The sequence below is a fragment of the Cohnella candidum genome, from assembly GCF_003713065.1.
Taxonomy (GTDB): domain Bacteria; phylum Bacillota; class Bacilli; order Paenibacillales; family Paenibacillaceae; genus Cohnella; species Cohnella candidum.
The window spans coordinates 3,640,500-3,698,170 of sequence record NZ_CP033433.1 but is presented as its reverse complement, the minus strand read 5'-3'; the positions used below and the strand labels follow the sequence as shown (position 1 = coordinate 3,698,170).

Here is a 57,671-nt window from a genome sequence, read left to right as displayed (position 1 = left end):
TCCGTTTTTTATTTCGATCCCGATTGGCGAGGGTGGTACCGGGACACCCCGAGCGCCGTGTTGTCCCAAAGCAGGGCTTCGACCGTCTCCCATTTGCCTTCGTCGCACGCGATGATGAGTACCGCTTCCGAGGTGATTTTTTTCGGATCGCCGCCGAACTTGCCCATCTTTTTTCTCACGACGGCGTACTTGATCAAGAAACCGAGGATCAACCCGAAGCAAGCTCCGATGATGCCCCACAGGATGGGCCCCCAGGCCAGCACGAACCCGTAGATGGCGCCGAGCAGCATGAACACCGTGCCGAGCACCGCGGCCAAATCCAGCATCGAATGGCCGTCGGCCCGGTGAATCGTATCCATGATCATACGCGGTTCCTTCCGCTTGTCGAGAGGTACCGCCAGAATGTGCTGTTTCGGAATCCCTTTTTGCTCCAAAGCCGTAATGGCCAGCTCCAGGAAAATCGATTGCTCGAATGTGGCGATTACGTACATGGCGATTCACCGTCCGGCAGAGGCATGGGAAAAGCGGGGTCCTGGTAACGCTGCCTCAAGTATTTGGATTGCTCTTTTTCGAACAGCTTGTTCAGCTCTACCGCCGAGATGTAAGCGTCGTAATAGATGAAGGCGAACATCGAGGGCAAATATAAGGTCCATTGCATGTTCAACACCTTTTTGGCAAGCTCGAAATGTCCTGTGGCGGTATATTGGATGGCCAGCGGGATGTTCGACATCACGATGAGGGAGATGGTGGCCCCGAAAATGAAAAAACCGGTAATCACCTTGTGCACGTACAAGTGGCCGACCCCAGGCGCCAGCACGGACCAAACCAAAGCCAACACGGGGTTCTTCTTGTCCAGGAAATTGATGTCGGTTGAGGCGAATTTAAAGGCTCTCAGGGGAGTGTCTTCCCTGTCGGCGAGCAGGTACTGCTTGTTGAGGTCCACGGTCAACCGGTAGCTGTCCCAAATATTATATAAATATATGCTTACATATAAAATTAACCACCTTTCGTCGAGGAGTTGTTTTGCCCGCTCGAAATCACCCAGTAAGGTGTACAGAATCCCTGCATTGATATTGGATTTCGTATTGATGAACACTTCCCAGCCGATGAAGATGAACGCAACAAGGTACCTTTCAAGCATGAGGTAGCCGAAACCGGGAAAAGAAAACGAGAAAAATGCGATGATCCAAGGGTTCCGTAAATGGAGTTGAGTCGTTCCCAAAGCGGACAAGTAAGCCCGGGAGCGCCGTTCGGATGGCTGCCCGTTCACACGTTTTCCCTCCTCGGCAATCCTTGGATGGCATACAGGAGCATCGTGTAAAAGCTGTTCATAATCAAGTAGATGGGGAAGGAAAAGAAAATCCCGTATCCGTTTTTGTAATGAAAAACGCCGGCCAGGACAGCCAATCCCTCCAGACCCGTCGAGATCAGCCCCCAAGCAATGATATACAGGGGCACGTGGGCGGGTCTGATCTTCCATTTATCCAGACAGTAAGCGTACAAATAGGAGAATGGGCTGTACATCAGATACGTGAGAAAGTCCATCCATTCGTAACGGGAAGCGTCGTTGACGTCGTAAAAGTCGATGGGGTAAACCGAGATCGTATGATCCAGGAATAAGCCGCCGAACAGCCCGAAAATGAAAAAAACGGCCGACTGCTTCATGGGGAACCGGCGCGGCAGCGAGAAAGTTACGGCTAGTCCGGCAATCAAGAGCAATATGACGAACCATTCGTTGGCGTTAAACCGATGGTCGTATACCAAGTTCCGCATGGCAAACTCCTATTGGGTGATGAGTTGGTACCCGCGCTTCAAGGCCAAGGAGACCAGCATGAGCAGCAGAAAAAGCAAGAACGTATCGAGAGAGGTCCAGTTTGCGTATTTGGCGATTCCCCAATTGTGACCCAGCCAGAGAACGACATTTAACGCCGCCAGGACGGACAGCGAGCCTAACCAGCGGGTCAACGCGGTCCGGCCCTCGTGGAAGAGGTTCACGAATAGCAGGAGCAAGATGGGAAAGGTGATCGCCCGGCCGACCAATCCGCAAATATAGAGATCCAAGCGGTCGTTGAGCACGAGGCGTTGGAGGTCGAGGCTTAAAATGGTGAAAAGGCTTCGTTCCACGATAAATATGGCGAAGTAAAGAAACAGGTTATCCATGGTCGGGAGCTTGTTCGGAAGAGCCGCGAAAGCCGCAATGGAGAGGGCAGCCAGCAGGCAGAAAAGAAAAACGGCCAAAGCGTTCACCAACCCAAGCAAGGTGGACGTGCTCTCCTCAGTATCTGCCGGAAACGGAATTTTACACCTTAAGGCAGTTCGTCCTATAATAAGGGGATGAAGAGGGGGACGAACGTCCATGAAGATTCGCAAGGCCATCATTCCCGCGGCGGGGCTCGGCACGCGCTTTCTGCCGGCGACCAAAGCCATGCCGAAGGAAATGCTGCCGATCATCGATAAACCCGCCATCCAATATATCGTGGAAGAAGCGGTGGCATCCGGCATCGAAGATATCCTGATCGTGACGGGGAAGGGCAAACGCGCGATCGAGGATCATTTCGACAGCTATTACGAACTGGAGCAGATTTTGGGACGGCAGGGGAAGCTGGAACTGTTGTCGGAAGTCCGCAAGGCGACCGAGTTGACGGACATACACTATATCCGTCAAAAGGAACCCAAAGGGCTCGGCCATGCGATCTGGTGCGCCCGCAAATTCATCGGCAGCGAGCCGTTCGCCGTCCTGCTCGGGGACGACATCGTGCAGTCGGACGTTCCGTGCCTGAAGCAGATGATGGACGTGTACGACCGGGTGCAGGGGTCGATTCTGGCGGTTCAGAACGTTTCGGATCGCGAAGTATCGCGCTACGGGATCGTGGATCCGGCCCCGGGTGTCGTGGAAGAGGGCGTGCTTCGGGTGCAGGGCGTCGTGGAGAAACCGGCGAAGGAACAGGCGCCGTCGAACGTCGCGGTCATGGGCCGATATATTTTGACGCCGGCGATTTTCGATCTGCTGGAAACGCAAAACACCGGAGCGGGCGGCGAAATCCAGCTGACCGACGCGATCTCGCGCTTGCTGCAGGACGAGCCGGTCTTTGCCTACCACTTCGAGGGTACCCGGTACGACACGGGCGAGAAGCTCGGCTACTTGAAGACGATCATCGACTTCGCGCTCGAGCGCCAGGATTTGAAGGACGCGGTGCGGAGCTACCTGACGGCCAAGCTGAACGAAGCTGAATAGCTTGTTGCGATTGCACGCGCGCGTAAAGCATACGCCGCTTGTCTCCTTTCGGGGACGGGCGGCGTTTTTATTTTGGCGGAGAGGGGTTAAGGGGCATGCGGGGATTCGAGAGTGAGTTCGAGGCGTTTTTGTTGCAGCAGCAGCGCGGGGCGAAGGGCCAGCGATTGGAAATGTTGAAGAAGGACATGACGGGAACGAAAAAACTGCTGGAGGTTGCGGTTTGGCCGGTTCTGAAGTCGTTCGAGGGACTGGTGTTGGAGCATGAGATGGTGAGCCAGACTGGGGTTCGGATTTACGGCGACGTGTTTATCTCTCAGGCCAATTGTATTTCGGAGACCGAGGGTTTTGCGGTTCATGCCGAGATGATCACCCGGGACCGGTTTTCTTTTGAGAAGATGCGGATTCGAACGATTGCATTGCTCGGATATGGCTTCCTCCCGTTCAGTTGGGATGAACTGGACAAGCGGGGCGATCTATGCAGACGTGCGATTTACGAATTGTTTGGGAGAACTGTGGCGCCGATGGTCGGGATGAACCGGGAGATCACCGTATATGAAAGGGAAGTCTTAAGATACGTTTCACGCTTGAACCGGCCTTTTCGCCTGGAGGATGTATGCAGATGTCTGGGAATGACGGAGAAACCATGCCGTACCATCATTCGGAAGCTGGTGGACATGAAGTTGGTCAAGCCGATCGGACAGGGAAGCAGAAGAATTCATTATTATGTGTTGGAGGAGGGGGCCTTCCGTCACTTTTAAGAGGATCTGACTGATGTTCAATTAGCAGAGGGAGAAACTCCCGTTGGAGCGCGGCTTTCGCGGTTTTGAGGTGCTGCAGAGGGAGAAACTCCCGTTGGAGCGCGGCTTTCGCGGTTCTGAGTTGCTGCAAAGGGAGAAACTCCCGTTGGAGTGCGGCTTTCGCGTTTTTGAGTTGCTGTAGAGGGAGAAACTCCCGTTGGAGTGCGCCGCTACGGGTTTTGGGTTCTGCAAAGCGAGAAACTCTCACTGTAAATAGTATGCAGGTTTAGGTTCTTGGAAGTATGGTTGAATTCCTGTAGACTAGGGGTAAACGTCAGGCGGAGGCTTCATGGTTCCCTCTTTTTACAGCGGTTGGAGACATGTGTTCAAGCTCGATCCGGACCGGGACATCGGCGACGAGGCGCTCGAGGCGATTTGCCTGTCGGGCACGGACGCCATCCTGGTCGGCGGGTCGAGCGGCGTTACTTTCGATAATACGGTGGAACTGCTTTCGCGTGTTCGCCGATACGAGCTGCCGTGCGCGCTTGAATTGTCGGACGCGTCCGTCGGCGTTCCCGGCTTCGACGGCTATTTCGTTCCGATGGTGCTGAACGCGGCCAACCCGGAGTGGATCATCGGGCATCATGCCGAAGCATTGAAAACCTTTGGGCACCTAATACCGTGGGAATCCGTGGTCGGGGAAGCGTATTTGGTGCTCAACCCAGACTCCACCGTCGCCCGCGTCACGGAAGCGACCACCTCACTCAACGAGGACCAAGCTGTCGCCTACAGCCAAGTGGCCGACCGGCTGTGGAACGTCCCGGTTCTGTACGTGGAGTACAGCGGTACCTTCGGCGATATGGCGTTGCTTCAGCGGATCTCCTCAAGTTTGCGTCAGGCTCATCTGTTTTACGGCGGCGGCATCGACGGCCCGGACAAAGCGCGTCAAGCGGCGGAAGCGGCCCGGACGGTCGTGGTCGGCAACGTCGTCTACTCCGATCTGGCCGCAGCGCTCGAGACGGTTCATGCCGTTAAAGGTTCATCCTGATAAAAGGAGTTTTTAACTATGTTTTTTGAACAAGTTCCCCAGCAAGACGGAATCGACATAGATGCAGCGGTTAACAAACTGAATCCGAGGCAGAGGGAAGCCGCGGTCGCGACCGAAGGCCCCCTGCTCATCATGGCGGGAGCGGGAAGCGGCAAAACCCGCGTACTGACCCATCGGATCGGTTACCTCATCGGCAAACGCATCGCGGCGCCGTGGAGCATTTTGGCGATCACCTTCACCAACAAAGCCGCACGTGAGATGCAGGAGCGCGTCTCCAAGCTCGTCGGGCCTTCCGGCCGCGACATTTGGGTAAGCACGTTCCATTCCATGTGTGTCCGGATACTCCGCAAGGACATCGAACGGATCGGCTTCACGTCCAATTTCAGCATTTTGGATTCGACCGACCAGCTTTCCGTCATCCGCAACGTGATGAAAGACCAGAACATCGACACGAAGAAATTCGAGCCGAAAGCCGTGCAGGCGGCGATCAGCGGCGCGAAGAACGAGCTGCTGACGCCGGAGAAGTTCGAGCAGCGGCAAGGGGATTATTTTCAGACGATCGTCGCGAAGGTGTACAAGCAGTACCAGAGGAGACTCAAAAGCAACAACTCGCTCGACTTCGACGACCTGATCATGTCGACGATCCAGCTGTTTCAGGACGTTCCGGACGTGCTGGCTTTCTATCAAAACAAATTCCGCTATATTCACGTAGACGAATACCAGGATACGAACCGCGCGCAGTACATGCTTTGCAAATTGCTCGCCGATAAGCACCATAACATTTGCGTCGTCGGCGACAGCGACCAGTCGATCTACCGCTGGCGCGGCGCCGACATCACGAACATTCTCAACTTCGAGTCGGACTATCCCGAAGCCAAGACGATCCTGCTCGAACAGAACTACCGGTCGACCTCCACGATTCTCGACGCCGCCAACTCGGTCATCAAGAACAACCTGGGCCGCAAAGCCAAGAACCTGTGGACGGACAAGGACGGCGGGGACAAAATCATCGTCTACCAAGGCGATTCGGAGCACGAGGAAGGCTACTTCGTAGCCGGAGAGATTCGCAAAAACCGCCAGAACCACCGCCGTTACGGCGACCACGCGATTTTGTACCGGACGAACGCCCAGTCCCGCGTGATCGAGGAAATTTTGATCAAGTCGGAAATTCCGTACCAGATCGTCGGCGGCATCAAGTTCTATGACCGCAAAGAGATCAAGGACATTCTCGGTTACTTGCGGCTCATCTCCAACCCGGACGACGACATCAGCCTGCTGCGGATCGTCAATGTTCCCAAGCGCGGCATCGGCGACACGACGATGGATAAAATCCAGGAAGAGGCGCAGCGCTACGGCATCTCGTCTTATCGGCTGCTGAGCGAAAGTTTGCACGAGCTGGACATCACGTCCCGCGCAAGGGCGGCTTTGTACGAATTCAAGGATCTGATCGCGAATCTGACCCAGATGGTCGAGTACCTGTCCGTGACCGAATTGACCGAAAAAATGCTGGAGATGACCGGGTACCGGTTGGAGCTTCAACGCGAGAATACGCTGGAATCCAAATCCCGGTTGGAGAACATCGACGAATTCCTGTCCGTTACGCAGGAATTCGAGAAGCGCAGCGACGACAAATCGCTTGTCGCTTTCCTGACCGATTTGGCGCTGATCGCCGATATCGACTCGATGAACAATCAAGAGGACGAGGATGCGACCGACGCGGTCGTCCTCATGACGATGCACAGCGCCAAAGGGCTGGAGTTCCCCGTGGTGTTCATCGTGGGCATGGAGGAAGGAGTATTCCCGGGCAGCCGGGCGTTCCTCGACAACGACGAGATGGAGGAAGAGCGGCGTCTCGCGTACGTAGGCATCACCCGGGCGGAGCAGAAGCTTTATTTGACCTGCGCCCGAATGCGGCTGCTGTATGGCCGGACGAACAGCAATGCTCCTTCGCGGTTTTTGGAGGAGATTCCGGAGAAGTTGAAGGAATCCGTCTCTCCGGGCGGCCGTCTCGGGTCCTACGGCGGCTATGCGAATCGGCTGGGCGGCAGCTCGGGCGGCAACGGATTTGGCTCACGCGGAGGCGGATTTTCCGGAGGCGGCTTCGGCGCGCGACCGGCCGCGGGAACGGGATTCGGATCGGCGGCCTCTGCGGCCGCAGCAGGATCCTCGCCGGCGGCGCGTCCCGCACCGGCGATGCCGAAACCGGCCGGAAGCGGCGACGGGCTCAGCGTTGCGGCCGGCGATAAGGTGCAGCACGCCAAATGGGGCGTCGGCACCGTCGTCGCCGTCAAAGGAACGGGCAACGAAATGGAGCTGCAGATCGCGTTCCCCGCGCCGGTCGGCGTCAAACGCCTGCTTGCTGCGTTTGCTCCCGTTACGAAGATATAAAACGACGAAACCTCCGTTTTCTCTGACAGGCAGAGAGAACAGAGGTTTTTTTCGCCGCGGACCGCTTTAGTGAATGTAGCCGGGGTGCGAGTAGTCGCTGTTTTTCAAGTCACGGATGATGTCCATGTACTCGATGTGCTTTTTCGTCTCCTCGGTCCCGATTTTGTAGATATAGCGGTAAATGTCGATCAGATCGGCATTATATCGTTTGGTCGCAGGATCGTGATCCGCGGACTTGAACGGAATGACCGCACGCAAATGGGTCACGTCGTCGGCATGGCCTTCTTTTTGAAACAGAGTCTCCAAATGGTCGCGTTCCTGATCCGTCGCCAAAACCGTGAGTTGGTCGTTGACCGAGGGCTCTTTCGTAATCGTATGGGCGGAGACGGAAACGTAATAGCGTTCTTTTTCCATGCGGCTCACCTCCTTGTGTCGAATTTGTGACCGCTTAACAAAATTTACACGGATTCCAGAGGCGTGAATCACGGATTTGACAGCTGGAATAGGCTGGCATAGACTAGGGTTACATGGGCCGAAAATGGCGCAACGACGGGGTTTCCCGCACTATATTTGAATAAAGAGAGGCCGGAAATTCCATGACGGAACCGATGGATCGGATGCGCGAATTGGTGGCGGAATTGAACGTGTACGCCCGCCAGTATTACACCGAAGACAACCCCACGATCAGCGATAAAGAATATGACGTCTTGTACGACGAACTTTCCCGCTTGGAGCGGGAGACGGGCACCATAATGCCGGATTCCCCGACTCACCGGGTTGGCGGCGAGATTCTCAAAGGATTCCAGCCTCACCGGCATCTGTCCCGGTTGTGGAGCCTCGACAAAGCGCAAAATATGGACGATCTGACGGCTTGGGCAGCAAGGGCAGGCCGCCTGATCGCCGATTATAACGCGCGTAATCCGCAAAATCCTTTGCCGGATCCGGAATTTACGCTCGAGATGAAGTTCGACGGGTTGACGTTGAACCTGACGTACGAGAACGGCCGATTGATACAAGCCGCCACGAGGGGCAACGGGGAAGTGGGCGAAGGCATCCTGCCGCAGCTCCGCACGATCCGCACGGTTCCGCTCACGATCGATTTCCATGATGGGACGATCGAAGTGCAAGGGGAAGGCATCATGCGGCTTTCCGTTCTTCACGCGTACAACGAGACGGCAGTCGAGCCGCTCAAAAACGCCCGGAACGCCGCGGCGGGAGCGTTGCGCAACCTGGATCCGCGGATTACCGCTTCGCGGAAGCTGGACGCCTTCTTCTATAACGTCGGCTATGCGGACGGGATTTCGTTCACCGATCATCGCGAAATGCTCGATTTCCTGCGCCGCAACGGCTTCCCGGTCAATCCCTACGTGAAGTCGTTCACCTCGATCCAAGCGCTGGAGACGGAGCTCGAACGCATCGCTTCGGAACGCGCGAGCCTTGACTACCTGATCGACGGCGCGGTCGTGAAAATCGCCGACATGCGCACCCGCGAAGCGCTCGGGTATACCGACAAATTCCCGCGGTGGGCCGTCGCCTACAAGTTCGAAGCGGAAGAAACGACGACGGTGCTGCAGTCGGTCTCCTGGGAAGTCGGCCGTACGGGTAAAATCACGCCGCTTGCACGGGTGGAACCCGTCGAGCTTGCCGGAGTCACCGTTCAGAACTGCACGCTGAACAACATCGGCGACATCGAACGCAAAAACCTGAAGCACGCGCTCGGCACCCGCGTCTTCATCCGCCGCTCGAATGACGTCATTCCGGAGATTCTCGGCAAAGCGGATGAGGAGGAAGGCGGCACGATCGAGGCGCCGGACCACTGTCCGGGATGCGGCGCGCCGCTTGAGATGAGGGGCGCGCACCTGTTCTGCAACAACAAATTGGGCTGCAAGCCGCAAACCGTAGGGCGCATCACGCATTTCGCTTCGCGTGACTGCATGGATATTGAGACGTTCAGCGGGAAGACCGCGGAACAGCTGTACGAGGAGCTCGGCGTTCGGGATCCGGCGGACCTGTATGAGCTGACGCTGGACCAGCTTCGCGGCTTGACCCGGTTCGGGGAAAAGAAAGCGGCGAACCTGCTGGACTCCATCGAGAAGTCCAAAACGCGCGAGCTCGCGGCGTTCCTGAACGCGCTCGGCATTCCCAATACGGGCAAGGCTACGGCCAAAACGTTGGCGGAGCATTACGGAGACCTGGATAAGCTGATGGCTGCCGAAGCGGACGAACTGATCGGTTTACCGGACGTCGGCGGCATCGTCGCCGAAAGCATCGCCGGATTCTTCCGCGATCCGCTCATGCGGGAAAGCATTGCCCGGATGCGCGCCGCCGGCGTCAAAGCCGAAGCCGCGCGTCCTGCTGCAACCTCGGCCGATGCGAGCCATCCGCTGTTCGGCAAAACGGTCGTGCTGACCGGGACCTTATCCCGGATGGGACGCGACGAGGCGAGCAAACGCCTGGAAGCGCTCGGAGCCAAGGTGTCCGGCAGCGTATCGAAGAAGACGGATTACGTCTTCGCCGGCGAAAGCGCGGGAAGCAAGCTCACCAAAGCCCGGGAACTCGGGATCGCCGTCATCGAGGACGAAGACGAGATGGCGAAGCTGCTCGGGTTGGAATAACGGAATAAGAAAAAACGCCCGCCGGAATGAAGGTTCCGCGGGCGTTTATTCATGGATGGGTTCGGTTTAGTGGGCTCGGCGAGCTCGGAATTGCTTGTATTGGAAGTAAACCGTGCAGCCGATGCAATAACCGAGCAGGGCTGCAGTGGCCGCTGCCAGAAGCATCGCGGAGAACACGTAACCTCCGACCGTCCAGCCTAAAGCGACGGAAAGCACGGCCAAGGTGAGAAAGATGACTGCCAGGGAGTTGTTGAAACGGGTCAGCTCGGCCGCTTGCGTTTCTTTGCCGGCCGTGCGCAAGAACGGCTTAGCGATACGGACGAACAGATTATAGCGGCCTCCGGTTAAGAGACCGACGATTTGAATCAACCACAAGGCGGCCAAGATCCAAGGCGAAATCAGGTAGGAAGCGATGACGAACAGAACGATGCCGGTTTGATTGGCTTTCACGTAAGGCATGGGAATTTCCAAGGCAACACACCTCCGTTGTCGAAATGAATGACGCTATAATTCCAAGTTAACCGATAGATATTACAATTGCAAGATGGAGAGTGCCGCATTTATTCCAGTTTTTGAGTATTGAAGCAAGCTGCCCGGCCATGGTACATTATTGTTCCGCCCGAGAGGGACGGCGGCCGGCAAGGCCGATCGGCGAGCGACGAAATAGATTGCCTGAAAATGGCGGTTGACTTCGAAGGCAGAAGCTGATAAAGTTAGTTGCTGTCGGCGCTGCCGGCAAGCAAGCAAACGAAGCAAGGCACGGGTAACGCCGGATGCCGAGCTGAATTGCTCCTTGAAAACTGAACATCGAGCGTAATACGGTTGAGCTTCGGCTCAACAAACCAGCTTTAACTTTTGAGCCTTCAAGGTTCTTCAATAAGGTTTCACCTTTATGGAGAGTTTGATCCTGGCTCAGGACGAACGCTGGCGGCGTGCCTAATACATGCAAGTCGAGCGGATCTCTGAGGGAGCTTGCTCCCGATGAGGTTAGCGGCGGACGGGTGAGTAACACGTAGGCAACCTGCCCATAAGACCGGGATAACATTCGGAAACGAATGCTAAGACCGGATACGCAGCGAGGTCGCATGACCTTGCTGGGAAACACGGCGCAAGCTGTGGCTTATGGATGGGCCTGCGGCGCATTAGCTAGTTGGTGAGGTAACGGCCCACCAAGGCGACGATGCGTAGCCGACCTGAGAGGGTGAACGGCCACACTGGGACTGAGACACGGCCCAGACTCCTACGGGAGGCAGCAGTAGGGAATCTTCCACAATGGACGCAAGTCTGATGGAGCAACGCCGCGTGAGTGAGGAAGGCCTTCGGGTCGTAAAGCTCTGTTGCCAGGGAAGAACGCCAGGGAGAGTAACTGCTCCCTGGGTGACGGTACCTGAGAAGAAAGCCCCGGCTAACTACGTGCCAGCAGCCGCGGTAATACGTAGGGGGCAAGCGTTGTCCGGAATTATTGGGCGTAAAGCGCGCGCAGGCGGTTTCTTAAGTCTGGTGTCTAAGTGCGGGGCTCAACCCCGTGATGCACTGGAAACTGGGAGACTTGAGTGCAGAAGAGGAGAGCGGAATTCCACGTGTAGCGGTGAAATGCGTAGAGATGTGGAGGAACACCAGTGGCGAAGGCGGCTCTCTGGACTGTAACTGACGCTGAGGCGCGAAAGCGTGGGGAGCAAACAGGATTAGATACCCTGGTAGTCCACGCCGTAAACGATGAGTGCTAGGTGTCGGGGGGGTCCACCCCTCGGTGCCGAAGTTAACACATTAAGCACTCCGCCTGGGGAGTACGGTCGCAAGACTGAAACTCAAAGGAATTGACGGGGACCCGCACAAGCAGTGGAGTATGTGGTTTAATTCGAAGCAACGCGAAGAACCTTACCAGGTCTTGACATCCCCCTGAATCCTCCAGAGATGGAGGCGGCCTTCGGGACAGGGGAGACAGGTGGTGCATGGTTGTCGTCAGCTCGTGTCGTGAGATGTTGGGTTAAGTCCCGCAACGAGCGCAACCCTTGAGCTTAGTTGCCAGCACGTAAAGGTGGGCACTCTAGGCTGACTGCCGGTGACAAACCGGAGGAAGGCGGGGATGACGTCAAATCATCATGCCCCTTATGACCTGGGCTACACACGTACTACAATGGCCGGTACAACGGGTCGCGAAGCCGCGAGGCGGAGCCAATCCCAGCAAAGCCGGTCTCAGTTCGGATTGCAGGCTGCAACTCGCCTGCATGAAGTCGGAATTGCTAGTAATCGCGGATCAGCATGCCGCGGTGAATACGTTCCCGGGTCTTGTACACACCGCCCGTCACACCACGAGAGTTTACAACACCCGAAGCCGGTGGGGTAACCGCAAGGAGCCAGCCGTCGAAGGTGGGGTAGATGATTGGGGTGAAGTCGTAACAAGGTAGCCGTATCGGAAGGTGCGGCTGGATCACCTCCTTTCTAAGGAGCCCTTCGGGGCATTAAAGTCCACAGCTGCTTCGGCAGAGTGGCACGTATTACGCTCGAGTTCAGTTTTGAGAGAGCAATGCGCAAGCATCACTCATCTCAACTTGCACCTTGAAAACTGGATAGCGAAACGAAAGCAATGCGCTGAAGAAAACATCAAGCACCTTGTGTCTTGACTGCAACTGCGGATCTCAGGATCCACAGCAAGGTTAAGCTAATAAGGGCGCACGGTGGATGCCTAGGCGCCAGGAGCCGATGAAGGACGCGACGAACAGCGATATGCCTCGGGGAGCCGTAAGTGGGCGTTGATCCGGGGATCTCCGAATGGGGAAACCCAGCTGCGGTAATGCGCAGTTACTCATGAGTGAATCCATAGCTCATGAAGAGGCACACCCAGGGAACTGAAACATCTAAGTACCTGGAGGAGAAGAAAACAAGAGTGATTCCGTCAGTAGCGGCGAGCGAAAGCGGATTAGCCCAAACCAGGGAGCTTGCTCCCTGGGGTTGTGGGACGTCTCACATGGAGTGATAAAAGAGCAGGTTAGGCGAAGAGGACTGGAAAGTCCCGCTATAGAAGGTAAGAGCCCTGTAGCCAAAAGCCTGTTCTCTCCGAGACGGATCCCGAGTACCGCGGGACACGTGAAACCCCGTGGGAATCCGGCAGGACCATCTGCCAAGGCTAAATACTCCCTGGCGACCGATAGTGAAGCAGTACCGTGAGGGAAAGGTGAAAAGCACCGCGGGAGCGGAGTGAAAAAGAACCTGAAACCGTGCGCTTACAAGAAGTCAGAGCCCGATTAATGGGTGATGGCGTGCCTTTTGTAGAATGAACCGGCGAGTTACGTTCACGTGCAAGGTTAAGCTGTAGAGGCGGAGCCGAAGGGAAACCGAGTCTGAATAGGGCGCTTAAGTACGTGGTCGTAGACCCGAAACCGTGTGATCTACCCCTGTGCAGGGTGAAGGTGCGGTAATACGCACTGGAGGCCCGAACTCGTGAGCGTTGAAAAGCTCTGGGATGACGTGGGGGTAGGGGAGAAATTCCAATCGAACTCGGAGATAGCTGGTTCTCCCCGAAATAGCTTTAGGGCTAGCCTCGAGGTTTAGCATCATGGAGGTAGAGCACTGATTGGGTGCGGGGCCCGCCAAGGGTTACCAAGTCCAGTCAAACTCCGAATGCCATGGATGTATACTCGGGAGTCAGACGGCGAGTGCTAAGATCCGTCGTCAAGAGGGAAAGAGCCCAGATCATCAGCTAAGGTCCCCAAGTGTGTGTTAAGTGGGAAAGGATGTGGAGTTGCGAAGACAACCAGGATGTTGGCTTAGAAGCAGCCACCATTTAAAGAGTGCGTAATAGCTCACTGGTCGAGTGACTCTGCGCCGAAAATGTAACGGGGCTAAACACACCACCGAAGCTATGGCATGACACTTAGGTGTCTTGGGTAGGGGAGCGTTGTATGCGGGTTGAAGTCAGACCGGAAGGACTGGTGGACTGCATACAAGTGAGAATGCCGGTATGAGTAACGAAAAGACAAGTGAGAATCTTGTCCGCCGAAAGCCTAAGGGTTCCTGGGGAAGGTTCGTCCGCCCAGGGTAAGTCGGGACCTAAGGCGAGGCCGAAAGGCGTAGTCGAAGGACAACAGGTTGAAATTCCTGTACCACCGTAAGCCGTTACGAGCGATGGGGGGACGCAGGAGGGCAAGGACGCGAGCTGATGGAATAGCTCGTCCAAGCAGTGAGGGGTGTGTGCAGGCAAATCCGCACACTATAACCTTGAGCTGTGATGGGGAGGGAAAATTGCAGTACCGAAGGTCTTGTGCTCACGCTGCCGAGAAAAGCCTCTAGCCAGGCGAAGGTGCCCGTACCGTAAACCGACACAGGTAGGCGAGATGAAAATTCTAAGGCGCGCGGAAGAACTCTCGTTAAGGAACTCGGCAAAATGACCCCGTAACTTCGGGAGAAGGGGTGCCCCGGTAGCGTGAATAGCGCGAGGGGGCCGCAGTGAAGAGGCCCAAGCGACTGTTTAGCAAAAACACAGGTCTGTGCGAAGCCGTAAGGCGAAGTATACGGGCTGACGCCTGCCCGGTGCTGGAAGGTTAAGGGGAGCGGTTAGGGGCAACCCGAAGCTGTGAACCGAAGCCCCAGTAAACGGCGGCCGTAACTATAACGGTCCTAAGGTAGCGAAATTCCTTGTCAGGTAAATTCTGACCCGCACGAATGGCGTAACGATCTTGGGCGCTGTCTCAACGAGAGATCCGGTGAAATTTTAGTACCTGTGAAGATGCAGGTTACCCGCGACGTGACGGAAAGACCCCATGGAGCTTTACTGCAGCTTGATATTGGACTTTGGTACGGTCTGTACAGGATAGGTGGGAGCCTAGGAAGCCGGAGCGCCAGCTTCGGTGGAGGCGACGTTGGGATACCACCCTGATCGTATCGGAGTTCTAACCTGTCACCGTGAATCCGGTGAAGGGACCGTGTCAGGCGGGCAGTTTGACTGGGGCGGTCGCCTCCTAAAAAGTAACGGAGGCGCCCCAAGGTTCCCTCAGCGCGGTTGGAAATCGCGCGAAGAGTGCAAAGGCATAAGGGAGCTTGACTGCGAGACCAACAAGTCGAGCAGGGACGAAAGTCGGGCTTAGTGATCCGGTGGTACCGAATGGAAGGGCCATCGCTCAACGGATAAAAGCTACCCTGGGGATAACAGGCTTATCTCCCCCAAGAGTCCACATCGACGGGGAGGTTTGGCACCTCGATGTCGGCTCATCGCATCCTGGGGCTGAAGTAGGTCCCAAGGGTTGGGCTGTTCGCCCATTAAAGCGGTACGCGAGCTGGGTTCAGAACGTCGTGAGACAGTTCGGTCCCTATCTGTCGCGGGCGTAGGAAATTTGAGAGGGGCTGTCCTTAGTACGAGAGGACCGGGATGGACGCACCGCTGGTGTACCAGTTGTTCCGCCAGGAGCACCGCTGGGTAGCCAAGTGCGGGAGGGATAAGCGCTGAAAGCATCTAAGCGCGAAGCCCGCCTCAAGATGAGATTTCCCAGTATGTAAGACCCCTGGAAGAACACCAGGTTGATAGGCCCGGGGTGGAAGCGCGGCAACGCGTGCAGCTGACGGGTACTAATCGGTCGAGGGCTTATCCTACGCAGTTAACACAGGTGATTGTTTCTTCAGCACTGCTTTCACGTTTCGCTATCCGGTTTTCAGGGTGTAAACCCGCAAACCGTTAAGGCACTTTAACGTTAACGACGTTAAAGTGCTTTTTTGCGTTTCCGGTCATCGGTACGGTGTAAAAACAGCGGAAATTTTTCATACTATAATCCAGGAAAGCCGGCCGTCGGCCCACCACTTGGCAACGGCGGACGAAAGTCGTATAATGTGGTTAAAGTCAAAGAAAGTCAAAGTCAGATCGTTCTCGAAAGGAGGGGAAGCGTTGCGCAACATTTCCGATCTCATCGAACATTACTTAAAGCAGATCCTGCAGAACAGTTCGGAAGGCGCCGTGGAAATCCAGCGAAGCGACTTGGCTGAGAAGTTTTCTTGCGTCCCGTCTCAGATCAATTACGTGATCAGCACCCGGTTTACCCTGGAGAAAGGGTACTACGTGGAAAGCAAAAGGGGCGGCGGCGGGTACATCCGCATCCAGCGCGTGGATCTTCCTTCACTCGAGGCGGTCCAACGGCATATCCACCAGACCGTCGGAGAACAGATCGATCAAACGGCGGCCGAAGGGTTAATTTATCAATTAGAGGAAGCGGAGTTTCTGACGGAGAGGGAAGCCCGCTTGATCCGGGCGGCCGTATCCCGCGAAGTGCTGGCGCTCAAGCTGCCGCTTCGCGACGAAATCCGCGCCAAAGTGTTGAAGGCTGTTCTGATCGCTCTGCTTGCCAGGTAGGCGGCGGATGGAAGAGGAGTGAGCGCAGATGTTATGCCAAGAATGCGGGAAGCGCCCGGCGACCCTGCATTTTACGAAAATTTTAAACGGAGAAAAGACGGAGCTGCACATTTGCGAATCCTGCGCGAGGGATAAAGGCGAATTCATACCCGGCACGCAAAGCGGCTTCTCGATTCATAACCTGTTATCCGGTTTGCTTGATTTCGAACAACATGCCGGGACAGGGGCCTCCAAGCCGCCGGCCGTTCGCTGCGATTCCTGCGGCATGACGTATTCGCAGTTCAGCAAAATCGGCCGGTTCGGCTGCAGCGATTGTTACAAGCATTTCGGCGAACGACTGGATCCGCTGCTGAAGAGGGTCCACGGGAATACGACCCACGTCGGGAAGGTGCCCAAACGTGCCGGAGGTAAAGTGAAGACCAAGCGCGAAATCGATCGGCTTAAGCAGGAAATGCAGGGCCGCATCGAAAACGAGGATTTCGAATCCGCCGCCCAGCTCCGGGATCGCATCCGCGAACTGGAGAAGGAAATGGGCGGGATATGATCGCTAGAGAGGAGGTGACGTCGTGGTGAAACGGAGTTTCGTCAAACAGGCGTTAAGCGAATGGATGCAGACCGAAGGACCGGAATCCGACGTCGTGCTGAGCAGCCGCATCCGGCTGGCCCGCAACCTGCGGGGCTCGCCGTTTCCGATGCTGGCCACTCCGGCTCAATCGCAAGCGGTGATGGAGCAGCTCCTCGACGTGGCGGAGAACGGCCGCTTGAACGGCCTTGGTCCGCTGGAGATTATCCGGCTTTCCGAATTGACGGAGTTGGAGAAGCTGGTGCTGGTGGAGAAGCATCTGATCAGCCCGAACCTGGCCAACGAATCCCGCAACGGGGCGCTGATCCTCGACCAGAAGGAAGACGTCAGCGTCATGGTCAACGAAGAGGATCATCTTCGCATCCAATGCATGAGACCGGGCTTTCAGATCCGGGAGGCGTGGGAAACGGCGAGTCTCATCGACGACGTGTTCGAGGAACAGATCGATTACGCGTTCGACGAGAAACACGGTTTCCTGACCAGCTGCCCGACGAACGTCGGGACCGGCATCCGAGCTTCCGTGATGATGCACCTGCCGGCTCTCGTCCTGACGGGGCAGATCAACCGGATACTCTCCGCGGTCACCCAAGTCGGCCTGGCCGTTCGCGGCCTGTACGGCGAAGGCAGCGAAGCGACGGGCAACCTGTTCCAGGTTTCGAACCAGATCACGCTGGGACAATCCGAAGAAGAGATCATCGAGAATCTTCACCAGGTGGCCCGCCAAATGCTCGAGCACGAGCGGGCTGCCCGCTCGAAGCTGTTGTCGGATTCGAGGGCCCGCATCGAGGACCGCGTCCGCCGCTCCTTCGGCATCCTGTCGCACGCCGCGATCATGGATTCCAAGGAAGCTTCGCAGCGGTTGTCGGACGTCCGACTCGGCGTCCATCTGGGCTTGCTGCCCCAGGTGAACGTCAAGACGCTTAATGAATTGCTGGTTTCCACCCAGCCGGGATTTCTTCAGATGACATACGGCGAGGCGCTCCATCCGGAGCAGAGGGATATGACCCGCGCCGATCTCATCCGGGATCGACTGGCGATTTCTTCCTAAATAAATTATCCTTATATCAAACAGGGGAGGTGTTGTCTCATGATGTTCGGAAGATTCACCGAACGCGCGCAGAAAGTCTTGGCACTCGCCCAAGAAGAAGCCGTGCGCCTGGGACATAACAACATCGGTACGGAACACATCCTGCTCGGCCTGATCCGGGAAGGGGAAAGCATTGCCGCCAAGGCCCTGATCGCCTTGGGACTCGGCCTCGAGAAAATCCAGGACGAAGTCGAATCCCTCATCGGCCGCGGCCAGGAACAGCCTACGAACATCGCTTATACGCCCCGCGCGAAGAAGGTTATCGAGCTCTCCATGGACGAAGCCCGCAAACTGGGCCATACGTACGTGGGCACCGAGCATATCCTGCTCGGCCTCATCCGCGAAGGAGAAGGCGTCGCCGCACGGGTGCTGAACAACCTCGGCATCAGCCTGAACAAGGCTCGCCAGCAAGTGTTGCAACTGCTAGGGAGCAGCGAAAGCGTGCAATCCAACCACGGACCGTCCGCGAACGTCAGCACGCCGACGCTCGACGGCTTGGCCCGCGACCTGACGGCCAGCGCTAAAGACGGTAACATCGATCCGGTCATCGGCCGTTCTAAGGAAATCGAGCGCGTCATCCAAGTGTTGTCGCGCCGTACGAAGAACAACCCGGTCCTGATCGGGGAACCCGGCGTCGGTAAAACCGCGATCGCCGAAGGGCTGGCGCAGAAAATCGTCAGCAATGAAATCCCTGAAACCCTTCGCGACAAACGCGTCATGACGCTCGACATGGGCTCCGTCGTCGCCGGCACCAAATACCGCGGCGAATTCGAAGACCGCCTGAAGAAGATCATGGACGAGATCCGCCAAGCGGGCAACGTCATCCTGTTCATCGACGAGCTGCACACGCTGATCGGAGCCGGCGGCGCGGAAGGCGCCATCGATGCCTCGAACATCCTGAAGCCGGCGCTCGCCCGCGGCGAACTGCAATGCATCGGCGCGACGACGCTGGACGAATACCGCAAGTACATCGAGAAGGATGCCGCGCTGGAACGCCGCTTCCAGCCGATCACCGTCGACCAGCCTTCTCCGGAGGAAGCGATCCAAATCCTCCACGGGCTGCGCGACCGCTATGAAGCGCACCATCGCGTGAAAATCACCGACGAGGCGATCGAAGCCGCTGTCAAGCTGTCGGACCGCTACATCACCGACCGCTTCCTGCCGGACAAAGCGATCGACCTGATCGACGAGGCGGGCTCCAAAGTCCGGCTGCGCTCCTATACGGTGCCGCCGAACCTGAAGCAGCTGGAATCCCGGCTGGAGGACATCCGCAAGGAGAAGGACTCCGCCGTCCAAAGCCAGGAGTTCGAGAAAGCCGCCGCTCTCCGCGACACCGAGCAGAAGATCCGCGAAGAGCTGGATTCCACGAAGAACCAATGGAAAGAGAAGCAAGGCCGCACCGATTCCGAAGTGACGCCGGAAGACATCGCTCAGGTCGTCGCGAGCTGGACCGGCATCCCGGTCAGCAAGCTGGCCGAAGAGGAAACCGAGCGCCTGCTGAAAATGGAAGACATCCTGCATGACCGGGTCATCGGCCAAGACGAAGCCGTCAAAGCGGTGTCCCGCGCCGTCCGCCGTTCGCGCGCCGGCCTGAAGGATCCGAAGCGCCCGATGGGCTCCTTCATCTTCCTCGGCCCGACGGGCGTCGGCAAAACCGAGCTCGCCCGCGCGCTGGCCGAAGCGATGTTCGGCGACGAGAACGCGGTCATCCGAATCGACATGTCCGAGTATATGGAGAAGCATTCCACTTCCCGACTCGTCGGAGCGCCTCCCGGATACGTCGGCTACGACGAAGGCGGCCAGCTCACCGAGAAAGTCCGCCGCAAGCCGTATTCGGTCGTGCTGCTGGATGAAATCGAGAAGGCCCATCCGGAAGTATTCAACGTGTTGCTGCAAGTGCTCGAAGACGGCCGCCTGACGGATTCCAAAGGCCGCACCGTCGACTTCCGCAACACGCTCATCATCATGACGTCCAACGTCGGCGCCGAGCAGATCAAACGCAACTCGACGCTCGGCTTCACGGCGACCCAAGACGCCGGGCGCGATTACTTGCAGATGAAGGAAAAGGTTCTCGCCGAGCTGAAGAAATCGTTCCGCCCCGAGTTCCTGAACCGGATCGACGAGCTGATCGTGTTCCATCCGCTGGAACAGGAGCATATCGCCCGCATCGTATCGCTGATGGCGGACGATCTCCGCAAACGCTTGAAGGAACAGAATGTCCAGTTCGACCTGACGGACGCCGCGATGGACTTCCTCGCCAAGGAAGGCTTCGACCCGCAATACGGGGCGCGTCCTCTGCGCCGGGCGATCCAGAAGCATATCGAGGACCGTCTGTCCGAAGACTTGCTTCTCGGCAAGATCCACAAAGGCGACACGCTCGTCATCGACGAGAAAGAAGGCGAGCTCGTCGTCCGGAACAAGGATGAAGTGGCGAGCCAGGCTTAATGCGAAAGAATCGCGAAGCTCCATTCCCGCTCTGCGGGGGTGGAGCTTTTCGTTTCGCCGAAACACGCAGCCGCCGTTCAAGCCCAGGGTCGTCACCCTCCCCTCAGCCGGGCCATATCCTATAGGAAGGTCAAGTTTCGGGAGGGATTGTCCGTGAGCGGGAGCTGGAGAAGGGTGTGGTGGAGACGGCCGCTTTCCCTGGTCGCAGGGGTGGCGGGGGTCGTTCTGTTGTTTTTGCTGCTCAGTAAGTTGCTGCTCGTGCTCGCCTATTTGTCGGGCGGGGTTTTGATTTTGCTGATCATCCTGTTGTTGTTATGGCGATGGTGGTAATTCGATGTTACACTGCATAGAGTGAGCTTCCGTAAGAGGGGAAACCGTTATAAGATGGCTAAGATCAAAGTGAAATTCGCCTGCACCGAATGCGGCACGGAGTCGCCCAAATGGATGGGGAAATGCCCTGGCTGCGGCGCTTGGAATACAATGGTGGAGGAAACCGAGACGGTGGTGAGGGCGCCGGTCGGCCGGACCGAAGCCATCCGGACGAAAGAAAAGGCGCGTTCCATCATAGATATAGAGAGCGGCCGCGAACCCCGCATCTCGACGGGGCTGACGGAGCTGAACCGGGTACTGGGCGGGGGACTCGTGCCGGGCTCCTTGCTGCTCGTCGGGGGAGATCCCGGCATCGGCAAGTCGACCCTGCTGCTGCAGACGTCCAACCAGTTGGCGTCGCAGGGCCTCAAGGTCCTCTACGTTTCAGGCGAGGAATCGGTCCGCCAGACGAAGCTGCGGGCGGATCGGCTCGGCGCGCTGTCCGACCGGCTGTTCGTGCTGTGCGAGACGAACCTGGACTTCATCGAAGAAGCCGTGGCCGAAGCCGATCCGGATTTCCTCGTGATCGACTCGATCCAGACGGTGTACCGGCCCGACGTTCCGTCCGCGCCCGGCAGCGTGGCTCAAGTCCGGGAATGTACCGCCCAATTCATGCGCATTTCCAAAGGCAACGGGGTCGCCACCGTGCTGGTCGGCCACGTGACCAAAGAAGGGGCCATCGCCGGCCCTCGCTTGCTGGAACATATGGTGGATTGTGTGCTATATTTCGAGGGTGAACGGCACCATTCCTACCGGCTGCTCCGCGCGGTCAAAAACCGGTTCGGCTCGACGAACGAAATCGGCATTTTCGACATGACGGAGGACGGCCTGCGGGAAGTGACGAATCCTTCCGAGCTCTTCCTGTCCGAGCGTCCGCTCGGGGTGTCGGGATCGTCGGTCGTCGCCAGCATGGAGGGAACGAGGCCGGTGCTCGTGGAGCTGCAGGCGCTCGTATCCCCGACGCATTTTCCGTCTCCGCGGCGAATGACTTCGGGCATCGACCATCATCGCATGTCGCTGGTCATCGCGGTGCTGGAGAAAAGAATGGGCATGTTCATGCAGAACCAAGACGCATACGTCAACGTGGCCGGCGGCGTGAAATTAGACGAGCCCGCCGCGGATTTGGCCGCGGCCGTCAGCATCGCGTCCAGCTTCAAGGACTTGCCGACGAAGCCTTACGACGTCATTTTCGGAGAAGTCGGGTTGACGGGTGAAGTCAGGGCGGTGTCGCGGGCGGAACAAAGAGTGAAAGAAGCGCACAAGCTCGGCTTTAAGCGGGTCATCCTTCCGGAACAAAGCCTGAAAGGCTGGCAGCCTCCGGACGGGATCCGGCTGATCGGCGTGAAGACGGTGGCGGAGGCGTTGAAAGCGGCTTTGGAATAGGGGGTGCCAACCAAGATGAAAGAACATAAAGAGAAAGAAAAGGAAAAAGACAATCCTCAGGAAACGATGAACCAGCTGCTCCGCATGGTTGCGCCGGGCACTCCCATCCGGGACGGTTTGGAGAACGTGCTCCGGGCCAAGACGGGCGGCCTCATCGTCGTCGGCTACAGCCCGGAAGTCATGGAAGTCGTGGACGGCGGGTTTTCGATCAATTGCGATTTCAGCCCGAACTATTTGTACGAACTGGCCAAAATGGACGGCGCGATTATCTTGAGCGAAGACGCCAAACGAATCCTATACGCCAATACGCAGCTCATCCCGGATCCGTCCATCTCCTCGAGCGAGACCGGTATCCGGCACCGTACGGCGGAACGGGTGGCCAAACAAACGGGTAAACTCGTGGTATCGATCTCTCAACGCCGCAACGTCATCACGCTTTACCAAGGGCAGCAGCGTTATGCCTTAAAGGAAATGGGCGTGATCCTGACCAAAGCCAACCAGGCGATTCAGACGCTGGAACGATACCGCGCCGTTTTCACGCAAGGATTGACGAACCTTTCCGCGCTTGAGTTCGAAGAGCTGGTGACGATGCACGAAGTGGCTTACGTCCTGCAACGAGCCGAGATGGTGCTGCGTATTAAGAATGAGATCAACCGCTACGTTCTCGAACTAGGCAACGAAGGCCGGCTGATCAGCATGCAAATGGAGGAATTGATCGGATCGGCCGAAGAGGAAACGCGGCTGCTGATCAAGGATTACGCCAAGGACGCAGGGGACGACAGGATCCGGGAAATCCAGCATGCGTTCAAAAAGCTGAGCTCCGACGAGCTGCTCGATAATGCGCACCTGATCCGGCTGCTCGGCTATCCTTCGCTTAGCTCGGTCGCGGAAGAAGGGCTGCATCCCCGGGGCTACCGCATGCTCAGCAAAATCCCTCGTCTGCCCGGCGTCATTATCCACAACCTGGTGGAACGGTTCGGCGCGCTGCCCCATATCGTGATGGCCACCATCGACGAGCTGGACGAAGTCGACGGGATCGGGGAAGTCCGGGCGAGGGCGATTATGGAAGGCTTGAAGCGAATTCAAGAGCAGGTGTTTATTGACAGACAGATATGACGGGACTACAATGAGGTTTGGCACTTTCTGCATGCTCCAGAATGACCGACAACTGTCCTTCCCGGCTGCGGCCTTTGCGGCATCAGCGGAACTTATTGTCTACGTTGTCCGGGAATGGGCATAGTAAAGTCGAGGTGGAAAAGATGATCGCGAAATCCATACCGAATGTGTTCACGATAGGCAACCTGGTTCTCGGCGTCATCAGCATCATCCTTTCGTTCAACGGGGAAGTGAACAGTGCCGCCTTGCTGGTCATCATCGCCATGCTGCTGGACGGACTGGACGGCCGCGTCGCGAGAGCCCTTAACGTAACGAGCGAGTTCGGCAAGGAGCTCGACTCCCTGTCCGACGTCATTTCGTTCGGTGTCGCCCCGGCGTTCATCATGTACCAAGCCGCGTTCATGGAGACGACTCCTCCGGCGCTGGCCTGGATCGCGACGGCGATCTTCCCGATCTGCGGCGCGCTCCGTCTCGCCCGGTTCAACGTCATCGACGGAATCCCGGGATACTTCATCGGATTGCCGATTCCGGCGGCCGGCGGCGTACTCGCCACGCTGGCGCTGTTCCATAACGAGCTTCACGTCGCCCTGCTGCTCATCAGTTCTTTGGCACTGTCGTTCCTGATGATCAGCAACATGAAATATCCGAATTTCAAAAAGCTCGGTCTGCCGAAGGCGGCGTTATGGGCCATTCCCCTCGTCGTAGCGGGAGCCGCCATCCTGGCTTACCTGTTCCAGCAAGCCATTCCGAAGGTCATTTTGGCCCTTCTGCTCCTCTACGCGCTCTGGGGCTTAAAAAAAAACGTTGAACGCCTCTTGCCCCGAAAACTTCGCAGACATCGCAGATACCGCAGCGCTGCAGAAGAACGGCAGGAGCACAACGCTTGAGCAAACGAAAGACTTGTGATACACCGCACCGGGCTGCTCCTCTGGGAGCCGGCACGGTGTTTTTTTATCGTCGCGGATCTGTTGTCCATGGTTTAGGTTGCATTAGTATATATCATGATATATTATTATATATAAAATGAGAGCCGGGCATGTTTTGCGAGGAGGAAACCAAGTGACGGGTCCGATGTACGAACGAATATACGAGACGCTGCTTGAACAGATCCGCTCGGGCAAATATCAGCTGGGCGATCGAGTGCCATCCGAGAAGGAGCTCGCGGAGGAATTCGGCGTAAGCCGGATCACGAGCAAAAAAGCGCTGGAGCTGATCGCGGCGGAAGGCTGGATTACCCGTAAACCCGGCAAGGGTTCCTTCGTTGCGGATCCGTCCGCGAAGCCGGGAGGCGTGACGGAAGGGAAGCCGAAAGGAAACGGAAAAGGCGGGAAATCCGGGAACAAGCTCCTGGTCGGACTCGTCATTACGGATTTCGGGGACAGTTACGGTACGGGATTGGTATACGGGATGGAGGAAGCTTCCCGCAAATTCGACAGTTACCTGATCCTGAGACGTACGTTCGGCATTCCTTCTTACGAAGAAGAAGCGATCAAGGGTTTATTGGACGCCGGGGTGGACGGGTTGATCGTGTTCCCCGCGCAGGGAGAGTACTTCAATGCCGAAATTTTGAAGCTGGTCATCGACCAGTTTCCGCTCGTTTTGGTGGACCGGCATTTGAAGGGCATTTCGGCGGGGTCCATCTGCACCGATAACATCTCCGGAGCCAAAAAAGGAATCGAGTATCTATTCGGTCTCGGCCACAAGCATATTGGGTTGCTGACGCCTCCTCCCATGGATACGACGGCCGTGGAGGATCGGATCGAAGGCTTCATCCAGGCTCATGCCGAGAAGGGGATCCCCGTCGATCGGGGGCTTTGGATCGAGGAGATCCTTTCGACGCTCCCAAGCGCCTACACGGAAGAAAACAAAGCGAAGGACATTTTCAAAATCAAGAGGCACCTGCAGGAAAACCCGCATATGACCGCTTTGTTCGCCATGGAATACAACATCGCCGTGTTGGCCAGAGAGGCGGCCGAGCAATTGGGGCTTTCCGTACCCGAAGACCTGTCCATCATCTGCTTCGACTGCCCGGAGACGGACGGAACTCCATCTTTTACCCATCTGAGGCAAAATCAAGAGGAGATGGGGAGACAGGCGTTCGAGCATATCGTGAAACTCAGCGAGGGACAGAACATTCCGAACCGCACGATGTTGGAAGCCGCATTGATCATGGGACGATCCACCGCGGCCGCTCCGGAGGCCGCGCTCAAGCAAGCCTGATGACGCCATCCGGTAAATCCTTTCGAAACCTGTCGGTGAAAACCGGCAGGTTTTTCTCTCTGCTCGATATATAATGACATATTGTTATAAATTTATTATTTTAGTAAGTATATTGACATGTTAATGATATGACATTATAGTAAGGTTTGTAAGCGTTTTAGATCGAGCGGGGGGTGAGCGAACACGTATCAGAGTCTTTCGGATTGGGGCATAAGAGCAGACACGGCTCAAGAAGAACTCATGTACAACTTTTGGAACGAGGAACTCGGAATCATGAATCAACTCTCTCCATGCGGAGGGACTTGCAATGATCATTTCGTTTATTGGTGGCATGCGCACGTCATCGACGTCCTTGCCGACGGGTACCTTCGTACGAAGCAGAGACGCTATCTGGAACGCATTGACCGCGTGATCGGAGGCGTGCTGCAACTCAACGGCTCTACCCTGTTGCATAACTATTACGACGATATGGAATGGATGGCGCTGGCGCTGCTTCGGGTGTATGACGCGACCGGCCATGCACGGTACTTGAATGCGGTGCGCACGTTATGGGAGAGTATTCAAACCGCATGGAACGACCATTGCGGCGGGGGGATGGCTTGGAAGAAAGACCAGCCGGATTACAAGAACACGCCCGCGAACGCTCCCGCCTGCATTCTTGCCGCAAGGCTGTTCCAAAGGTTCGGCCATTCGGCCGATTACGATTGGGCGGTCCGAATTTATGAATGGACGAAGTCCCGCCTGGTCGACGAAGAAACCGGGTTCGTATGGGACGGCATGAACCGGCTTGGAGACGGGCGGATCGATAAGGATTGGGCGTACACCTATTGCCAGGGCGTTTACATAGGCGCCGGGCTGGAGTTGTACCGCATAACGGGCCGATCGGCTTATATGGAAGACGCCGTGAAAACGGCGCAGGAAGCGATTCGCCGGTTTGGCGGCGGTTCGGAGCAGCCGATATCGGACGAAGGTCCGGACGATTGCGGATTGTTTAAAGGGATTTTCGTTCGGTACCTTCGGGATCTGTACGCCATGAGGCCGGATCTGAAAGTAGTGAGAAGAACCCTTCTCATCAACGCCCAATCGCTGTGGACATCCGGAAGAGACGGCCGAGGCAGGCTCGCCAGGTCTTGGGGCGGCCCGGTGGAAACGGAAGTGCAGCTGAGCGCTCAACTCAGCGGCCTGATGGCATTCGAAATGACCGCGTCATTATTGCACGAGCCAGAGGAAACGAGCGACGCGATTACACGGAGGAGAGAGACACCGGGATGAGCAATGACATTTTGAACGCTTCCGCCGCGCTTGCCCGTATCGTCGAAACGGTCAGGGAGAAAAATGCCGATCAGCCGAGGATCGGACGAATTTTGGAGGGCGCATTGGACAACACGCTGCGTACGACGATCCGCAGACAGCCGGACGGCACGACGTTCGTCATCACCGGAGACATCCCGGCGATGTGGCTTCGGGACTCAGCAGCGCAAGTTCGCCCTTACTTGGCGGCTGCCGCGGAGGACGCCGGGTTGGCGGACATGATCGAAGGGCTGGTCCGCCGGCAAGCCGCCTGCATCGCGTTGGATCCCTACGCGAATGCCTTCAATGACGGAGCAACGGGTAAGGGGCACCAAAGCGACAGGACGCAAATGGGCCCGTGGTTATGGGAACGCAAGTACGAAGTGGATTCCTTGTGTTATCCGATTCAACTGGCCTACCTGCTCTGGAAGAACACGGGAAGGACTTCACACTTGGACGAATCGTTTCGTTCGGCAGTCCGTACGGTGCTGAAAGTCTGGAAAACCGAGCAAAATCATGAATCGAATTCGGAGTATTTTTTCGAGCGTTCGGATTGTCCGCCCACGGATACGCTTGAGCGGGGAGGCAAAGGTACCGAGACGGCGTTCACCGGCATGACCTGGTCCGGGTTTCGCCCGAGCGACGACGCATGCCGGTATGGCTATCTGATTCCGTCGAACATGTTCGCCGTCGTCGTGCTGCGATACTTAGCCGAAATCTCGCGGGACGTATACCGGGATTCGGAATTGGCGGGTGAAGCGGGCGCGTTGGCGGAGGAGATCCGGGCGGGCATCGAAACGTACGGCGTCGTCGACCATCCGGTCTACGGAAAGATGTACGCTTACGAGACGGACGGGGTGGGTCGGCACAATCTCATGGACGACGCCAACGTGCCCAGCCTGCTCTCGATCCCCTACCTGGGATACAAGCCTGAAAGCGACCCGGTTTACCGGAATACGAGGAATTTCATCTTAAGCGAGCACAATCCTTATTTTTACCGCGGAAGCGCCGCCGAGGGAATCGGAAGCCCGCATACGCCGCACCGGTACATCTGGCACATCGCGCTCGCGATGCAAGGGCTGACAGCCTCGGACCCGGAGGAGAAGAAGCGTCTTCTGCATTTGATGGCCGACACGGAAGCAGGCACGTCGATGATGCACGAAGGTTTTCTGGCCGACGATCCGACTCAGTTCACCCGGCCATGGTTTTCTTGGGCGAACATGATGTTTTGCGAGTTGGCCATGGACGTCTCGGGGATCCGAGTCCGCACGAACTGATCATGGAATTCGTTTTCAACCGGGGAAACCCGTTGGAATCATGCAACAACGGATCATAAAAAGGGAGGCATTTTACGTGAAAAAATGGCTTTCAGTGGCATCGCTAATCCTTACGGCAACCGTCGCGCTTTCCGCTTGCGGAAGCTCGGGCGGCGGGGATAAAAGTTCAGCGCCGGCTTCTTCTTCCGGTTCGTCTGCAAGCGCTTCCGAAACTTCGTCGGGTAAACCCGTCGAATTGACCTTTTGGGGCGATTGGGGTGGAGAAGGGCAGAAGCAATTCGAGACGATGGTCGACGCCTTCAACAAATCGCAGGACAAAATCAAGGTCAAATACGTGCTGCAACAAGACATGATCACCAAATTTCTGACGGCGGCAACCTCCGGGGGTTCTCCCGATATTCTGTTCTGGGACCGTTGGCGCACCTCGCTTTACGCTCCGAAAGGAGTCCTGCATCCGATTGACGATTTCATGGCCAAAGACGGCCTGAATAAAGGCGACTTCTACGACGAAGCGCTCAAAGAGCTTTCCTATCAGGATAAGCTGTACGGACTTCCGCTCACGGTTGACGCCCGGGCATTGTTTTACAACAAAAAGCTGTTGTCCGACGCCGGCATTACCAACCCTCCTGCCACGTGGGATGAATTGGAGCAGGCGGCGATTAAGACGACCAAATGGGACGGCAACAAGCTGCTCGTTTCCGGATTCTCCCTCGGCGACAACGGATTGTTCAACATGTATCTGCAGCAGGCCGGCGGAACGATGCTCACCGACGACGGGAAAACGAATTTCAACAATGAGAAGGGCAAAGCGGTTCTTGCCTACTGGGACAAACTGTTGAACACCGACAAAGTCTACAAAGTGGGTTTCGAGCAAGGGCTCGGAGAAGGCACGGACGCCTTCGCGACCGGCAAATTGGCGATGACCTATACCGGACCTTGGATGCTGACCACGTATAAGAAATACGGCAAAGACCTCGATTTCGGAGTCGTTCCTCCGCCGGCAGGCCCGAACGGCGACAAAGGAAGCGTCATGGGAGGCTTCGGCCTCGTCGTCCCGGAAGGATCCAAGCACCAGCAAGAAGCTTGGGAATTCATCAAATGGTGGACGGCCAACAAGGATAACGCGCTCCTGTGGGCGAAAACGAGCTTGAACATTCCGGGCTACAAGCCGGCGCTGGAAGATCCGTTCTTCAAGGACGACCCGCTGTGGAAGCCGTTCCTGGATACGCTCGAATTCGCGAAAATCCGTCCGCAGCACCCCGGTTATTCGGTGATGGAAGGCGACGCGCTCGTTCCGAACCTTCAGCTGTTCCAGCAGAAGAAGCAGGATGCGGACACGACGCTCAAAAAAGCCCAACAACGCGGCGATCAATTGCTGCAGGATAACGCTCAAGCGAAATAAGCCGGAGGGAGGGCAACCTCCCTCTTAGGCTTTCGCCATGCCATGCAAGGGGAGGGGAGTACGAATGGCTTCCGCGGGAAAACTTCATCGCCACCAAGCCAGAACGGCTTATTTGTTCATCACGCCTACCATGCTGCTTTTCCTGATTTTTACCGTCATCCCGGTGTTCATGGCCTTTTATCTCAGTTTCACGAATTATGACGTGCTCAGCCACATGGATTGGGCGGGATGGGACAACTACAGGCGGCTATGGCAAGACAGCCTGTATTGGCTGACGTTCAAGAACGTCCTGTATTACTCGGTCATTTTCGTTCCGCTCAATATCCTCATTTCGATCGGTCTGGGCGTGCTGATGAATCAAAGACTCAGGGGCATTCGCCTGTTCCGCACGTTGAACTACCTGCCGACGCTCACCTCCGCGGTCGCTGCCGCGACGGTATGGGTGTGGCTGCTCCACCCGGAATACGGCCTCGTCAATGGGCTGCTTTCTTACTTGGGAATTAACGGTCCGGCTTGGCTCGCGCAAACCGAAACGGCGATGATGTCCATTATCCTGGTGACCCTGTGGCAATCCGTGGGGTCCAATATGGTGATTTATATCGCGGGATTGCAGGGCATTCCCGACTATCTGTACGAATCGGCGAAGCTCGACGGGGCGAACGCTTTCCAGCGCTTTCGTTACATCACGTGGCCTCAGCTTCGTCCGACGACGTTCCTGGTGAGCACGATGTCCATCATCGGCGCCCTCCAGTTGTTCGACCAGGCTTTCGTGCTGACGCAAGGAGGGCCGGGCAACGTCACCAAAACGCCGGTCTATTTGATTTACCAACAGGGCTTCAACCAGCTGCAAATGGGATACGCTTCAGCGCAAGCGTTCGTGCTGGCGATTGCCATCCTCGTTTTTTCTTTCATCAACATGCGGTTGAACAAGTCGGAAGAGCCGGTCGTATGAGGAGGCGGGATTGATGAACGAACATGCCGTACGGACGGCACATTATCGCACCGAAGAGTCAAACGGCAAGGCAAGGATTTCGCGAATCGTTTGGATGGCGTTGTTTTATCTCGTCAGCATCGCCATCGCGGCCGTCATGTTCTTGCCTTTCTTGTGGAGCCTGATCACATCGCTCAAGCCGAGCGAAGACATTTTCACGTTTCCCATCCAATGGATTCCATCGAAGCTGACCTTGGAGCATTATAAATCCGCCTTCACGACGGTTCCGTTCGGGCTCTATTTTTGGAATTCTCTCGTTCTGGCGGTCGCCGGCGTGCTGGCGAATTTGTTTTTCGGTTCGCTCAGCGGCTACGCGTTCGCCAAGCTGCCGTTCCGGCTGAACAAGCCGCTATTCCGGGTGCTGCTGTTGGCCATGATGATCCCGGGCATCGTGACGATGATTCCGAGCTTCTACGTGCTGAGGCACATCCCGTTCGCCGGAGGCAACGATTGGCTCGGCGGGGGCGGCAACGGTCTCCTGAACACGTTTTGGGGAATCATCCTGCCCGGCGCGTCCGGTTCTTTCGCCGTCTTTTTCATGCGCCAGTTCTTCCTTACGCTGCCGAACGACATGATGGAAATGGCGCGGATCGAAGGCTGCCGGGAGTTCCGGATTTTCTGGAACATCTACCTGCCCTTAACCAAACCGGCGCTCGCCACGCTGGGGATTTTCACCTTCCAGGCCGGATGGAACAGCTTCCTGTGGCCCATGATCGTGCTGAACGATCCGAACAAAGCCACCATCCAGATGGGGCTTCAGGCTTTCTCGTACAATCATCAGACAGACTTCGGACCGATGATGGCGGGGGCGTTGATCGCGGTCTTTCCGATCCTCGTGTTGTTCCTGCTGCTCCAAAAATATTTCGTTCAGGGCATCGCCTTCAGCGGCGTGAAAGGATAAGCGCAGCGTGAAGCGAAGGAATCTCTGGATTTGGATAACGGTGCCGGTCGCGGTGCTTACGATCGCGGCTGCGGTGTTCGGGAAGGCAAGTTGGGCGGAAGGCATGTTCCAGCACCGCTCATCGGTTTGGAGCGAGCGGGCGGAGCTTGCGCAAGATGAACTCTCGGCATCTTTCTGGGACGGGAAGAGGAAGCTTTACAACAACGCTTCCCCCTGCATCCTTCAGTTGTGCACGGATCCTTTCAATTATTGGTGGTTGGCGCATGTGGTAGATTTGTCCGTCGACGGCTATTTGCGGACGGGAGCAACGAGCTACAAGGAGCGGATTCAGGATTTGTACGACGGGATCTTGAGCCGAAACGCCGGCGTGTGGCCGAACGATTATTACGACGACATGGCCTGGATGGGGCTGGCTTGGCTTCGGGCATTCGATGCCGTCGGGGACGACAAGTACAAGGCGGCCGCTCTGGCTCTCTGGGAAGACATCAAGGGAGGATGGAACGAGGAAATGGGCGGCGGCATCGCCTGGCGCAAGGAACAGACGGATTACAAAAACGCGCCGGCTAATGCGCCTTCCGCGATTTTAGCCGCCCGTCTGTACGCAAGGTTCGGAAATAAGGACGATCTGGCTTGGGCGGAACGGATCTATCAGTGGGAGAAAAACAACCTGGTTGACCCGGACACCGGCCTTGTTTGGGATGGGATGAACCGGAACGGCGACGGCCTGATCGACAAGGATTGGACTTTCACTTACAACCAAGGCACCTTCATCGGGGCCGGCGTCGAATTGTACCGGGCGACGAAGAAAGACGCCTACTTGGAAGACGCGGCCAAAACCGCCGACTATGCAGCCGACCGGATGGCGAGTCCCACAACCGGCATGCTCCCTTCCGAGGGGGACGGAGACGGGGCTCTCTTCAAAGGCGTGCTTGTCCGGTATTGGGGAGAGCTTGTTCGGGAGAAACCGGGTAACGAAAAATGGTTGAACCTGCTTCGCCGGAACGCGGAAAGCTTGTGGGAGCAAGGAAGGAAGAATGACCGCCCGTTATTCGGGCTGTCCTGGAGCCAGACGCCGGACGATGTCGTCCCTTTAAGCGCGGATATCAGCGGAACGGCATTGCTGGAAGTGATGGCAAGCTTGGAAAAGCAAGGCTGGCTTTGAAGGGTAAGGCGGCGGCACCATCAGGGGGGAGCGTGAGAGAGCCATGCTTTGGACAAAACGGGCGGAGCAAGCCCAACAGTCACTGGATTCGCTTTTTTGGAACGCCGGCATCTCGATGTACGATATCGAAATTCCGTGTCCGGACGGATCCTGCAATACGATTTTCCATTATTGGTGGATGGCCCACGCAGCGGATGCGTTAGTGGACGGCCTCTTGCGCACGGACGACGCGAAGTATGCCCGCAGGCTCTCCGAGTTGCATGAAGGCGTTCGAACAAAGAACGGCGGAGCCTTTCCGAACGAATTGTACGACGATATGGAATGGATGGCGATCTCCTGGCTTCGAGCGTTTGAAGCGACGGGGGAACCCCAATACCGGGACACCGTCCTTGAGCTTTGGGAAGACATTCAGGGCGGCTGGAACGACACGATGGGCGGCGGGATCGCCTGGCACAAAAAACAGCTCGGCTACAAAAACACTCCGGCGAACGCACCCGCGGTCATCCTTGCTTGTAGACTTTACCGCACGCTGGGCCGGCAAGAAGATCTCGATTGGGCGAAAAAAATCTACGTATGGCTTCGCGAGAATCTCGTGGACCCGGCCAGCGGGTTCGTATGGGACGGCATGAACCGCAACGGGGACGGCCAAATCGACAAGGACTGGAAGTTTACGTATTGCCAGGGAGTCTATATCGGAGCGGGGGTAGAGCTGTACCGGCTTACCGGGGATCGTGCGTATCTCGACGACGCGGCGCGGACGGCGGAAGCGGCAGTGGAAGAACTGACGTCTCCAGAAAACGGCACCTTGCATGACGAAGGCGATGGGGACGGAGGGTTGTTCAAAGGCATCTTCGTTCGGTACTTGGCCGAATTGGTGAAGGAGCAGCCTGCATCGAACGGTTTGCTGAAGACACTGGAAGGGAACGCCGAGAAGATGTGGACCCACGCAGGGTCGGAGGAGAAACCTTTGTTCGGCACCTCGTGGGGCCGGACTCCCGGCCGTAAGGTCTCGCTGAGCTCCCAATTGAGCGGCGTGTTCTTATTGGAGCGAATGGCCGAACTGGAGATCCGAGGAATCTTGTCATAAAAAAAGCGCACCGTAACTCCCTAAGCAGGGACGCAACGGTGCGCTTTTCTTATTTTCGGTCTGATTCTGAGGTTAAGTGAAATTGAATATTCCGAGCGTCGAGCATTTCTCGGCTTCTTTCGTCACGACGTCTTCCATGTTGATGTCCAGCAGGTTGCAGAGCGCCGACAGGTAAAACAGGTTCTTGCCCATCTCGCCGCGAATGGCGTCCCGGCAATTCTCGCACAGCTCGCCGTTCATGTGGGATTTGGATTGCCGCAGCGCCTGATCAAGCGCCATTTGTTCGGTGAAGCCTTGGTTCCGCGCGTTCAATTCGATGCATCCGCACTCGGTGATCGACTTGGCGACCGCCCGGTTCACCGAAGCGCCGGCTTGGCTGAATTTCGTGACGACGTCCAGCAAACTGCGATGGCGAAGCAACAGTTCCGATACTTGCTGCTGAAATTCGTGCAACGTTGGTGCGCTCATTCGGGTCCACCTCGGTTACTCATTTTCGCTGCTTCCTTCATTATAGAGCAACCATAGGGCCATTTCAAAAGGAAGACGGAGAAGTAAGGAAGTTTTAATCCGGAGACGGGGGGCGAGATTAGGCCCGCCAAAATTGGAACATACTAGTAAAGAAATATAAGTGTACTCGTAAGGAGTGATAGTCGGGCATGATGAAAAGATTGATTCAGGCGGTGGGCCTCATTTTGGGAGCGGTGACCGGCCAGGAATGGTCGGCATGGCGGATATCCGGCGGAGCGGCGTGGATGGATCCCGTACTGGGCGTACATACCGCGTCCGCACCGGGCAGCTCTTATGGCGCGCTCATCGGGGCGTTCATCGGATTATTGGCGGCAACGGCAATGGCAGGTCCGCTCTCCCGTGCTCTTCAGCTTGGGATCGACCGTGCCGCAGGGGTTCCGGCGACGGACATGGTGACGGGAGCGGCCGGGCTCATGGTGGGAGCGCTGTTCGCGGTTCTCGTGTATCCTTTCGTTTCGGACATCCCCCGGGTCGGCCCGCTGCTGGGAGCCGTTTTGGCGATCGTGCTGGCCTATGCGGGAGCGGGGATCGCCGTCCGCAAGAAAGAGGAGATCGGGGAATGGTTCCGTTCCCGCCGCGTTGCCGAACCGCTGAAAGAAGAAGCGCCGCGTTACGAAGAGCATAAAATTTTGGACACCAGCGTCATCATCGACGGTCGAATCGCCGATATTTGCAAAACCGGCTTCATCGAAGGGACCTTGGTCATCCCGGAATTCGTGCTCGAAGAGCTGCAGCACATCGCGGATTCGTCCGACCTGCTGAAGCGAAACCGCGGGCGGAGAGGGCTCGATATTCTGAACAAAATCCAGAAAGAGCTCGACGTGAAAGTGCTCATCTACGAAGAAGCCGTCGAGGAAGCGGGCGAAGTCGACAGCAAACTGGTGAAGCTGGCCAAAGCGATGCGCGGCAAAGTGGTGACCAACGACTTCAACCTGAACAAGGTGTGCGAGCTGCAAGGCGTTTCCGTCCTGAACATCAACGATTTGGCCAACGCGGTGAAGCCGGTCGTGCTTCCGGGCGAAGAGATCGTCGTGCAGGTGATCAAGGACGGCAAGGAGCATGGACAAGGAGTCGCTTATTTGGATGACGGCACGATGATCGTCGTCGAAGGCGGCCGCGATTTCATCGGGACGACGATGGAAGTGCTCGTGACGAGCGTGCTGCAAACTTCGGCCGGCCGGATGATCTTCGCCAAGCCGAAGCTATTGGAAAAAGCGCTCTGAAAAGGTATGATAAAAAAATACGGGCGGGACGCGCTCAACGTCCCGCTCTTCTGCATGTAAAGGGGATTGGCGGTCTGCATGAAATGGGGAGCCGTGATCGTCGCGGCCGGACGGGGAACCCGGATGGGGACGGCCGACAACAAGGCTTATTTGCCGATCGCGGAACGTCCCGTGCTGGCGCATACGCTCGAAGCGTTCGAACGGTGCGGCCGGGTCGAAGAGATCGTCATCGTCGCCGCCGGGCATGAGATCGGCAGGGCCGAGGAATTGGTCCGCGCGGGCGGATTCGCCAAAGTCGCCGCGGTGGTGGCCGGCGGGGCGGAGCGGCAGGACAGCGTGGAAGCGGGTTTGTCCGCGCTCGGAACCGATGGCGCTCTCATTCATGACGCCGCGCGGCCTCTCGTGACGCCGGAACAGATCGCGGCATGCTTGGAAGCCGCGGAGGAACACGGAGCGTCGACGCTCGCCGTTCCCGTGAAGGATACGATCAAGGTGACGGAAGCGGGCATGGTCGTGTCCACGCCTGACCGGTCCACGCTGTGCGCCGTCCAGACGCCGCAGGCGTTCGGCCGGCTCGCGCTGCTCGAAGCGCACCGGCTGGCCCGGGAGGCCGGCGCGGCCGCGACCGACGACGCGATGCTGTTCGAACGGCTCGGCCGCAAGGTAGCCGCCGTGCCCGGGCATTACACGAACTTGAAAATCACGACGCCGGAGGATCTGCTCGTCGCCGAGCTGTTCCTCGAACGGCGCCGGAGGGAGAAGGAACCGCAATGATTCGGATCGGACAAGGCTTCGACGTCCATCAACTGGTGGAAGGCCGCCCCTGCATCATCGGAGGCGTCACCATTCCTTACGAGAAAGGGCTGCTCGGCCATTCCGACGCCGACGTGCTGCTGCATGCCATCAGCGACGCGGTACTGGGGGCGCTTGCCTTGGGCGACATCGGGAAGCATTTTCCCGATACGGATCCGGCTTACGCCGGAGCGGACAGCGTAGTGCTGCTTCGCCGCGTGTGGGCGCTCGCCAAGGAGAAGGGCTATCGGCTCGGCAACGCGGACGCGACCATCATCGCGCAGGCGCCGAAGATGGCGCCGCACATCCCCGCGATGGTGAAAGTGATCGCGGACGTGCTCGAAGGCGATGAGGATCAGGTCAACGTGAAAGCGACGACTTCGGAGAAGCTGGGCTTCACGGGACGCGGCGAGGGGATCGCGGCGCAGGCCGTCGTGTGTCTCGTCAAGGCGCAATAACATTTCAGCGATTTACGATATACGACAGGGGGTTATCACGATGAGCAGCAAAGTGCGCGTAAGATACGCGCCCAGCCCGACGGGCCATTTGCATATCGGCAACGCGCGTACCGCCATTTTCAACTACCTTTATGCCCGCCGCCACGGCGGCGATTTCATCATCCGTATTGAAGATACCGATATCAAACGCAACATCGAGGGCGGGGAGCAAAGCCAGCTCACTTACCTGAAGTGGCTCGGCGTCGATTGGAACGAAAGCATCGACATCGGGGGAGACTACGGACCGTACCGCCAAACCGAACGGCTGGAAATATACAATAAGCACACGCAGGATCTTCTCGACCGGGGCTTGGCCTACCGCTGCTATTGCACGGAAGAAGAGCTCGAGCGGGAGAGGGAAGAGCAGACGGCGCGCGGAGAACAAATGCCCCGCTACTCGGGCAAATGCCGCAGCCTGACTGCGGAAGAGCGTTCGCGGCTCGAAGCCGAAGGCCGGGTGCCGAGCGTTCGTTTCATCGTGCCGGAAGGCCGGACGTATGCGTTCGACGACATGGTCAAAGGGAACATTTCCTTCCGTTCCGAGGATTTCGGCGATTTCGTCATCGTCAAGAAGGACGGCATTCCGACCTATAACTACGCGGTGGCGGTGGACGACCACCTGATGGAAATCTCCCACGTCCTGCGCGGGGAAGACCATATCACGAACACGCCGCGCCAGTTGATGGTTTACGAAGCGTTCGGATGGTCGCCGCCGGCGTTCGGGCACATGACCCTCATCGTGAACGAAAACCATAAAAAGCTGTCCAAACGCGACGAATCCATCGTACAGTTCATCGAGCAGTACGACGGGCTGGGCTATATGCCGGAAGCGCTGTTCAACTTCATCGTTCTGCTCGGCTGGTCGCCGAAGGGCGAAGAGGAAATCTATTCCCGCGAGCAGTTGATCGAGATTTTCGACGCGGACCGCTTGTCGAAGAGCCCGGCCGTGTTCGATACGGCCAAGTTGAACCATATCAGCCAGCATTACTTGAAGGCGGCGGACCTCGCGAAGGTGGTGAGCCTCTGTCTGCCCCAATTGAAGAAAGCGGGGCGCTTGCCGCAGGAGCCTTCCGAGCAGGAAGTCGCTTGGGCGACGGAACTGGTTGCGTTGTACCGCGATCATCTGCGATTCGGGGCGGAAATCGTGCCGCTGTCCGAGCTGTTCTTCCGGGAAACGCTCGAACTGGAGAACGCCGAAGCCCGCGCGGTGCTGGCGGAAGAGACGGCGCCGAAAGTGCTGGCCGCGTTCGCGGGACAGTTGGAAGCGGGAGGAGAAGCTGCTTTCACGGTCGACGGAATCAAAGCGGCCATCAAAGCCGTTCAGGGCGAGACGGGCGTGAAGGGCAAAGGCTTGTTCATGCCGATCCGCGTCGCCTTGACGGGCCAGATGCACGGGCCGGATCTGAACGGGACCGTGTGGCTGCTCGGCCTGGAGCGCGTAATTCAGAGGTTGAAGGACGCCGCGGAAGGAAAATTCTAACGGTGCGGCAAGATCGGGCGATGCGCCTCGTCCCTTGTCACTTCAAGGGGTATCGGCTATACTGAGTGTAAATAAAGCCGAAGAGCGACGAACAGGAGAGTACGTTCGTGACCGGAATGTCCAGAGAGGGCGGCATCAGCTGCAAACCGCCTCATTCCCGCCGAATGGAAATGCGCCTGGGAGCCGTGCCGCCGAACGGTCCGCAAGACGGTCCGATAAGCGGTGCCGGGTGGCGCCCGTTACCAGCCTGAAGGGGGGACTCGGTCCGGCGGACCACCGCAGGCCGGGACTCAAGCAGGGTGGGACCGCGTACGCACGAGACGTCTCTGCAGCAATTTGCTGCAGGGACTTTTTTGTTTTACGGGAGATTTCGCGATCCCTTTCGCGGTTTCGCAGTTCGGGGGATCAGGGAGGCGTTACGTCATGGGGTTTTGGAGCAATGTCAAATCCGATATCGACGCGGTGATGGAGAACGATCCCGCGGCCAGGAGCCGGTTCGAGGCTATTTTCACCTATTCCGGGCTGCACGCCATCTGGTCGCACCGGATCGCCCATTTTTTCTATAAGCGCCGGTGGTTTACCGTCGCCCGGATCATCTCGCAAGTCAACCGGTTTTTCACCGGCATCGAGATCCACCCGGGCGCGCGCATCGGGCGCAAGCTGTTCATCGACCACGGCATGGGCGTCGTGATCGGGGAGACGTGCGAGATCGGCGACGACGTCATCATCTATCAAGGCGTCACGCTGGGCGGCACGGGCAAGGAGAAGGGCAAACGCCATCCGACGATCGGCAACCGCGTCGTCATCGCCTCGGGCGCCAAAGTGCTGGGTTCGTTCAAGGTCGGGGACAATTCGAACATCGGGGCGAATTCGGTCGTCCTGCGGGAGGTCCCGCCGAACAGCACGGTCGTCGGCATTCCCGGTCGCATCGTGAAACGGAACGGCCGGCGTGTCGATGACCGGCTGGATCATACGAATCTCCCGGATCCGCTCATCGACACTTTCCGTTTCATGCAGAAGGAAATCAACGAGCTGAAGGCGGAGCTCGAGAAGCTCAAATGCGCCGAAAGCAAGCCGGATGAAGCTTCGAAGGCGGAACCCGTCGGAACCGCCCCTTACGACAAATAAAGGAGCAAACCCAACGTGACCCTGCAAATTTACAACAGCATGACCCGCATGCCGGAAACGTTCGTCCCTCTGACGCCGGGCAAAGTCAACATGTACGTGTGCGGACCGACCGTTTACGACTACATCCACATCGGCAACGCGCGGCCGCTCATCTTTTTCGACGTCGTCCGCCGCTATTTGGAGTATGCGGGATATAAGGTCAATTTCATCGTGAACTTCACGGACGTCGACGACAAAATGATCCGCAAGGCCGAGCAGCTCGGTACCACGGTGCCGGAGATCGCCGCAAGGTTCATCGCCGCCTACGAAGAGGACCGCAACTCCCTCGGCGCGGTGCCGCCGACGGTCACCCCTCGCGTCACCGATACGATGGACGAAATCATCGCGTTCATTGCCGAACTGGTCGACAAAGGCGCCGCTTACGAGAGCGGCGGGGACGTTTATTTCCGCACGAACTCGTTTCCGGAATACGGCAAGCTGTCCCACAAAAACCTCGACGAGCTGCAATACGGCATTCGGATCGAAGTGGATAAGCGGAAGGAAAATCCGCAGGACTTCGTGTTGTGGAAAGCCGCCAAACCGGGCGAAATCTACTGGCCCAGCCCGTGGGGAGACGGCCGTCCCGGCTGGCACATCGAATGCTCCGCGATGGCGCTTCGCTATGCCGGCGAGACGCTCGACATCCACGGAGGCGGGCAAGACCTTCAGTTCCCGCACCACGAATGCGAGATCGCGCAATCCGAGTCGGTTACCGGCAAGCCGCTTGCCCGGTACTGGATGCATAACGGCTTCGTCAACATCGATAACGAGAAAATGTCCAAATCGCTCGGCAACGGCGTCAACGTCCGGGAGATCCTCAAGCGAACGAACGCGCAGGCGATCCGCTATCTCATGCTGTCGGCCCATTACCGGAGCCCGCTTAACTTCAGCGACGAGATCGTCAAGCAGGCCGAGAACAGCGTCGAGCGCCTGACCAACTGCCGCGACAACCTGAAGCATCGCCTGGCGGCCGTAGAGGGGGCTATCCCTTCCGTACCGATGGAAGAAGACGCCGAAGTGATCGCCCGGATCGATGAGTTGAAGGGCGAATTCGAAGCCCGCATGGACGACGACTTCAGCACGCCCGACGCGATCACCGTATGGTTCAAGCTCGTGTCGGAAGCGAACGCCTACCTGCAGCGTCCCGTTGCCCATGAATACGTCTTGCGGGAAATGCTGAACCGGATTTCCGCGATGGACGGCGTATTGGGATTGCTGAAACCGGAAGCGGGCGCGGAACTCCTCGACGAGGAGATCGACGCGTTGATCGAAGAGAGGACGGAAGCGCGCAAGACCCGCAATTTCGCCCGCGCGGACGAAATCCGCGATTTGCTCTCCGAACGGGGAATCCTGTTGGAAGACACGCCGCAAGGCATCCGGTGGAAACGCAAATGACGGAACGCGAACCGGAATTGACCGCCGCGGCGCCCGTCATCGCTCCGCGGCTGCCGGCGGGTTTGCCGGTGGAGCAGTTGTCGCCCGTCGTGCTGGCTTATATCGGGGACGCAGTGTTTGAGGTGTACGTCCGTCAGTGGTTGATTGCGGGGCCCATCCGCAAGCCGCACGAACTCCACCGGGCCGCGACGAAGTTCGTGTCGGCCGCCGCGCAAGCTCGTCTGCTCCAACGGTGGATGCCGCTGCTGACCGAGGAAGAGGCGGATATCGTGCGGAGGGGCCGGAACACGAAGTCCGGCCAGCCTCCGCGCAACGCCGATCCCGGCGACTACCGGCATGCGACGGCGCTTGAGTGCCTGATCGGTTACTTGTTTTACAGAGGAGAACGGGATAGGCTGGAACAGCTGATCGAGACGGCCTTCGCACCGGAAACGGGGCAATCTATGACAAAGGACGATGAACATGAATAACCGCAATCGCGGCCGCGGTACCGAAGGCGGCCGTTCTTCTTTCGGACGGGACGCGAGGAAAGGAGGCGGGCCCAAAGGCTATACGCCTGCCGGCAGCGAGCGTAAGCCGAAGCCGCCCGCCGCGCCGGTTCCCGAATATCCCGCAGACGATGCGGGAGACGATGCGCTTCTAGGAGAAGAGCAGTATTTGGCGGGCAAACATCCCGTGCTCGAAGCGCTGAAGTCCGGCCGGGCGTTGAACAAGATCTGGCTGTCCGAGCAATCCCAGCGCAGCCATATCGCCCCGATCCTGGAGGAGGCGAAGGCGAAGGGCGTCGTCGTCCAGTTCGCCGACAAGCGCAAGCTGGACCAGCTCGTGCCGAACTTGCCTCACCAGGGAGTCGTGGCTCAAGCGGCGGCCGTGTCCTACTACGAGGTGGACGAGCTCCTCGCCCGCGCTTCCGAGAAGGGCGAACCGCCGCTTCTCGTGCTGCTCGACGAGGTGGAGGACCCGCACAACCTCGGCTCCGTCCTCCGGACGGCGGATTGTACCGGCGTCCACGGCGTCATCGTGCCGAAGCGTCGCAGCGCCAGCTTGACCGCCGTCGTCGCCAAGACGTCGGCCGGCGCGGTGGAATACGTGCCGGTCGCGCGCGTTTCCAACTTGGTCCAGACGATCGAGAAGCTGAAAGAGGCCGGCGTGTGGGTCGCGGGAGCGGCCGGCGAAGCGCCGGGCGACGTGTACCGGGCCAACCTGACCGGGCCGCTCGCCATCGTGATCGGCAACGAAGGCCGCGGATTGTCGCGCCTCGTCCGCGAAAGCTGCGACTTCCTCGTGTCGCTGCCGATGCTCGGGCGCATCAACTCGCTGAACGCGTCGGTGGCCGCCGGCGTCATTCTGTACGAAGCTCTCCGCCAGCGCAAGGCCGCCGATGCCGCCAAGGCGGCGGGACCGGCCGGCGGAGACGGGCATGCTCCGGCGTGAGGACGTCCTCTTCGTCGACGGTTATAACATGATCGGCGCGTGGCCCGAGCTTGCCGCCCTCAAGAAGGACAGGCTCGAGGACGCGCGCGACAGGCTGCTCGACCTCCTTGCGGATTACCAGGGCTTTGCCGGCACCGCGGTCATCGTCGTATTCGACGCGTTCCGCGTGCCGGGCACGGGGTCGTCTACCAAGCAGCATCGCCTTCGCGTCGTCTACACGCGGGAGAAGGAGACGGCCGACGAATGCATCGAACGGCTGGTCGGAGAGTGGACGTCGGTCCGCCGCAACATCTATGTGGCGACGTCGGATTTGGTGGAGCAGCACGTCGCCTTCGGAAGGGGCGCGCTGCGGTTGTCCGCGAGGGAACTGAAGCTGGAAGTGGATCGCAGCCGGCGGGAAATCCGGACCGCGATCCGGCCCGAACGGCCGACGAAGCGCAATCCCTTGGGCGGCGCGGTCAGCGAGGATATTCAGCGGCGTTTGGAGCGGATGAGAAGGGGCATGAGCGATGAAGAGTCCTAAATTGGTTGCCAATGGCAACTCTACCATCCGCCAAAGCCTGTTTTGTCGGCAAATCCATTGACGCTGCAGGCTTCATCAAGTATGATTGGAAGTAGTTTGGTAGAGTTCGCGATTCCAGCGAGTGAAGCAAGCCGGAGGGATGATTACGTGAGCGTCGACTTGGAGAAGCTGGCAGTACGCGAATATGACTTCAAGACCGACGAGGACATCGTGGAATCGGTCCGCTTGGGCGATGGAGAAGCGCTGGAATACCTCATCAACAAGTACCGCAATTTCGTTCGCGCGAAAGCGCGTTCCTATTTTCTGATCGGCGCGGAGCGGGAAGACATCGTACAGGAAGGCATGATCGGCCTGTACAAGTCGATCCGCGACTTCAAGGGTGACAAGCTGGCCTCGTTCAAGGCGTTCGCCGAGCTGTGCATCACCCGCCAGATCATCACCGCCATCAAGACGGCGACCCGCCAGAAGCACATTCCCTTGAATTCGTACGTTTCTTTGGACAAGCCGATCTACGATGAAGATTCCGACCGGACGCTCCTCGACGTCATTTGCGGCTCACGCGTATGCGATCCGGAAGAGATGATCATCAACCAGGAAGAGTTTTTCGGTTTGGAAGATAAGATGTCGGAAATTCTCAGCGACCTGGAACGCAAGGTGCTGATGCTTTATCTGGACGGCCGCTCCTATCAGGAAATCGCCGTCGATCTCGACCGCCACGTGAAGTCGATCGATAACGCGTTGCAGCGCGTGAAGCGCAAGCTCGAAAAGTACTTAGAAGTCCGCAATCTTGTGAGTTGATCTCATCCCATACGAACATCCGGCAGCCGGTCCAACGCGCTGCTTTTTTTACGCCCGTTTGGCAAGTAAGGCGAGTCCGCGTATGCTTCTCTCTATATGCATTCGCATGCTTGCTTGTTTTTCGGGGGGGTTAAAGAGAGCGGAAAACAGAAAGAATGGGTGCTAGGCTCTGTGGCCAGGGCCGTCCCACAACCTGCCAATCGTCGTCAACCTATTCTTTCGTTGACATGACTTTGGGCCTGTGATAAATTATTTTAGTAACCTTTAAGGTGGCATCGTGTGCGCAGGCCCTGAATCATCGGCGAAACACCAGGTTTCGTTGTAATGACGGACTTGGTCAGCGCAGTCCTGGCCTTCCGTCAGACGGACAGGTCGCTGTGCCGCCGCTTTGATTCTTTTTTTATGAGTAATAATCCCGGGAGGTGGAAGGGATGCGGGTCATCATCACGCTAGCTTGCACGAACTGCAAGCAACGGAACTACACGTCGACGAAGAACAAGCGTACGCACTCCGATCGCATGGAGTTGAAAAAGTTCTGCAGACACTGCAATGAACATACTCCTCATCGCGAAACGCGCTAAGCCCTAGGAGGTATGGACGTGACTTTCCTGGCCAAAATGAAACAGAGCTTTGGGTCCTTTTTTTCGTTTTTCGGCGACAGTTGGAGCGAATTGAAGAAAGTCCGTTGGCCCAACCGGAAAGAACTGGTTAGCTATACGATCATCGTTATCGTGACCGTCCTGCTGATCACGCTTTACTTCTGGGTGCTGGATATCGGCATTTCTCAGCTCGTCGATCTCGTCATTTGACGCGGGAACCAAAGGTGGATTTTCCCATGGAAAAAAGATGGTATGTCGTACACACGTACTCCGGCTATGAGAACAAGGTGAAAACCAACCTGGAGAAACGCGTGGAATCAATGGGCATGCAGGACAAGATTTTCCGCGTGCTCGTGCCGATGGAAGAAGAGATCGTCAACAAGGACGGCAAGAAAAAGACGGTGATGCGCAAAGTGTATCCCGGCTACGTCCTCGTTGAAATGATCCAGACGGACGATTCCTGGTACGTGGTCCGCAATACGCCCGGCGTTACCGGGTTTGTCGGTTCCACGGGGTCCGGTTCGAAACCGACGGCGCTTCTGCCCGAAGAAGTGGAGCAAATCCTGCGCCACATGGGCATGGAGGAGCCGAAACCGGTCATCGAATTCGAGCTCAAGGAGAACGTCCGCGTCAAGGTCGGGCCTTTCGCCAACTTCGTCGGATCGGTGGAAGAAATTCTACACGATAAGATGAAGCTGAAAGTGCACGTCAACATGTTTGGCAGGGAAACACCAGTTGAGTTGGATTTCACTCAAGTGGAGAAGATATAATTTTCTGCGTTTCCGTTTTGAGCGGGAGGGACGAGCGTCCCGTCGAACCGCAATCTGGGCAAGGAGGTGTGCATCATGGCAAAGAAAGTCATTAAAATGGTCAAACTGCAAGTTCCGGCAGGCAAAGCCAACCCGGCACCGCCAATCGGTCCTGCACTCGGTCAAGCAGGCGTCAACATCATGGCGTTCTGTAAGGAATTCAACGCCCGCACGGCGGATCAAGCCGGCCTGATCATTCCGGTCGTGATCTCCGTATTCGAGGACCGTTCCTTCACGTTCGAGACCAAGACGCCGCCGGCAGCTGTACTGCTGCGCGTCGCTGCTGGTATCCCGAAGGGATCCGGCGAGCCGAACAAGAAGAAAGTCGCAACCGTTAAGCGCGCGAAAGTCCGCGAGATCGCCGAGCAGAAAATGCAGGATCTCAACGCGGCTTCCGTTGAAGCGGCTATGCGGATGATCGAAGGTACTGCCCGCAGCATGGGCGTCACGATCGTCGACTGATTTGTCTTATCGCGCCCCGGCTCCGGCCGGCTGCGCGGCACGCTCCCCACGGGGGCGGGCCAGTGGGAGGAGACTTCCGTTAAAACCACACAAGGAGGAGAACAACATGGCCAAACACGGCAAGAAATATGCAGAAGCCGTTAAGCTGATCGACCGCGACGCGACCTACGAAACGTTGGAAGCGATCGAGCTCGTGAAGAAAGCGGCAACGGCGAAGTTCGACGAAACCGTCGAAGCAGCCGTCCGTCTCGGCGTTGACCCGAGAAAACAAGACCAAAACGTGCGCGGCGTCGTTGTCCTGCCGCACGGCACGGGCAAAACGAAACGCGTTCTCGTATTCGCGAAAGGCGACAAGGTGAAAGAAGCCGAAGCTGCCGGCGCGGACTACGTAGGAGATCAAGACCTCATCAACAAAATCCAGCAGGGTTGGTTCGAGTTCGACGTCTGCGTCGCGACTCCGGACATGATGAGCGAAGTGGGTAAGCTGGGCCGTATCCTCGGCGGTAAAGGCCTCATGCCGAACCCGAAAGCCGGCACCGTAACGTTCGACGTTACGAAAGCGATCCAAGAGATCAAAGCCGGTAAAATCGAATACCGCCTGGACAAAGCGGGCCAAATTCACGCACCGATCGGTAAAGTTTCGTTCGACGCCGACAAGCTGAACGAAAACCTTAAAGCCCTGATCGACGCGCTGAACCGCGCGAAGCCGGCGGCAGCCAAAGGCGTGTACCTGAAGAACATCTCGATCTCTTCGACGATGGGCCCGGGCGCGCGACTCAACGCAGCGAACTACCGCTAATTGCCGTTTGACAACGGCGATCGGCCCGTGGTAAGATTGCGTGGTTGTTAACAAACGAATACGAATACCGTAGACCGTAGGTGCCAAGTGCAAGCCAAGCTTGCGCGACAGCTTAATTTCCTACCGAGGTGTGTGGATACAATCGAGCGGACTCATTATGCTTATGCGTGATGACCGAACTGATTATGTCATGCCCCTGCGTCTGCGGGGGCATTTTTCATGCGCCTGCAGCCAGGGGGGACACCGATTACGGTGAACCAAGAACCAGGAGGTGTACACCATGGCAAATGCGAAAATCATCGCCGGCAAACAGCAGGTGGTTGAGGAAATCGCAGCGAAGCTGAAAGAGAGCACGACGACGGTCGTCGCGGACTACCGCGGCCTGAACGTGGCTCAAGTTACCGAGCTCCGCAAGCAGCTGCGCGAAGCCGGCGTAGAGTTTCAAGTTTTGAAGAACTCTCTCGTCAGCCGTGCGGCCGACAGCGTCGAACTCGGCGGCTTGAACGAAGTTCTCTCCGGACCGACCGCCGTTGCGTTCGGTAAGGATGCCGTTGCTCCCGCGAAGATCATCAACGATTTCGCGAAGAAGAACGACGCCCTGAAAATCAAAGGCGGCGTCGTGGAAGGCCGCGTTGTCGACACGGCGCAAATCCAAGCGCTCGCCAACCTGCCGTCCCGCGAAGGCTTGCTGTCCATGCTGCTCAGCGTGCTGCAAGCGCCGATGCGCAACGTTGCTCTCGCCGTCAAAGCGGTCGCAGAGAAGAACGAAGCTACCGCTTAATCCGTTTCTCCCGCAAGACCATCTAAAAATCATCATATAATGGAGGGTTAACCCCAATGAGCAAAGAGCAAATCTTGGAAGCCATCAAAGGCATGACCGTTCTCGAACTGAACGATCTGGTTAAAGCAATCGAAGAAGAATTCGGCGTAACGGCCGCAGCTCCAGTTGCTGTCGTCGCTGGCGGCGGCGCTGCTGCTGAAGTAGAAGAGCAAACGGAATTCGACGTCATCCTGAACGATGCCGGCGCTTCCAAAATCAACGTCATCAAAGCCGTTCGCGAAATCACGGGTCTCGGCCTAAAAGAAGCGAAAGACCTGGTTGACAACGCACCGAAGCCGATCAAAGAGAAAGTATCCAAAGCGGATGCTGACGCTGTTAAAGCGAAACTCGAAGAAGCCGGCGCGAAAGTCGAAGTTAAGTAATTTCGATCCACACGCGGTGACCGAACCCCTTGAAGATTATTCTTCAAGGGGTTTGTTTACGCAATTTCAGGGGAAAAATGGGACATACGGACGATTCCGGTAAAATGACGGATCGGAGAGCACCATCTCCGTTTGATGTTGTCTGCGATGCGTTATTTTGCCGGCGGGCAACCGCCGGGAGGAGGAACCGCATTGAGTGACCACTATTATTCCCGGCGTCCATCCGTCGCAAGCGATCGGAACAGCATTGAGGCTGAACTGAGAGGTTTCCGGTTGAAGCTGACGACGGATGCCGGCGTTTTTTCCCGGGACTCGGTCGACTACGGCAGCAGGGCGCTCATCGCACACATGGACATCCCGGCCGGCGCGAAAGTGCTCGACGTAGGCTGCGGTTACGGCCCGATCGGGCTCACCGCGGCGAAGCTGGCCCCATCGGGGCATGTCACGATGGTCGACATTAACGAACGGGCGGTCGAGTTGGCGGAATCGAATGCTCGAGCCAACGGGATCGGCAACGCGGCTTTCTTCCAAAGCGATAAGCTGGAAGCGGTGGAAGGGCGGACGTTCGACGTCATCCTGACCAATCCTCCGATACGCGCGGGGAAAGCGGTCGTTCACTCCATTTTCGAAGAGTCCTTTAAGCATCTCAATTCCGGAGGCGCATTGTGGATCGTCATTCAGAACAAGCAGGGCGCGCCGTCGGCCAGAACCAAGCTGGAGGAGCTCTTCGGGGAAGACCGGGTGGAAGAGGTCGGGAAAGACAAAGGTTTCCGAATTTACCGTGCAATAAAAGTTTGACTTGACATTTTGGCTGTGGTATCATTTAAAAATGTCAGTATTAGGATGGGCTTATTGTCTTTATTGAAATGACGCATTCGGCCCGTATCCTTCGCCAGGAATAAATTCGCTTGAAACAGCGTATAATGGGTTTGTTTTGGGCTAATGACTGGATAAGGGTGCCATTGTGCCGCCAACCGGCGCATAAGGGCTTTTCTTTGTTTTTGTGTTGAAGCAGACTGAAGGGGTGAGGTTAAGTTGGCAGGACATCTTGTTCAGTACGGCCGTCGCACGCGACGCAGCTATGCCCGCATCAATGAGGTGTTGGACGTCCCGAACCTGATCGAAATCCAGCAGCAATCGTACCAGAAGTTTTTGGACGAGGGCTTGCGGGAGATTTTCCAGGACATTTCGCCGATCCAGGATTTCACGGGGAACCTCGTGCTGGAGTTTATCGACTACAGCTTGGGAGAACCCAAATATTCCGTCGACGAATCCAAGGAACGCGATGTCACCTATGCGGCTCCGCTGCGTGTAAAAGTGCGTCTGCTCAACAAGGAAACCGGCGAAGTGAAGGAGCAGGAAGTGTTCATGGGCGATTTTCCGCTCATGACGGAGACCGGCACTTTCATCATCAACGGCGCGGAACGCGTTATCGTCAGCCAATTGGTTCGCTCCCCGAGCGTCTACTACAGCACGAAAGTGGACAAAAACGGGAAGAAAACGTACACCGCGACGGTGATCCCGAACCGCGGCGCTTGGCTTGAACTCGAGACGGACGCGAAGGACATCGTGTACGTCCGGATCGACCGTACCCGGAAAATCCCGGTCACGGTGCTTTTGCGCGCATTGGGCTTCGGTACCGACGCGGAGATTTTGGACCTGCTCGGACAGGACGAGTATATCCGCAACACGCTGGAGAAGGACAACACCGACTCCACGGAGAAAGCGCTCATCGAAATTTACGAACGCCTTCGCCCGGGCGAACCGCCGACGCTTGAGAACGCGCGCAGCTTGCTGATCGCACGATTCTTCGATCCGAAGCGTTACGACCTGGCCAACGTAGGCCGCTATAAAATCAATAAGAAGCTGCATATCAAGAACCGCCTGTTTGACCAGCGCTTGGCCGAGACTCTCGTGGATCCGTCCACGGGCGAAATCCTGGCCGAAGCCGGCCAAATGATCGACCGTCGTCTGCTCGATCAAATTCTCCCGATGCTGGAGAAGAACGTCGGGTTCAAGACCTACCGCGTAGTCGGCGGCGTGAACGAAGCGGACGATATTCCGCTGCAGACGATCAGCGTATTCTCGCCGATCGAAGACGGCAAAGTCGTGAAGCTGATCGCCAACGGCAACATCGACAAATCGGTGAAGCACATCACGCCCGCCGATATTATTTCTTCGATCAACTATTTCATGAATTTGCTTCACGGCATCGGCACGACGGACGACATCGACCATTTGGGCAACCGCCGTCTGCGTTCCGTCGGCGAACTGCTGCAGAACCAGTTCCGTATCGGTTTGTCCCGTATGGAACGCGTCGTTCGCGAAAGAATGTCGATTCAGGACCAGAACGCGATCACGCCGCAGGCCCTGATCAACATCCGTCCGGTCATCGCCGCGATCAAGGAGTTTTTCGGCTCCTCGCAGCTGTCCCAGTTCATGGACCAAACGAACCCGCTTGCCGAGCTTACGCATAAGCGCCGTTTGTCCGCTCTCGGACCCGGCGGCTTGACGCGCGAGCGCGCAGGCTTCGAAGTCCGCGACGTCCATCCGTCCCACTACGGCCGGATGTGCCCGATCGAGACGCCTGAAGGTCCGAACATCGGTCTGATCAACTCTTTGTCCTCGTTCGCGCGGATCAACGAGTACGGCTTCATCGAAGCTCCGTACCGCAAGGTGGATCCGAAGACGAACAAAGTCACCGACGAGATCGTCTACATGACGGCGGACGAAGAGTACAACTACATCATCGCTCAGGCGAACGTAAAGCTGAACGACGACGGCTCCTTCGTTGAAGACAGCGTCATCGTGCGTTACAACAAGCAGGCCGACAACATTCTGCAAATGCCGAGCGACCGCGTCGACTACATCGACGTTTCGCCGAAGCAGGTCGTATCCGTGGCGACGGCGATGATCCCGTTCCTCGAGAACGACGACTCCAACCGCGCGCTCATGGGTTCGAACATGCAACGGCAGGCTGTACCGCTGCTCGTGCCGGACGCCCCGTACGTCGGAACCGGTATGGAGCACAAGTCCGCGAAGGACTCCGGGGTATGTATTGTATCCAAATACGACGGCGTCATTGAACGCGTCGGCGCCAACGAGATCTGGCTTCGCCGGATCGAGACGGTAGACGGCAAGGAAGTCAAAGGCGACCTCGTCAAATACAAGCTTCAGAAATTCATGCGTTCCAACCAAGGGACCTGCATTAACCAGCGCCCGATCTGCAAGAAGGGCGAGATCGTCAAGAAAGGCGACATCCTTGCCGACGGTCCTTCTACCGACCAGGGCGAACTGGCGCTCGGCCGCAACGTCGTCGTCGCGTTCATGACCTGGGAAGGTTACAACTACGAGGATGCGATCCTGCTCTCCGAGAAGCTTGTCCGCGAAGACGTCTACACCTCGATCCATATCGAGGAGTATGAGTCCGAAGCGCGCGACACGAAGCTCGGACCGGAAGAAATCACGCGCGACATCCCGAACGTCGGGGAAGACGCGCTGCGCAATCTCGACGAGCGCGGCATCATCCGCGTCGGCGCCGAGATCGGCGCGGGCGACATTCTCGTCGGCAAGGTTACGCCGAAGGGCGTTACCGAGCTGACGGCGGAAGAGCGCCTGCTGCATGCGATCTTCGGCGAGAAGGCTCGCGAAGTCCGCGACACCTCGCTGCGCGTGCCGCACGGTACCGACGGGATCGTCGTCGACGTGAAAGTATTCACCCGCGAGAACGGCGACGAATTGCCGCCTGGCGTGAACCAGCTGGTTCGCGTATACATCGCGCAGAAGCGTAAAATTTCCGAAGGCGACAAAATGGCGGGACGCCACGGCAACAAGGGCGTTATCGCACGGATCCTTCCGGAAGAAGATATGCCTTTCCTGCCGGACGGCACGCCGGTTCAAGTCGTATTGAACCCGCTGGGCGTTCCTTCCCGGATGAACATCGGGCAGGTGCTCGAAGTCCACTTGGGCATGGCTTGCCGTTACCTCGGCATCCGCGCCGCGACGCCGGTATTCGACGGCGCGCGCGAAAACGACGTTTTCGATACGATGGAAGAAGCCGGCATGCAGCGCAACGGTAAAACGAAGCTGTATGATGGACGCACGGGCGAGCCGTTCGAGCGCGAAGTTACCGTGGGCGTCATGTACATGATTAAGCTGGCGCACATGGTCGACGACAAAATCCATGCCCGTTCGACCGGTCCGTACTCGCTCGTTACGCAGCAGCCTCTGGGCGGTAAAGCCCAGTTCGGCGGCCAGCGCTTCGGGGAGATGGAAGTTTGGGCGCTCGAGGCATACGGCGCCGCGTACACGCTGCAGGAAATTTTGACCGTCAAATCCGACGACGTCGTCGGCCGCGTCAAAACGTACGAATCCATCGTCAAGGGCGAGAATGTTCCGGAGCCGGGCGTTCCGGAATCGTTCAAAGTATTGATCAAGGAGCTTCAAAGTCTCGGGATGGACGTCAAGATCTTGACGGAGAACGAAGAAGAGATCGAGATGAAAGAGTCCGACGACGAAGACGATGCCGCAGGCGACAAGCTGAACCTCAATCTCGAGGGCTCGGAAGTCGGCGTGGAATAGTGCGCTGAAGGCGTGCGACTCTGTCGTCACGAATCAGCTAGCACAGACGGGATTCAGAGCGCGACTGTCACGTCGCGCTCCAATCACGTGCATGGCGGACCTTCGGGGCCACTGTTCGAGTACGGAAATCCTCAGCAAGAATGAAGGAGGGCTTGCTCCTTGTTAGACGTCAATAACTTTGAATTCATGAAAATCGGGCTCGCATCCCCGGACAAGATCCGGTCTTGGTCGCGCGGCGAAGTCAAAAAGCCGGAAACGATCAACTACCGGACGCTGAAGCCGGAGAAGGAAGGCTTGTTCTGCGAGAAGATTTTCGGGCCGACCAAAGACTGGGAGTGCCATTGCGGCAAATATAAGCGCGTCCGTTACAAAGGCGTCGTCTGCGACCGCTGCGGCGTCGAAGTCACCCGCGCGAAAGTGCGCCGTGAGCGAATGGGCCATATCGAGCTCGCCGCTCCGGTTTCGCACATTTGGTACTTCAAAGGGATTCCGAGCCGTATGGGCCTTGCGCTCGACATGTCTCCGCGTTCGTTGGAAGAGATCATCTACTTCGCTTCCTACGTCGTGACGGATCCGGGAGATACGCCGCTCGAGAAGAAGCAGCTGCTCTCCGAGAAGGAATACCGCAGCTACCGCGAGAAATACGGCTATGCTTTCCAAGCCGGCATGGGCGCGGAAGCCGTGAAGAAGCTGCTTCAGGATATCGACCTCGACCGCGAGCTCGAAATGCTGAAGGAAGAGCTCCGCACGGCCCAAGGCCAGCGCCGCAACCGGGCGATCAAACGCCTGGAAGTCATCGAATCGTTCCGCAACTCCGGCAACCTGCCGGATTGGATGATCCTCGACGTACTGCCGGTCATCCCGCCCGAACTGCGCCCGATGGTGCAGCTGGACGGCGGCCGCTTCGCGACGAGCGACTTGAACGACCTGTACCGCCGCGTCATCAACCGGAACAACCGCCTGAAACGTCTGCTCGATCTCGGCGCGCCCGACATCATCGTGCAGAACGAGAAGCGGATGCTCCAGGAAGCGGTGGACGCCCTGATCGACAACGGCCGCCGCGGCCGTCCGGTTACGGGCCCGGGCAACCGCCCGCTGAAATCGCTCAGCCACATGCTGAAAGGGAAACAAGGCCGTTTCCGCCAAAACCTGCTCGGTAAACGCGTTGACTACTCCGGCCGTTCCGTTATCGTTGTCGGACCGAGCTTGAAAATGTATCAATGCGGCTTGCCGAAAGAAATGGCGCTCGAGCTGTTCAAGCCTTTCGTCATGAAAGAGCTTGTGCTCAAAGGCCAAGCGCATAATATCAAGAGCGCGAAGCGCAAAGTAGAACGCGTCAGTCCGGAAGTTTGGGACGTGCTCGAGGAAGTCATCAAAGAGCATCCCGTACTGCTGAACCGCGCTCCTACGCTTCACCGCCTTGGGATTCAGGCGTTCGAACCGATCTTGGTCGAAGGCCGCGCGATCAAGCTTCACCCGCTCGTATGTACGGCATACAACGCCGACTTCGACGGCGACCAGATGGCCGTTCACGTTCCGTTGTCCGCCGAGGCGCAAGCCGAAGCTCGCCTGCTGATGCTGGCGTCGGGCAACATCTTGAACCCGAAAGACGGCAAACCGGTCGTTACGCCTTCGCAGGACATGGTTTTGGGCTGCTATTACCTCACCATGGACAACAAAGAAGCTCCGGGATCCGGACTTCGCCTGGCGAACGTCAACGAGGCGGTATCCGCCTACCAACGCGAGACGGCCGGCGTATCGCTGCATGCCCGCGTCGTCATCCCGGTCCGCGAACTGAAGAAGAAGTCGTTCACGCCCGAGCAACAGAACGCTCTGATCGTCACGACGATCGGGAAGATCATCTTCAACGAGATTTTTCCGGACACGTTCCCTTACATCAACGAAGCGACCAAGGAAAACTTGCTTAAAGGAACGCCGGAGAAATATTTCATTTACGACAAAGGCGCGGACCTCGACAAGATCATGGCGGAGCTTCCTACGCCGGGCGCAGTCGGCAAAGAATATTTGGGTACGATCATCGGCGAATGCTTCCGCATTTACCATACGACCCTGACGTCGGTTATTCTCGACCGCATCAAGCAGCTCGGTTTCACGTACTCCACGCGCGCGGGCATCACGATCGCCGTGTCGGACGTTACCGTACCGAAAGAGAAATCCGATATTCTCGAAGCGTCGCAAGAGAAAGTTAACGTTATCACGAAGCAATACCGCCGCGGTTTGATCACGAATGAAGAACGCTATGACCGCGTCATCGAGATCTGGAGCCGGGCGAAGGACGAACTGACGGACATCCTGATGAAGTCCATGGACCGCTACAACTCGATCATGCTCATGGTCGATTCCAAAGCGCGCGGTAACAAGTCTCAGATCACCCAGCTGGGCGGCATGCGGGGCCTCATGGCGAACCCGTCGGGCCGCATCATCGAATTGCCGATTCTGTCCAACTTCCGCGAAGGCCTGACCGTTTTGGAGTACTTCATCTCCACACACGGAGCGCGGAAAGGTTTGGCGGATACGGCGCTTCGGACCGCCGACTCCGGTTACCTGACCCGCCGTCTGGTCGACGTTGCGCAAGACGTCATCGTCCGCGAAGAAGACTGCGGAACGGATAAAGGTATCCTGGTGAGCCGAATCGAAGACGGCAAAGAGGTCATCGAAGACCTGTTCGACCGGATCGAAGGCCGCTATGCGTTCGAAACCGTCCGCCATCCGGAGACGGGAGAAGTTCTCGTCAACGTTAACGAGCTGATCGATACGCCGAAAGCCGAAATGCTGATCAAGGCCGGCGTCAAGAAGCTGCAGATCCGCTCCGTGCTGAGCTGCCGCGCCCGCCATGGCGTCTGCAAAATGTGCTACGGCCGCAACCTGGCGACCGGCAAGAAAGTCGAAATCGGCGAAGCCGTCGGCATCATCGCGGCACAGTCGATCGGCGAGCCGGGTACCCAGCTCACGATGCGTACATTCCACACCGGCGGCGTTGCCGGAGACGATATCACGCAAGGTCTCCCGCGGATCCAGGAGCTTTTCGAAGCCCGGAACCCGAAAGGCCAAGCGATCATCTCCGAAATCGACGGCGTCATCAAGGAAATCCGCGAGACCAAGGACCGCCGCGAAATCGAAGTGCAGGGCGAAGCCGAAACGAAGGTTTATCCTGTCAGCTACGGTTCGCGCATCCGCGTGACCCAGGGCCAGCATATCGAAGCCGGCGACGAGCTGACGGACGGCTCGATCGACCCGAAAGAAATGCTGCGCATCAAAGGCATCCGCGGCGTGCAGAACTATATCCTTCAGGAAGTTCAGCGCGTTTACCGGAACCAGGGCGTTGAAATCAACGACAAACACGTGGAAGTCATGATCAAGCAGATGCTCCGCAAAATCAAAATCGTCGATCCGGGCGATACGATTCTCCTGCCGGGTGCATTCGTGGACATCCACGAGTACGAAGCGGCGAACCGCGATGCGATCTTGAGCGGTCAGGAACCGGCGGTTGCCCGCCCGGTACTGCTCGGTATCACCAAGGCGTCGCTCGAGACGGATTCGTTCCTCTCGGCCGCGTCTTTCCAAGAGACCACGCGCGTGCTCACCGACGCCGCCATCAAAGGCAAAGTCGACCGCCTGCTGGGCCTCAAGGAGAACGTCATCATCGGCAAGCTCATTCCCGCAGGCACCGGGATGTCGCGCTACCGCAACATCCGCGTCGTTTCTCCGCTGGATGAGCCGGAAGACGAGTCTGCAGAGCTCGCGACCGTTTCCGCCGAATAAACCAAACGCAACCTTAAACGACGGCCCATGCGGCCGTCGTTTTTAATTGCATGCTGCCGAAATTTTATAGGTAAATTGTCATAAAATGTCTGTCGATTTTTATCGTGCCCCGCTAATATAAGGAAAAATACTTACTTAGTTAGCAGGGAAGACATTGAAACGTTACATTGCCCTATATACCATTTTCATGCTGTTCGTTTTATTCGCGATTCCGGATCGCGGCACCGCCAAAGAAACGAAGCAGGCATTCCATTACAGGGACAAAGCCGTCGTTCTCATGTACCATAACTTCGGTCCCGTCGAGAATAACGTGACGATTTCCGATAAAAAGTTCCGGTCACAGCTTCAGGCGCTTCGCGACGCTGGGTACCATTTTATCACGATGAACGACTTCCTGATGTACAAGCTGCACGGGAACGACCTTCCGAATAACGCTGTCCTGGTAACGATCGACGATGGATACGAGAGTGCCTACAAGGTGGCTTTCCCGGTTTTGAAGGAGTTCGGCGTGAAAGCTTCGGTATTCGTGGTCGTGCGTTCGACCGACGAGCCGTTGCAACATCAGGAGAGCGAGACGCACTTGAGTTGGGACGAGATGCGGGAAATGAAGGGGAACGGCCAATCGTTTTACTCGCACTCGTATGGATCGCATGTCCAAGTCCCGACCGACGGCGATGGAACGAAGAAGCCGGCGTTAATTGGTCGATTGTACGATAAAGACAGCAAGAAAACGGAAACGGATGAGCAATACCGCAGGCGCGTGGCGACGGATCTGGAACTCGCCGACGTACGTTTAAACGCGGAGCTTGGCAATAAAACGAGATTGCTATGCTTTCCCTACGGAAGTTACGATGATGAGCTTCTCGAGATCGGCCAAAAGGAAGGCATACAGCTGTTTTTCACGACCCGATCGGGGATCAACGAGAACGACGGAAGCCTTCTGGTGAAGAGGGTAAACGCCGGCGCGTCCGGCATTTCCGAACGGGATCTGCTGAGAAAACTAAGCGCGTATGACCAGCCCCGAACATGACGATAACTTTTCTTGACACCGGCATATGTCAGGTGCTACTATGTTTGAGTGTGTGCTTGACGTATTTTTTCTGTTCTTGTGGAGGTCGGTGTCTATGACAGCGGGCGACAACGTTTCAAGGACGGAAATGAACGTCGTTATCGGCACGAAGCAGACGATGAAGGCGGTCGAGCTCGGAAGGGCGTATGAAGTCTTCGTCGCGCAAGATGCAGATCCGCGCATGGTTTCGAAGATCATCCAACTGTGCGAGCAGCGGAACGTAAAGCTGACGCTCGTGGACACGATGCGGAACCTGGGCAAAACATGCGGCATAGAAGTGGGCGCGGCGATGGCCGCGGCCGTTGAGGAATAAGCCATACGGGTAGCCTCGGAACTTCGATCTTTCGGGAAGAAGTTTCGGCGCGGCCCTTTCTCGTTTCTCAAAATGAACCGCCTGGATCTGTGGGCTTTGCAAATCGGTAGTCCGTCTTATTTTCTTAGCAAGGAATTCATGGGAAGGGGGTGGCAACATGCCAACAATCAACCAGCTCGTTCGTAAAGGTCGTCAACCGAAAGTGGTCAAATCGAAATCTCCGGCACTGCAAAAAGGCTTCAACGCCCTGAAGCGTGTAGAGACCGATCTGAGCGCGCCTCAGAAGCGCGGGGTTTGCACCCGCGTAGGCACGATGACGCCGAAAAAACCGAACTCCGCACTCCGTAAATACGCGCGCGTACGCTTGACGAACCGCGTAGAGGTGACTGCCTACATTCCGGGGATCGGCCACAACCTGCAGGAGCACAGTGTCGTGCTCATTCGCGGTGGCCGCGTTAAAGACCTTCCGGGTGTACGTTACCACATCGTCCGCGGCGCTCTTGACACCGCAGGCGTGAACAACCGGATGCAAGCTCGTTCCAA

The 57,671-nt window shown here is 57.3% G+C and carries 50 protein-coding genes, 2 rRNA genes, 1 pseudogene and 1 other annotated feature (1 of these 54 only partly in view); of the genes and pseudogenes, 46 read left to right on the top strand and 7 right to left on the bottom strand.

Annotated features, from left to right (window positions below; translation table 11 throughout):
- Positions 1 to 8: 8 nt before the first annotated feature.
- From EAV92_RS16920 to EAV92_RS16905, 4 genes are read right to left on the bottom strand one after another with little or no spacing between them, the layout of a single operon-like run.
- The gene (locus tag EAV92_RS16920) at positions 9 to 491 is read right to left on the bottom strand and encodes a hypothetical protein (RefSeq protein WP_123042177.1); all 483 of its coding nucleotides are present in this window, start codon (positions 489 to 491) and stop codon (positions 9 to 11) included.
- Positions 482 to 1,270, bottom strand: coding sequence for a hypothetical protein (locus EAV92_RS16915; protein ID WP_123042176.1), 789 nt, complete (start codon positions 1,268 to 1,270; stop codon positions 482 to 484). Before EAV92_RS16915 ends, EAV92_RS16920 begins: the two co-directional genes overlap by 10 nt.
- A complete protein-coding gene (locus EAV92_RS16910; protein WP_123042175.1) occupies positions 1,267 to 1,773 on the bottom strand; it encodes a hypothetical protein in 507 nt (168 codons plus the stop codon). Before EAV92_RS16910 ends, EAV92_RS16915 begins: the two co-directional genes overlap by 4 nt.
- 9 nt (positions 1,774 to 1,782) lie before the next feature.
- Complete coding sequence (locus EAV92_RS16905) at positions 1,783 to 2,259, bottom strand: hypothetical protein (RefSeq protein WP_123042174.1); 477 nt, start codon at positions 2,257 to 2,259, stop codon at positions 1,783 to 1,785.
- 97 nt (positions 2,260 to 2,356) lie between these two features.
- Here EAV92_RS16905 and galU point away from each other — a divergent pair, with 97 nt between their 5' ends.
- The 4 genes from galU (at position 2,357) to pcrA (ending at position 7,408) form a co-directional block, all read left to right on the top strand.
- Entirely contained in the window at positions 2,357 to 3,235 is an 879-nt protein-coding gene (galU, locus tag EAV92_RS16900; RefSeq protein ID WP_123042173.1) for a UTP--glucose-1-phosphate uridylyltransferase GalU, read from the top strand.
- 95 nt (positions 3,236 to 3,330) lie between these two features.
- On the top strand, positions 3,331 to 3,993 hold the full coding sequence (locus EAV92_RS16895) for a hypothetical protein (protein ID WP_123042172.1): 663 nt from the start codon (positions 3,331 to 3,333) through the stop codon (positions 3,991 to 3,993).
- Positions 3,994 to 4,321: 328 nt separating this feature from the next.
- Entirely contained in the window at positions 4,322 to 5,020 is a 699-nt protein-coding gene (gene pcrB, locus EAV92_RS16890; RefSeq protein ID WP_123042171.1) for a heptaprenylglyceryl phosphate synthase, read from the top strand.
- A gap of 18 nt (positions 5,021 to 5,038) precedes the next feature.
- Positions 5,039 to 7,408, top strand: a complete 2,370-nt coding sequence (gene pcrA, locus EAV92_RS16885) for a DNA helicase PcrA (RefSeq protein WP_123042170.1) — start codon at positions 5,039 to 5,041, stop codon at positions 7,406 to 7,408.
- A 66-nt stretch (positions 7,409 to 7,474) separates the two neighbouring features.
- Here pcrA and EAV92_RS16880 read toward each other — a convergent pair whose 3' ends face one another.
- Positions 7,475 to 7,822, bottom strand: coding sequence for a hypothetical protein (locus tag EAV92_RS16880; protein WP_123042169.1), 348 nt, complete (start codon positions 7,820 to 7,822; stop codon positions 7,475 to 7,477).
- A 182-nt stretch (positions 7,823 to 8,004) separates the two neighbouring features.
- On the opposite strand from EAV92_RS16880, the gene ligA reads away from it, so the two are divergent.
- A complete protein-coding gene (gene ligA, locus EAV92_RS16875) occupies positions 8,005 to 10,023 on the top strand; it encodes an NAD-dependent DNA ligase LigA (RefSeq protein WP_123042168.1) in 2,019 nt (672 codons plus the stop codon).
- Positions 10,024 to 10,089: 66 nt separating this feature from the next.
- Here the strand turns inward: ligA and EAV92_RS16870 are convergent, their stop codons facing one another.
- Entirely contained in the window at positions 10,090 to 10,494 is a 405-nt protein-coding gene (locus tag EAV92_RS16870; RefSeq protein ID WP_338134377.1) for a DUF4395 domain-containing protein, read from the bottom strand.
- A gap of 418 nt (positions 10,495 to 10,912) precedes the next feature.
- On the opposite strand from EAV92_RS16870, the gene EAV92_RS16865 reads away from it, so the two are divergent.
- From EAV92_RS16865 to EAV92_RS24750, 18 genes are all read left to right on the top strand, one after another.
- Positions 10,913 to 12,465, top strand: a 16S ribosomal RNA gene (locus EAV92_RS16865).
- A gap of 213 nt (positions 12,466 to 12,678) precedes the next feature.
- Positions 12,679 to 15,609 (top strand): 23S ribosomal RNA (locus EAV92_RS16860).
- The 16S and 23S rRNA genes sit together here, the layout of an rRNA operon.
- Before the next feature lie 289 nt (positions 15,610 to 15,898).
- Positions 15,899 to 16,360: a CtsR family transcriptional regulator gene (locus tag EAV92_RS16855; RefSeq protein WP_123042167.1), complete on the top strand. Its 462-nt coding sequence runs from the start codon at positions 15,899 to 15,901 to the stop codon at positions 16,358 to 16,360.
- 28 nt (positions 16,361 to 16,388) lie between these two features.
- Complete coding sequence (locus tag EAV92_RS16850; protein WP_123042166.1) at positions 16,389 to 16,904, top strand: protein-arginine kinase activator protein McsA; 516 nt, start codon at positions 16,389 to 16,391, stop codon at positions 16,902 to 16,904.
- Positions 16,905 to 16,968: 64 nt separating this feature from the next.
- Positions 16,969 to 17,991, top strand: coding sequence for a protein arginine kinase (locus EAV92_RS16845; RefSeq protein WP_123043780.1), 1,023 nt, complete (start codon positions 16,969 to 16,971; stop codon positions 17,989 to 17,991).
- A 39-nt stretch (positions 17,992 to 18,030) separates the two neighbouring features.
- A complete protein-coding gene (gene clpC, locus EAV92_RS16840; RefSeq protein WP_123042165.1) occupies positions 18,031 to 20,475 on the top strand; it encodes an ATP-dependent protease ATP-binding subunit ClpC in 2,445 nt (814 codons plus the stop codon).
- Positions 20,476 to 20,628: 153 nt separating this feature from the next.
- Positions 20,629 to 20,805, top strand: coding sequence for a hypothetical protein (locus EAV92_RS24585; RefSeq protein WP_164472818.1), 177 nt, complete (start codon positions 20,629 to 20,631; stop codon positions 20,803 to 20,805).
- A gap of 54 nt (positions 20,806 to 20,859) precedes the next feature.
- Complete coding sequence (radA, locus tag EAV92_RS16835; protein WP_123042164.1) at positions 20,860 to 22,227, top strand: DNA repair protein RadA; 1,368 nt, start codon at positions 20,860 to 20,862, stop codon at positions 22,225 to 22,227.
- Positions 22,228 to 22,242: 15 nt separating this feature from the next.
- Positions 22,243 to 23,343 carry a DNA integrity scanning diadenylate cyclase DisA gene (disA, locus tag EAV92_RS16830; RefSeq protein WP_123042163.1) on the top strand — a complete coding sequence of 367 codons (1,101 nt, stop codon included), beginning with the start codon at positions 22,243 to 22,245 and terminating at the stop codon, positions 23,341 to 23,343.
- Between the two features lie 143 nt (positions 23,344 to 23,486).
- The gene (gene pssA / locus EAV92_RS16825) at positions 23,487 to 24,230 is read left to right on the top strand and encodes a CDP-diacylglycerol--serine O-phosphatidyltransferase (RefSeq protein WP_123042162.1); all 744 of its coding nucleotides are present in this window, start codon (positions 23,487 to 23,489) and stop codon (positions 24,228 to 24,230) included.
- Between the two features lie 172 nt (positions 24,231 to 24,402).
- On the top strand, positions 24,403 to 25,563 hold the full coding sequence (locus EAV92_RS16820; RefSeq protein ID WP_241158297.1) for a GntR family transcriptional regulator: 1,161 nt from the start codon (positions 24,403 to 24,405) through the stop codon (positions 25,561 to 25,563).
- 210 nt (positions 25,564 to 25,773) lie between these two features.
- A complete protein-coding gene (locus EAV92_RS16815) occupies positions 25,774 to 26,835 on the top strand; it encodes a glycoside hydrolase family 76 protein (protein ID WP_277424239.1) in 1,062 nt (353 codons plus the stop codon).
- A complete protein-coding gene (locus tag EAV92_RS16810) occupies positions 26,832 to 28,130 on the top strand; it encodes a glycoside hydrolase family 125 protein (RefSeq protein WP_123042160.1) in 1,299 nt (432 codons plus the stop codon). The genes EAV92_RS16815 and EAV92_RS16810 overlap by 4 nt, the downstream gene beginning before the upstream one ends.
- A gap of 40 nt (positions 28,131 to 28,170) precedes the next feature.
- On the top strand, positions 28,171 to 29,532 hold the full coding sequence (locus EAV92_RS16805) for an ABC transporter substrate-binding protein (RefSeq protein WP_123042159.1): 1,362 nt from the start codon (positions 28,171 to 28,173) through the stop codon (positions 29,530 to 29,532).
- A 64-nt stretch (positions 29,533 to 29,596) separates the two neighbouring features.
- Positions 29,597 to 30,484 carry a carbohydrate ABC transporter permease gene (locus EAV92_RS16800; RefSeq protein WP_123042158.1) on the top strand — a complete coding sequence of 296 codons (888 nt, stop codon included), beginning with the start codon at positions 29,597 to 29,599 and terminating at the stop codon, positions 30,482 to 30,484.
- Positions 30,485 to 30,578: 94 nt separating this feature from the next.
- The gene (locus EAV92_RS16795; protein ID WP_241158574.1) at positions 30,579 to 31,424 is read left to right on the top strand and encodes a carbohydrate ABC transporter permease; all 846 of its coding nucleotides are present in this window, start codon (positions 30,579 to 30,581) and stop codon (positions 31,422 to 31,424) included.
- Positions 31,425 to 31,431: 7 nt separating this feature from the next.
- Positions 31,432 to 32,586, top strand: coding sequence for a glycoside hydrolase family 76 protein (locus EAV92_RS24755; protein ID WP_241158294.1), 1,155 nt, complete (start codon positions 31,432 to 31,434; stop codon positions 32,584 to 32,586).
- Positions 32,587 to 32,629: 43 nt separating this feature from the next.
- Entirely contained in the window at positions 32,630 to 33,673 is a 1,044-nt protein-coding gene (locus EAV92_RS24750; RefSeq protein WP_206424229.1) for a glycoside hydrolase family 76 protein, read from the top strand.
- Between the two features lie 72 nt (positions 33,674 to 33,745).
- Here the strand turns inward: EAV92_RS24750 and EAV92_RS16785 are convergent, their stop codons facing one another.
- Positions 33,746 to 34,141, bottom strand: a complete 396-nt coding sequence (locus tag EAV92_RS16785) for a nucleoside triphosphate pyrophosphohydrolase family protein (RefSeq protein WP_123042156.1) — start codon at positions 34,139 to 34,141, stop codon at positions 33,746 to 33,748.
- Positions 34,142 to 34,329: 188 nt separating this feature from the next.
- Between EAV92_RS16785 and EAV92_RS16780 the strand changes: the two genes are divergently transcribed.
- The 23 genes and pseudogenes from EAV92_RS16780 to rpsL form a co-directional block, all read left to right on the top strand.
- Positions 34,330 to 35,424, top strand: coding sequence for a PIN/TRAM domain-containing protein (locus EAV92_RS16780; RefSeq protein ID WP_123042155.1), 1,095 nt, complete (start codon positions 34,330 to 34,332; stop codon positions 35,422 to 35,424).
- Between the two features lie 78 nt (positions 35,425 to 35,502).
- The gene (gene ispD / locus EAV92_RS16775) at positions 35,503 to 36,198 is read left to right on the top strand and encodes a 2-C-methyl-D-erythritol 4-phosphate cytidylyltransferase (protein WP_123042154.1); all 696 of its coding nucleotides are present in this window, start codon (positions 35,503 to 35,505) and stop codon (positions 36,196 to 36,198) included.
- Positions 36,195 to 36,674, top strand: coding sequence for a 2-C-methyl-D-erythritol 2,4-cyclodiphosphate synthase (ispF, locus tag EAV92_RS16770; protein WP_123042153.1), 480 nt, complete (start codon positions 36,195 to 36,197; stop codon positions 36,672 to 36,674). The genes ispD and ispF overlap by 4 nt, the downstream gene beginning before the upstream one ends.
- Before the next feature lie 40 nt (positions 36,675 to 36,714).
- Positions 36,715 to 38,193 carry a glutamate--tRNA ligase gene (gene gltX / locus EAV92_RS16765; protein WP_123042152.1) on the top strand — a complete coding sequence of 493 codons (1,479 nt, stop codon included), beginning with the start codon at positions 36,715 to 36,717 and terminating at the stop codon, positions 38,191 to 38,193.
- A gap of 423 nt (positions 38,194 to 38,616) precedes the next feature.
- Positions 38,617 to 39,321 (top strand): serine O-acetyltransferase EpsC, encoded by a 705-nt coding sequence (gene epsC / locus EAV92_RS16760; protein ID WP_123042151.1) that lies wholly within the window; start codon positions 38,617 to 38,619, stop codon positions 39,319 to 39,321.
- A 15-nt stretch (positions 39,322 to 39,336) separates the two neighbouring features.
- A complete protein-coding gene (gene cysS / locus EAV92_RS16755) occupies positions 39,337 to 40,755 on the top strand; it encodes a cysteine--tRNA ligase (protein ID WP_123042150.1) in 1,419 nt (472 codons plus the stop codon).
- On the top strand, positions 40,752 to 41,225 hold the full coding sequence (locus EAV92_RS16750) for a Mini-ribonuclease 3 (protein ID WP_123042149.1): 474 nt from the start codon (positions 40,752 to 40,754) through the stop codon (positions 41,223 to 41,225). Before cysS ends, EAV92_RS16750 begins: the two co-directional genes overlap by 4 nt.
- 133 nt (positions 41,226 to 41,358) lie before the next feature.
- Positions 41,359 to 42,189: pseudogene (rlmB, locus tag EAV92_RS16745) on the top strand (23S rRNA (guanosine(2251)-2'-O)-methyltransferase RlmB); the annotation flags it as partial.
- Positions 42,176 to 42,712 (top strand): NYN domain-containing protein, encoded by a 537-nt coding sequence (locus EAV92_RS16740; protein WP_123042148.1) that lies wholly within the window; start codon positions 42,176 to 42,178, stop codon positions 42,710 to 42,712. The pseudogene rlmB and the gene EAV92_RS16740, both read left to right, overlap by 14 nt.
- 147 nt (positions 42,713 to 42,859) lie before the next feature.
- The gene (sigH, locus tag EAV92_RS16735) at positions 42,860 to 43,510 is read left to right on the top strand and encodes an RNA polymerase sporulation sigma factor SigH (RefSeq protein WP_123042147.1); all 651 of its coding nucleotides are present in this window, start codon (positions 42,860 to 42,862) and stop codon (positions 43,508 to 43,510) included.
- A 431-nt stretch (positions 43,511 to 43,941) separates the two neighbouring features.
- Positions 43,942 to 44,091 carry a 50S ribosomal protein L33 gene (gene rpmG, locus EAV92_RS16730; protein WP_123042146.1) on the top strand — a complete coding sequence of 50 codons (150 nt, stop codon included), beginning with the start codon at positions 43,942 to 43,944 and terminating at the stop codon, positions 44,089 to 44,091.
- Positions 44,092 to 44,109: 18 nt separating this feature from the next.
- Complete coding sequence (secE, locus tag EAV92_RS16725; protein ID WP_123043777.1) at positions 44,110 to 44,319, top strand: preprotein translocase subunit SecE; 210 nt, start codon at positions 44,110 to 44,112, stop codon at positions 44,317 to 44,319.
- Between the two features lie 26 nt (positions 44,320 to 44,345).
- Entirely contained in the window at positions 44,346 to 44,879 is a 534-nt protein-coding gene (nusG, locus tag EAV92_RS16720; protein WP_123042145.1) for a transcription termination/antitermination protein NusG, read from the top strand.
- A 75-nt stretch (positions 44,880 to 44,954) separates the two neighbouring features.
- On the top strand, positions 44,955 to 45,380 hold the full coding sequence (gene rplK, locus EAV92_RS16715; protein ID WP_123042144.1) for a 50S ribosomal protein L11: 426 nt from the start codon (positions 44,955 to 44,957) through the stop codon (positions 45,378 to 45,380).
- 106 nt (positions 45,381 to 45,486) lie between these two features.
- Positions 45,487 to 46,179 carry a 50S ribosomal protein L1 gene (gene rplA, locus EAV92_RS16710; RefSeq protein ID WP_123042143.1) on the top strand — a complete coding sequence of 231 codons (693 nt, stop codon included), beginning with the start codon at positions 45,487 to 45,489 and terminating at the stop codon, positions 46,177 to 46,179.
- 49 nt (positions 46,180 to 46,228) lie between these two features.
- Positions 46,229 to 46,408, top strand: a sequence feature (ribosomal protein L10 leader region).
- Positions 46,409 to 46,459: 51 nt separating this feature from the next.
- A complete protein-coding gene (gene rplJ, locus EAV92_RS16705) occupies positions 46,460 to 46,960 on the top strand; it encodes a 50S ribosomal protein L10 (RefSeq protein ID WP_123042142.1) in 501 nt (166 codons plus the stop codon).
- A gap of 56 nt (positions 46,961 to 47,016) precedes the next feature.
- The gene (rplL, locus tag EAV92_RS16700) at positions 47,017 to 47,382 is read left to right on the top strand and encodes a 50S ribosomal protein L7/L12 (RefSeq protein WP_123042141.1); all 366 of its coding nucleotides are present in this window, start codon (positions 47,017 to 47,019) and stop codon (positions 47,380 to 47,382) included.
- 192 nt (positions 47,383 to 47,574) lie between these two features.
- Positions 47,575 to 48,180: a class I SAM-dependent methyltransferase gene (locus tag EAV92_RS16695; RefSeq protein ID WP_123042140.1), complete on the top strand. Its 606-nt coding sequence runs from the start codon at positions 47,575 to 47,577 to the stop codon at positions 48,178 to 48,180.
- Positions 48,181 to 48,417: 237 nt separating this feature from the next.
- Entirely contained in the window at positions 48,418 to 51,963 is a 3,546-nt protein-coding gene (gene rpoB / locus EAV92_RS16690) for a DNA-directed RNA polymerase subunit beta (RefSeq protein ID WP_123042139.1), read from the top strand.
- 159 nt (positions 51,964 to 52,122) lie between these two features.
- Positions 52,123 to 55,746, top strand: coding sequence for a DNA-directed RNA polymerase subunit beta' (gene rpoC / locus EAV92_RS16685; RefSeq protein ID WP_123042138.1), 3,624 nt, complete (start codon positions 52,123 to 52,125; stop codon positions 55,744 to 55,746).
- 154 nt (positions 55,747 to 55,900) lie between these two features.
- Complete coding sequence (locus EAV92_RS16680) at positions 55,901 to 56,776, top strand: polysaccharide deacetylase family protein (RefSeq protein ID WP_123042137.1); 876 nt, start codon at positions 55,901 to 55,903, stop codon at positions 56,774 to 56,776.
- Positions 56,777 to 56,870: 94 nt separating this feature from the next.
- The gene (locus EAV92_RS16675) at positions 56,871 to 57,128 is read left to right on the top strand and encodes a ribosomal L7Ae/L30e/S12e/Gadd45 family protein (protein ID WP_123042136.1); all 258 of its coding nucleotides are present in this window, start codon (positions 56,871 to 56,873) and stop codon (positions 57,126 to 57,128) included.
- A gap of 157 nt (positions 57,129 to 57,285) precedes the next feature.
- A protein-coding gene (rpsL, locus tag EAV92_RS16670; protein WP_123042135.1) for a 30S ribosomal protein S12 crosses the window boundary here: on the top strand, positions 57,286 to 57,671 show its 5' portion. The gene runs 37 nt beyond the window's last position; 386 of the gene's 423 nt are visible here — the first part of the coding sequence; it begins with the start codon at positions 57,286 to 57,288; its stop codon lies beyond the right edge, outside the window.

Coding starts and splice junctions, on each gene's coding strand:
- EAV92_RS16750 (WP_123042149.1), top strand. CDS start 40,752: ATGACGGAACGCGAACCGGAATTGACCGCCGCGGCGCCCGTCATCGCT.
- EAV92_RS16800 (WP_123042158.1), top strand. CDS start 29,597: ATGGCTTCCGCGGGAAAACTTCATCGCCACCAAGCCAGAACGGCTTAT.
- ligA (WP_123042168.1), top strand. CDS start 8,005: ATGACGGAACCGATGGATCGGATGCGCGAATTGGTGGCGGAATTGAAC.
- gltX (WP_123042152.1), top strand. CDS start 36,715: ATGAGCAGCAAAGTGCGCGTAAGATACGCGCCCAGCCCGACGGGCCAT.
- EAV92_RS16785 (WP_123042156.1), bottom strand. CDS start 34,141: ATGAGCGCACCAACGTTGCACGAATTTCAGCAGCAAGTATCGGAACTG.
- ispD (WP_123042154.1), top strand. CDS start 35,503: ATGAAATGGGGAGCCGTGATCGTCGCGGCCGGACGGGGAACCCGGATG.
- ispF (WP_123042153.1), top strand. CDS start 36,195: ATGATTCGGATCGGACAAGGCTTCGACGTCCATCAACTGGTGGAAGGC.
- epsC (WP_123042151.1), top strand. CDS start 38,617: ATGGGGTTTTGGAGCAATGTCAAATCCGATATCGACGCGGTGATGGAG.
- EAV92_RS16740 (WP_123042148.1), top strand. CDS start 42,176: ATGCTCCGGCGTGAGGACGTCCTCTTCGTCGACGGTTATAACATGATC.
- EAV92_RS16880 (WP_123042169.1), bottom strand. CDS start 7,822: ATGGAAAAAGAACGCTATTACGTTTCCGTCTCCGCCCATACGATTACG.
- EAV92_RS16845 (WP_123043780.1), top strand. CDS start 16,969: ATGCAGACCGAAGGACCGGAATCCGACGTCGTGCTGAGCAGCCGCATC.
- rpmG (WP_123042146.1), top strand. CDS start 43,942: ATGCGGGTCATCATCACGCTAGCTTGCACGAACTGCAAGCAACGGAAC.
- rplJ (WP_123042142.1), top strand. CDS start 46,460: ATGGCAAATGCGAAAATCATCGCCGGCAAACAGCAGGTGGTTGAGGAA.
- pcrA (WP_123042170.1), top strand. CDS start 5,039: ATGTTTTTTGAACAAGTTCCCCAGCAAGACGGAATCGACATAGATGCA.
- EAV92_RS16850 (WP_123042166.1), top strand. CDS start 16,389: ATGTTATGCCAAGAATGCGGGAAGCGCCCGGCGACCCTGCATTTTACG.
- EAV92_RS16780 (WP_123042155.1), top strand. CDS start 34,330: ATGATGAAAAGATTGATTCAGGCGGTGGGCCTCATTTTGGGAGCGGTG.
- pssA (WP_123042162.1), top strand. CDS start 23,487: ATGATCGCGAAATCCATACCGAATGTGTTCACGATAGGCAACCTGGTT.
- rplK (WP_123042144.1), top strand. CDS start 44,955: ATGGCAAAGAAAGTCATTAAAATGGTCAAACTGCAAGTTCCGGCAGGC.
- EAV92_RS16810 (WP_123042160.1), top strand. CDS start 26,832: ATGAGCAATGACATTTTGAACGCTTCCGCCGCGCTTGCCCGTATCGTC.
- galU (WP_123042173.1), top strand. CDS start 2,357: ATGAAGATTCGCAAGGCCATCATTCCCGCGGCGGGGCTCGGCACGCGC.
- EAV92_RS16805 (WP_123042159.1), top strand. CDS start 28,171: ATGCAACAACGGATCATAAAAAGGGAGGCATTTTACGTGAAAAAATGG.
- EAV92_RS16895 (WP_123042172.1), top strand. CDS start 3,331: ATGCGGGGATTCGAGAGTGAGTTCGAGGCGTTTTTGTTGCAGCAGCAG.
- rplL (WP_123042141.1), top strand. CDS start 47,017: ATGAGCAAAGAGCAAATCTTGGAAGCCATCAAAGGCATGACCGTTCTC.
- disA (WP_123042163.1), top strand. CDS start 22,243: ATGAAAGAACATAAAGAGAAAGAAAAGGAAAAAGACAATCCTCAGGAA.
- pcrB (WP_123042171.1), top strand. CDS start 4,322: ATGGTTCCCTCTTTTTACAGCGGTTGGAGACATGTGTTCAAGCTCGAT.
- EAV92_RS16795 (WP_241158574.1), top strand. CDS start 30,579: ATGGCGTTGTTTTATCTCGTCAGCATCGCCATCGCGGCCGTCATGTTC.
- nusG (WP_123042145.1), top strand. CDS start 44,346: ATGGAAAAAAGATGGTATGTCGTACACACGTACTCCGGCTATGAGAAC.
- radA (WP_123042164.1), top strand. CDS start 20,860: ATGGCTAAGATCAAAGTGAAATTCGCCTGCACCGAATGCGGCACGGAG.
- EAV92_RS16910 (WP_123042175.1), bottom strand. CDS start 1,773: ATGCGGAACTTGGTATACGACCATCGGTTTAACGCCAACGAATGGTTC.
- EAV92_RS16675 (WP_123042136.1), top strand. CDS start 56,871: ATGACAGCGGGCGACAACGTTTCAAGGACGGAAATGAACGTCGTTATC.
- EAV92_RS16920 (WP_123042177.1), bottom strand. CDS start 491: ATGTACGTAATCGCCACATTCGAGCAATCGATTTTCCTGGAGCTGGCC.
- rplA (WP_123042143.1), top strand. CDS start 45,487: ATGGCCAAACACGGCAAGAAATATGCAGAAGCCGTTAAGCTGATCGAC.
- clpC (WP_123042165.1), top strand. CDS start 18,031: ATGATGTTCGGAAGATTCACCGAACGCGCGCAGAAAGTCTTGGCACTC.
- EAV92_RS24750 (WP_206424229.1), top strand. CDS start 32,630: ATGCTTTGGACAAAACGGGCGGAGCAAGCCCAACAGTCACTGGATTCG.